Source organism: Levilactobacillus zymae (assembly GCF_032190635.1).
Classification (GTDB): Bacteria; Bacillota; Bacilli; order Lactobacillales; family Lactobacillaceae; genus Levilactobacillus; species Levilactobacillus zymae_A.
In genome coordinates this window covers 1441362-1499032 of record NZ_JAVLAS010000001.1, presented here as the reverse complement: position 1 = coordinate 1499032, position 57671 = coordinate 1441362, and the positions used below count along the sequence as shown (strand labels likewise).

The following is a 57671-nucleotide window of genomic DNA, read 5'->3' as shown; positions in this document are numbered from 1 at the left end:
GCGAGAAAAAGCAATCAAGTTGCCTCCCGTATCAAACGGATTGGGCTACCCCTTCGGTTGACTCAACTTTTCCCTTAGGCGCTTGGCCGAATCTAAAACTAAGCTTTGCAACAACCGTACTGAAGCGTGCATCCCCGGCAATTAGTGTCGTTTAACCTCAAAGTGGTCATTATTCCAAACTCAGGAATAATGACCACTTTTGACGTTAATGCTCACAAATTAACCGTCCTTAACCCCCTGGGTGGCTAATCGTTAGTGGTCAACCACTGGTCCAAGACCTGGATAAACTCATCATGCTGGTCCAGCAAGGCCAGGTGCCGACTGTTGGCAAAGAGATGCCACTTGGCCCCCGGAATGTGGTCGTACACGGACTTAGCAATTAGTGGCGTGCACAGATCGTCGGTCCCGTTGGTCACCAGCACCGGCACGTGGATCTTATGGAGCTGGTCGGTTAATTCAAAGTCACTGATGGTCCCGTTTTCGGTAAACTCGTTGGGACCCTCGGCAATGCGACTGGCCCGCTGACCGTTCGTCGGCCGCCGGAGGGGTTCCGGTGAGTTTTCATCGGGATCGTCCCAACAGTACCGTTCCATGTAACGGTCGTTGGCCGCTAAATACTTGGGACCGTCGAAGTGGCCGGTCCGTTCGGCCTCGGCGATGGCTTCGCGGTCTTCGTAACTCAGGTAGGAAATCAACCGGTGTTGTTCTTGGGTCCACAACTTGATGGACGCGGGCGAGCCGTCGATCATGACGCTCTTGACCCCGGCTTGACTGTAGTTGGTCAGGTATAGCATTTCGAGCATCCCGCCCCAGGACTGGCCTAACATGTGGACCTGGTCCAGGTGCAGGTATTGGCGCAACGCCACTAACTCTTCGGCCCAGGTTTCCTTGACGTAGACGCCCTCATCTTCCGGTAACGAGGACTTACCGCAACCGACTTGGTCGTACATGATCAGTTGGCGACCGGTGTTGGCGTAATCGTCCAGCAGTTCGAAGTAGTTATGCGACGATCCCGGCCCGCCATGGAGCAGGAGCAGCGGTGCCTTATCGGGATTGGGTTCCCCCACAATCCGGTAGTACGTCTTAAATCCGTGGAACGGCATGTAGCCTTCTTGAATCTTCATCTAATGACTTCCCCTCTAAATGAATTCTCATTTATTTTTAATCATTTCATAATTCACCGATAATTTCAAGTCTCGGTGATTAATCAACGACGCGGTCTCGCCAAAATTTCTCCGGCTACCGGCGATGCCACCACCAGTAGCCCATCCCCAAGCCAATCATTAGCAGTAGGACCCGTAATCCCCAGCCCAGCACCCACAAGCTAACCATGACGCGCAAAAGAGACGTTAACGTTAACTTCATTAGCGCGCCGTCCTGGTCATCAACGCCGCTAAATTCTGCAGGTTTGCCTGAAAAGCGGATCTAGCGTTGGCCATTAAGAGCGTCAGAGGTAATCCCCTGACGGCCGAAGTCGTTGGCACTAGCTCTTCGGTGATTTGCGTCCGGGTCCCCCGTGGGGTTAAATCGAACCGCAGTTGGTAGGTCAAGCGGCCTGCGGTGCTGTGGTACACGACCTGCCGCGTCGTAGCGGTTACGGTCAGAATTTCGTACCGGTTCAGGGCGGGAACCGAACGCGTAATTACCCACCCGTTGGGGCGCACCGTCAGGGTCCCAATCCCCGGATTCCATTGTGGTAGTCGGTCAGGCGTGAGTAATAGCTGACGCACCTGTGTCACTGTCGCGGGCACCATGATTGTCAGACGGAATAAACGATTTGTCATCGAAAGCAACCTCCTTTAATGATGGTTCCACTCTACGCGTCACGCCGCGCCAATCAAAATCAGAATTCTGATAATCCGGTCGGCCGATAGACTTTTTCGTGAAACAGGTCGGTCAAAAATTGGGACTTTTGCTGGGCATCCCGTTGACCGGTTGGATCAGACTGACGGGCCGCTAACTGTGCCAATAAGTAATAATCATTCGCCAACAAATAGTGCGTATCGTGCTGGGTCGCAAAGGCGATGCCCCGTTGGAGCCACTGCGTCGCCGTAACGGGCTGGTCGCAAGTCATCAGTGCCGCCAGGTAAAACACAATGTTTAAATTTTTTTCGTAAGCGGCGCGTTCAATCCCCGTGATTGCCTGCCTCAACGCCCGCTTAGCGGCTTGCGGGCGGCCCTGACGCTGCGTCACCAAGGCAAACGCCGCCCAACTCAATCGCGTCATCGTCGTTAGGGGGTGGCGCCGACGTCCCAAATTAACCGCTAATCTGAGATGATCCCCGGCCGCCGTCAACGAGGGGTCCACCTGAAACTCCGCCACGCCCAGGTAATAATAGTAGGCCTGGGTTTGCGCGTCGGTGACCACCTGTGCCACGGTTGTCGGCGCGAGTAAATCAGCCTTCAGCGCCGCGTATTCGTGGCGGTTACACAGCTGTTCCAAGCGCTGATTGACCGCCGCCATCGGACTCACCATAACTCCTTGGGCCAAACTCACCTGGTCCAGCGAAATCGCTAACCGACGGCACAAGGCCATGAACAGTTGGGCGTTGGGTCGGTAGTGGTCGTGTTCGATGGCCGACAATAGCGACTGGGAACATAGGCCCGTAGCGACCCGCTTTTGGGTCCAGCCGTGCTGTTGCCGCACCATTTTTAGTGTTGCTCCTAGTGACATTCGCTTCATCTCCTAAGGCTCACTCTATCAAAAGAGTGCCAGATTCCGCGACTCTTATCCACCTAAAAAGGCATCCGGCTAAACGGTCCGGGTGCCTCACTAATTAACGTTGTGTTGCGTATTGGGTTAGTCGGTTCGGTGGTAGCTGTTGCCACGCCTGCGTGTAGAATTGATCATTCAGTTGGTAGTGCGGGCGCGCCTGCGGTTGGGTCAAAAACGGCTTCACCCGTTGGTCCATGGCCAGCCACCCCCGCCAGCCTAAATGAATCGTGTCGGCCATGAAGTACGGCACGTTACCTTGACGACTCAGGTCACAGACGTGGGTGAACCCCTGCGATTGCAACTGGTACCGAATCTTGCGGTCGAATTGCTTCAACATCGTCGTCGAAAGCCCCGTGTAACGGGCCCACTTAGCGTTGACCGGTGGGATCACAAATAAAACGTTGGTGTGTAAGCGGGCAAACTGATCCAAGACTAACTGAAAATCCGCAAACTCGGGCGAACGCGTGTAGTCGAGGTCGCGTTGAAAGCCGCGCAACTTGCCCTGCTGAACCGGCTTCTTCAACCCTTGATTATAGAATTGATTCCGAATTTCAAACCGGTTATTGCTGGTTTGTTCGCGCCCCAAGCGCACACTCAACCGATCCAAGGCCTGATACGACTCGTGACGGGGCAACAACGCCGCCTGCTGCGCCACGTGCACCGAGTTAAACGACGGGAGGTTGACGCTCGAGAAGAACTGGTCTTCACGCGTCAGTAACTGCCGTTTAAGTTTTAAGTAGAATAACTGATGGGCCGTCAGTGTCCGGCCGGTCGCCGTACGATGAAGCGCCGCTTTTAACAGCTGATCTGATTGGGCTCCCGGCAAGTGTAACAACCGTTGGGCGGCGTAGCGGTCCATGGCGCTGTGCCGGTCCTTGAGCAACCACTCCACGGTTTGCAGCTGAGAGTAGTAGAAGGCAAAGGCGTCCGGCCGCATCCCGTCTTTGACGAACCACTGCGGCGAGATCACGAAGACCGCCCGACCATTTTTCAGGGTGCCCTGCAGGTTTTGCATCACCAGAAACTGGGTCAACGACTGCGTGCCCCGCGCCCCGAGTAAAAAGGGCCGGTAGTTGCGGTGATACTTCTGGGCCAAGACCGCCGGGTGGGTCGGTTCAAACCGCGACCATTCGGACGACCCCATGAAGGGCACGTAGTTTCCCCGAAAGGCGGCCTGCTTGATGTGTTCACCCTTTAAAACGTTGGCGGACAACGATACCGCCGCCCGTTTTTCGGTGCCCGCCCCAACGTGTTTGAGGCCAAAGTTTCCCGGTGAAAATAGCACGACCAACACTAAAATTCCCGCCAATAAGACGGGGCCTAGGACTTGAAATAACCGTTTACCCATCAGTTTTGGCCTCCTCGTTGGGTCGAGACTGTGTTACTTTGTAAGTAATGCAAATTACTGACTCCCCCTCGTGCCCAGGTCCCCGTTCCCCCACATCTCACGGTTATCAGTCCTAGGCGAATTTCCTTTCTAAGGTTAGCATGGTCATCTTGGTTTGCAAAGTCACCAACTTAACCTTAAAGTTTTTTTCAGCTTTCGGTCGGTCCCCCATCATCCCGCTAGTTAGCGCCTATCGCGTGGTCGGTGTTCCTGGTATACTTAACGAGGTCCAAATTCTGACGACCGAAAAAGCTGCTAATCTACGGGGAGTTTTTCATCATGAAATTAATCAACGGACTGGGGTTAACCCTCCTGCTCGGCACTGCCGTGTGGACGGGAACCACAATACAAGCCAACGCGAAGACGCTGACCTGGCATGCGGGGACGCCCAAGAGTTTGCGCAAGACTTGGTACCATAACGGGGCCGGCGACAACAAGGCCTACATCACTTATTCGGCGACTAAGGGTACGGGGAACTTACTACAAGCCACTAATGCTAAAGCCACTTACGCCAAACTACCGGGGTACGGCTTAAAAAAGTTAAAGTACCAAGCCCTGGGTCATCACGTTTACCGCTTAAGTGGCATTCAATATTCGCCTAAGGGGACCACGGTCCAATTCGCCGGCCAACGGCTGACCTATAAAGTAAAGCTTGTCTCCAAACACCAGTTACACTTCTACAAGGGCTATACCAAATACGTCACCAAGCCCGCCTTCAAGATCGTGGCCCTTAAGCAGTTAGTACACTAAATCCGGATCGTCCACCATTAACGTGGGCGATTTTTAAGTTGGTTTTCCTTGAGCCACGGGAACGTGCTTGGATTTTAAGTTAAAGTATTTTATTTAATAATTATTCAACCAGCCGCTTTTTACCGTCCCTGAACGTTCTCGTGTCAGTCACATCTGTGTTCTCGTGACGCAGCTGTGACACTCAGTCCCTTTTCAGGTATACTAAACTTAACTCATAACAGGTCCTTTACCCGCGAAACGGGTAACACCTGTGACAGGAGGTCTCTCATGAACGGACAAGAACGTTTAGCTGAACAATCCCGCCAACTACTGGTCGACGCCCTATTTACCTTACTGGCTGACAACCATTACGGTGAAATCACGGTCACGGATCTGACCACTCAGGCCCAACTCGCCCGGCGCACCTTTTACCGGTCTTTCGCGAATAAGGATGAGTTGTTGGCCTTTTATGGCCATCGCTTGTGGCAACAATATCAGACCGCACGCCAAGCTCAGGTCCCCGCGTCGGCCGACCTAACTGCCACCATAACTTTTTTCTTCCAATTCTGGTGGTCCGAGCGGGCGCGGTTGCTCTTGCTGATTCGTCAGGACCTATTCACGGGACTGCTCGCCCGCGCACACGTGCACTTAACTCCCCAGGATCTGGGACTCACTAATGAAATGACTCCCACATATCTTCCCAACTTTCTCCTGGGGGGCTTATGGACCACGCTAAACACCTGGTTAGCTCAAACCGACCCCGAATCCCCCACAATGGTCGCACACACCCTCATTCAAGACTTGTCCCGGTTAACCCAACCCTAACGCCAAAATCGGACCGTCACCCAGTTCAGCCGGGTAACGGTCCGATTTTTAGTTGAATTTAAATTTAAATTATTTCACCACTAATTGGTCCAAGTCGCCCAATTCTAAGGCTAACTTAGCTAACCGCGTCAACTCAGCCAAGCGGTTGTTCCGCACAGCCTCGTCATCGGCCATGACCATCGTGGCTTCAAAGTAGTCCGCGATAGCCGGTTGAACCGCCACTAGGGCCGCGTATAGCGCCGTTAAGCCTTGTGGGGCTGCCTGGGCCACGTCATCAACTCCGTGGTGCAATTCACCCTCACTGGCGTTTTCGAACTTGTTCGCGTCGATCGTCACGCTAGCGATGTCCTTCGGTGCCTTTTGGGACAACCGAATAACCCGCGTCAATGATTCGATAACCGCCTTAAAGTTTTCGTCGGCCGCGTGGGTCGTCAAAATGTCCGCTGCGGTGAAGAGGTCGGTGATGTCACTGCTACTACCACCTAAGACGGCGTCGATGATGTCGTGGCGCACCTTGGCACCGCGTAACATCTTCCGGACCCGTTCCTTGATAAAGTCCACGACGGCATCAATTTGACCGGCCTGATCCAACTTCGGTGCCACGTTAGCAACCTCTTCGGCCGAGATAAAGGCCGTTGCTAGATCCGCAACTGGCAGCGACCAGTTCTGATCGGTGGCAATCCGCACAATCCCCGTGGCTTGACGCCGTAAAGCATACGGGTCGTTGGAGCCACTCGGAATCATCCCCGCCGCAAAGAACGTCAAAATGCTGTCGAACTTGTCGGCCAAGGCTAAGACCGCCCCCGGCACAGAAGCTGGTAAGGCTCCGTCGGCCGAGATTGGTTCGTAGTGTTCGCGAATAGCTTGGGCCACCGCGGGATCTTCGCCGTTTAAGAGGGCGTATTTCTCCCCCATGACCCCTTGGAGTTCGGCAAATTCACCAACCATCCCGGTGACTAAGTCAAACTTATAGATTTGACTGGCCCAGACGGCCGCCTTGGTTTGCGCATCGTTAAGCCCCAACCGATCGGCTAACACCGTCACGATGGCTTCCACTCGGGTCATCTTTTCGGCCATGGTACTAATCTTATCGTGGAAGCTAACACTCTTCAGGCGTTCCACGTAGTCCGCAATGGTCTTCTTCTGATCTTCCTTGTAGAAGAACATCGCGTCTTCCAGGCGGGCCGTCAAGACCTTTTCGTTCCCTGCCACCACGTTTTGCAGGTCGTGATCGGTCCCGTTTCGTACGGAGATGAAGTTCGGTAACAACTTTCCGTCCTGGTTCCGGGCGTAGAAGAACCGTTGGTGGTCCCGCATGGACGTGATCAGGACCTCTTCGGGGATCGTCAGGTACTTCGGATCGAAGCTCCCGGCAAAGGCGGTTGGCCATTCGACTAAGTTGTTGACTTCTTCGAGGAGGCCGGCATCGACATTAATGGTCCAGTCATTATCCGTCGCAATCTTTGCAATCTGCTTCTTAATGAGTTCCTTACGCTTGTCCGCATCGGCAATCACGAATTCGCTGGTCAAAGCTTCTTCGTAATCGGCCGCCGTGGCTAAGGAAATTTCCTTACCCAAGAACCGGTGGCCGCGCGTTAACCGGTCGGTGGTGACGTCTAAGATGCTAAACGGAATCACGTCGCTGTCCAGTAACGCCACCAGCCAACGAATTGGCCGAATGTATTCGAAGTGGTGGGTGCCCCACTTCATCATGGTCGGGAAGGTCATCGCCATGATGATCTCGCGTAAGCCGGCCAGGACTTCGGCGACCGGTTTACCGGCGATAAACTTATCGACGTAAACGTATTCGGTCCCCTTAAATTCCTTGAAGACGATATCGTCGGGCGTTAAGCCCTGACCGCGGGTAAACCCGATCGCAGGCTTCGTCCAATTACCGTCGGCGTCCTGGGCGATCTTCTTGGCCGGACCCTTGACGGATTCGCTGATGTCGTCTTGCTTGTCGGCCAAGCCCGTGATTTCTAACGCTAACCGCCGGGGCGTCGAGAACGGCTTGATGGTGTCATAGCTGATCCGTTCGTCCTTTAAGTAATCGGCAACGCGCTTCTGAAGTTGCCGGATGGCTGGCGTTACCACGTGGGCTGGCATTTCTTCTAACCCAATTTCTAGTAAAAATGTGTGTGCCATTATTTTGCCTCCTCAGAATCCGCTAATAATTTTTGCCGCAAGGCATCGTCCTTGATCAACGGGAAGCCACGCTTCTTCCGTTCGGCCACGAACGCCTTGGCGATCGACCGGGCCATGTTCCGAATCCGGGACAGGTAGCCGGCCCGTTCCGTCACGGAAACGGCGCCGCGAGCATCTAACAGGTTGAAGGTGTGACTGCACTTGAGCACGTAATCGTAGGCCGGGTGCACCAGACCGTTAGCAATCTGCTTCTTGGCTTCCGCTTCGTATTCGTCGAAGTGCCGCGATAACATCGCCTGGTCGCTTTCCTCAAAACTGTACTTGGAGTGTTCGTATTCGGGTTCCTTGAAGATGTCCCCATACTTCACCCCGTCGCCCCATTCCAGGTCGAACACGGAGTTCACGTCCTGAATGTAGGACGCTAGCCGTTCCAACCCGTAGGTGACTTCGGAGGTCACGGGATCCACCGTTTGGCCCCCAACGACTTGGAAGTAGGTGAACTGGGTGACTTCCATCCCGTCGAGCCAGACTTCCCAACCAACCCCGGCACAACCCATGGATGGGTTCTCCCAGTTGTCTTCGACGAACCGAATATCGTGTTCGAGGGGGTTGATGCCCAGTTCCTTCAAACTGTTCAGGTAGAGTTCCTGAATGTTATCGGGGGACGGCTTCATGACCACTTGGAACTGGTGGTGTTGGTATAACCGGTTAGGGTTTTCCCCGTAACGACCATCGGCAGGTCGCCGGGAAGGTTCCACGTACGCCGCGTTCCAGGGTTCTGGTCCAATGGCCCGTAAGAACGTGTACGGGCTCATGGTCCCGGCCCCTTTTTCGGTATCGTAAGCTTGCATCAGCATGCAGCCCTGTGCGGACCAGTACTGCTGTAACTTTAAAATAATCGCTTGCATGGACAGTTTTTCTGTCATGGATGCGTTCCTCCTTATTGATCTAAATAAGCACACAAAAAAGTCCCCACGCGAATCTACACTAAAGAGATTCACGTAGGGACGAATTAATTTCGCGGTTCCACCCTACTTCTAGTCAGCGACTAGCAGCTTACTTGGAAACGACTCCGAATGCGCCAACGTCTCAGAATCACGCTTCGGCTTGCACCGTCCCGAAGTCGCTAGGTCGTTAATTCTGACACTTATTCATTCATCTTTGCCGACTTATTTAACTGTGATTAATCATAAGCGTCTCGACCACGCTTGTCAATCACCATTAACCGGTGGCGTTTGTAACCGTGGCGCCCAAGACTGCATCTGGTCCAAGAACCGCTTACTCTTGGGATGCACCCCGATTTGACTCGCGTAGATTTCATCCATCAGCTGGCGTAAGGCGTGTTCGGTGCTGGGCTTAACCTTGATCTGATGGACCTTATCCAGGTCGATCACCAAAAATTGGCGCAGATAGTAGACCGTGCGCGGACTCAGATGCAACCGGTGCGGGTCGGCCGCCCAGTGTTGTTGACACAGTAGCCCCCCGTAGCTTTCCGAATAATCGAACGGTAGGTCCGTGCGACCGCAAATGGCACAGCCCTGTAACTGCGGGGCCACCCCAAAGGCAGGCATCAGTTGAATCTCCATGATGTTGGTCACGATGGCCGGATTTTGGCCCTCATCGATGAGTTCCAATGCCCGGTACACCCGGTGATACCAGTCCGGTAGCGGTTGACTATCCGGAAAGGCCACGTCCACTAGACTCATGATGTAGGTCGCATAGGCGTTCTTAAAGATGTCTTCGCCGATGCCCTGAAACTGGCTGGTTTCCCGGGGCGTACGAATGTAAGACAACCCCGTATCGGCGATGTCGCCCACGTAGCTGCCCACGGTAAACGGCAAGATATCGGCGGTCATCTTGAACCCGCGTTTCTTGGCCCCACGAACCAGAAACATCTTTTTGCCAAACTCCTGGGTTAAAAACTTGACTAGGTAGTCCCGTTCGGCGTAATCTCGCCGAAACAGCAGGATGCCGTGAAAATCTGTGACGTGATGAGCCATGGGATCCCTCCTCAAACGAAACGGTGCTCGCCGGCCGGACCCGCGAACACCGTTTTTAAACGATTAGTTTTAGATATCACTCTTGCGGTAGCCGTAAGATTTCAACAGGCTGGATTTATCGCGCCAACCGGGTTGAACCTTCACGAACAGTTGCAAGTAGACCGAACTGCCCAACAGGTGTTCGATGTCTTGCCGGGCCAGCGTCCCAATCTTCTTGAGCATACTACCCCCCTTACCGATCATAATCCCCTTCTGGGTCGGCCGTTCCACGATGATTGTGGCTTCAATGCGGACCTGGTCGTTCTTTTGGGTCTTCATGCTTTCGATTTCGACGGCCACGGAATGCGGCACCTCTTCGCGCGTCAACATGAAGATTTTTTCGCGAATCAGTTCACTGACCACAAACCGTTCGGGGTGGTCCGTCAGCTGATCCTCGGGGTAATACTGGGGACCATGCGGCATCTGGTCCACCAGGTCGCCCAGAAATTCGTCGACATTATTGCCTTCCAGCGCCGAAATTGGGTAAACGGCCTTCCAAGGTAAGGCCTTTTTGTATTGGTCCATGACCGTTAACAAGTCGTCGGGATGAATCTGGTCAATCTTGTTGATCAACAGGTAGACCGGCGCCTTAGCGTTCTTCAGACGGTCAATAATGAAGTTATCCCCGGCCCCGCGCTTTTCGGCGGCGTTAATCATGAACAGAATGGCGTCAACTTCGTTTAGTGCGGATAACGCCGACTTGACCATGTAGTCGCCCAGTTCCGTCTTGGGCTTGTGGACCCCCGGCGTATCGATAAACACGATTTGCGCGTCATCGGTGGTGTAGATCCCCTGAATCTTGTTCCGGGTGGTCTGGGCCGTGTTCGACATGATGGCGATTTTTTGACCGATGACTCGGTTCAAAAACGTGGACTTCCCCACGTTTGGCCGGCCCACGATGGCCACGAAACCCGATTTATAATTTGGATTATCCATAACTTTTTCTCCTTAAAACCAGCGACTCAGCGCCGGTAACATCACTAAACAACCGACGACCACGGCAAACAATGCGGCCAATAACACGCCGCCCGCCGCCACGTCCTTGGCCCGCTTAGCCAAGTCGTGATAGGTCTGACCCACGACGAGGTCGACCACGGCCTCCACGATGGTGTTGAGCGTTTCAGCAATCAGCACCAAGAAAATGGCCAGCGTCAACCACAACCATTCGTTCAGCGTCAGCCGTAAAATGATCCCGGCAATGATGGCCAGACTCCCTACCAGCAGGTGCTTACGGAAGTTGCGTTCATACCGATAAAGGGCCTTCAATCCGTCAACGGCGTGCCCTAACGATTGACGAAAAGCGCGGTTTTTCCCCGTTTGCCGGGTGGATTTATCGCTTGAGGCCATAGGCATCTAAGATGTCGGCTTGCAACTTAAACATGACCTTCTCGTCTTCGGGCTTCATATGATCATAACCGTTTAAGTGCAGAAAGCCGTGAACCACCAGGAACCCCAGTTCTCGCTCATAGGAGTGCCCGAGGTAGTCGGCCTGTTCGCTGACCTTGTCCATCGACACAAAGATATCCCCGATGTTTTCGGGAATCTCGGCCGCCAGTTCGTCGTCCATGACCAGCGGGAAGTCGTCATCAGCGTCCTCATTGTCTTCAATGGCAAAACTGATGACGTCGGTCGCTCGGTCAACTCCCCGGTATTTTTTATTAATTTGGTGGATATCTTCATTATTCATCAGCGTCACCGACATCTCGGTGTTGTCCGCCAACTTGAGGTATTTCCCCGCAAACTGTAAGATGTCTTCAATCATTTGCACGTGCTTGGCCGGCACGCCGGCTTGGGTCTTGTCGTAAATCTCTAAATCCATTATTTCTTAGCTCCATTTGGTTTAGTATCGTTGGCTTCATAAGCATTAATGATGCTGGCCACAACGGGGTGCCGAACCACGTCGTCGGCACTGAAGGTCACAAACGAGATGTGACCCACGTTTTGTAAGATGTGTTGGGCTTGGACCAGACCGGATTGGGCGTTATGCGGTAAATCGATCTGGGAGATGTCGCCGTTCACGATCATCTTCGAACCAAAGCCTAATCGCGTTAAGAACATCTTCATCTGGGAATTCGTCGTGTTTTGCGCTTCATCCAAGATAACAAAGGCCGACTCTAACGTCCGTCCCCGCATGTAGGCCAACGGTGCAATTTCAATCACGCCGCGATCCATTAATCGGGTCGTGTGTTCGGCGCCTAAAATAGCGTATAACGCATCGTAGATGGGCCGCAAATACGGATCAACCTTTTCCTTTAAGTCCCCCGGCAAGAAACCTAGGCTTTCGCCCGCTTCTACGGCGGGGCGCGTCAAAATGATTTTTTCAACGTCACCGTGCTTCAGCGCCGCAATCGCCATCACCACGGCCAGGTAAGTTTTCCCGGTCCCAGCTGGACCGATCCCAAAGGTGATGTCGTTGTGCTTGATGGCGTCGATGTACTGCCGTTGACCGAAGTTCTTGACCCGTACCGGTCGGCCCTTGGCATCGTGAATCAAGGTTTCAGTGTACAGATCCTGGAAATATTCCAACGTCCCCCGTTCGGCCATCTTCATGGCACTTACGACATCGGCACTGTTCAACCGAATCCCCTTAGCCAATAACGCACTCATATTCCGTAAGATGGTGAGCGTCTGGTCAACCGCGGTGGCGTCACCCGCAACTTTGATCGAATTGCCAAAGGGCCGAATCGTGACGGACAGCCCCTCTTCCAGTAAAGTGACAAATTGATCTTGGGCACCCAACAGGGCCGCTTCGTCGGCCGGATGCTCCAAGATATATTCTTTTTCAATCATCGCGTTTTCAGTCAAATACAGTTGCTCCTTTGTCTTCAAAAATTAAGTGTACTGATACTTGAATTTTAGCATACCACCGGGGATTGTAAAAGGATTGACCGTTAAAATCCACCGGGAGTTAGCTCCCCTGATTCTCCGGAGACAACGCTTGGGTCAAAATGAGCCGGTCGCGGAGTCGTAACCCGTTTTCCCAAATGGGTAGTGAATAATGACGGGTAAAGTAACTCGGTTCGACGGCCACGATGCGTAACCCACACTTTTGATACAGGTACAGCTGCCCCAAACTAGTACTACCGGTGGCCACCCGTAACGTGGTCTGCCCGTGTTCACTCCCCCATTGTTGGGCAAACCGGATGGCGGCTTGTCCGATGCCGCGGCGCTGCTTAGCGGGCACCACGGCTAGGTTCGTAATCTCTAGGACACGGTGGGGGCGCACCGTGAGGACCAACACCCCGACCAGCTCTCGCCGCCAAAACAGGGCCAAACCGGTACTTTGGGGTAAATAGGTCATCACCTGGGACCACTCGGGATCGGCCTGCAAGAGCAGGGCCCGAATCGCCGGACTGACCGTGTGAAATCGCTCGTACTGTAATGCCATTAGCCACCCTCCTCACCAGAAAAGCCACCCCGAGCAACGGGCCCGGCAGTGGCTTCACGACTTACTTGTTGAGTTGTGCCTTAACGGTCTGGTTGACCAGGTTACCATCGGCCTTGCCCTTAACTTGTGGCATGACGGCGCCCATGACCTTACCAAAGTCACCCATGCCAGTCGCGCCAACCTTGGCAATGCTGTCCGTAACGATCTTCGTGATTTCGTCGGCGCTCAATTGCTTCGGGGCGTACTTCTCCACGATAGCAATTTCAGCTTTGACGCCGGCGACCAAGTCGTCCCGGTTGCCCTTTTGGAATTCGTCTAAGGATTCCTTGCGTTGCTTAAGTTCCCGGGAAACCACCGTTAACTCTTCGTCGGGCGTCAGGTCGTGGCCCTGCTTAATCTTTTCGTTGGTCAGAGCCGCCTTCATCATCCGGACCACGTTTAAGGTCAATTTATCGTGGGCCTTCATGGCCGTCTTTAAATCCGTGTTCAGTTGGGCTTCTAAACTCATGTTGAATTCCTCCTAAATTAAGTTACTTTATTAGTTTACTACTTATTCCCCGGCGCGTCAGGTTCGGGACCGTGTGACTTGCGTTTTCGTATCAAACTGAGTACGCTAAAAACAGTTCGGTATCCTTACAAATAGAAAGGACTTATTTGGTATGCACGCAATTGGTTATACGCAACATTTACCGTTAGACGACCCCCACGGATTAGTTGATTTCGACCTACCGCAACCCACGCCACTAGCGCACGATTTATTGGTCCAGGTAACGGCAATCTCCGTCAATCCCGTAGACCTGGCCGTCCGGGGCAACCACGATCCCCTAGACCCCCAGCACCCCACCGTGATTGGCTGGGACGCTTACGGTACTGTTACGGCCGTTGGCAGTGCCGTGACCCTCTTTCAACCCGGTGATCTCGTTTTTTACGCCGGATCGTTTAAGCGCCCCGGTAGCAATAGCGAGTATCAATTGGTTGATGAACGCCTCGTCGGCCACGCACCGACTAAATTGACCCCGGCGCAGAGTGCCGCCATGCCCCTCACCTCACTCACTGCCTGGGAAGCCTTGTTTGAACAGTTGGGCATCGATCCACACGCCGATAATCATGGCCAAACGTTACTGGTAATCAACGGGGCTGGGGGCGTCGGCTCCGTGGCCACCCAACTTGCCCACTGGGCGGGATTAACCGTGATTGCGACGGCCTCACGCCCGGAGACCAGCGCATGGACCCGCGACCACGGTAGTGATGCCGTGGTCAACCACCGCGAGGACCTGGTGCCTCAGGTTCGCGAATTAGGGTATCAATACGTTGACTACGTTCTAGAGCTCAGTAATCTGAACCAGCATTGGCCCGAAATCGTCGACCTGATCAAGCCCAGCGGTCACATTGTTTCAATCACGGGGAGTGATACCCCCATCGATTTGCGGGCGCTGAAAGATAAGCGGGCCACGTTTGCTTGGGAGTGGATGTACACCAAGTCGTATTTCGAGACCCCGGACATGATCAGCCAACACCAGATCCTCGAGAAAGTCCGGCAGCTTCTCGACGAGGGGACGTTACGGTCCACCCTGACCCAAACCATTCAACCCATTAACGCTGAAAACCTGATGGCCGCGCATAAGTTAGTCGGCAGTCATCACATGATGGGCAAGGTCGTTTTACAAAAATAGCGTACAAAAAAATCCCTGATGCCTAAACATCAGAGATTTTTTATTAGAAACGACGCTTCTTAGCTTTACGCTTACGCGCTGCTTCTGACTTTAACTTTTTCTTCACACTTGGTTTTTCGTAAAATTCACGTTTACGGTATTCTTGTAAAGTACCGCTACGGGAAACCGTACGTTTGAAGCGCCGAAGAGCGTCGTCAAAAGACTCGTTTTTGCGAACGACTGTCTTTGCCATTTGAAATTCCCTCCCTCCGAGCACAAGTAATGACGCTGGTTGGAATCTTTCCACCAGCGTTACGGTTCTTAACCATTATACATAAACACTCAAACGGCGTCAATAATGCTTTTAAATAAAATTTGAACCGTTTTACGTCAGGGAGTAAACTAAAGAAAAACCGTAGAGGAGCTAAACCCATGTCGCCCATTACAATTTTTGTTATTTCCGATTCCTCCGGCGAAACCGCGTTAACCGTGGCCCAAACCGCCGTGTCGCAATTTCCATCCGTTCACGTTAGCTACCAACGCTTCCCGTTTATCCAAACGGATTCAATCCTTGAGGGCATTCTAAACCTGGCGAAGAAGCAAAAGGCCATGCTATTTCACACGTTAGTGAATCCCCAATTGAGTCAACACGTCCGTGAATTCGCCCAAACCAACCACCTACAGCATTTCGATTGCATTCAGCCCGCCATGCAGGTGATGGAATCTGCGACCGGTCTCAAACCGGAAGGCGTTCCCGGCCTGGTCCACAACCTAACCGACACCTACTTCGACCGCATCGCCGCCATGGAGTTTGCCGTGGCTTACGATGATGGTAAGGACCCCACCGGCCTCCTGAAGGCCGACATCGTCATCTTGGGGGTTTCGCGGACTTCTAAGACCCCGCTATCCCTGTTCTTAGCCAACCGTAACCTGCGCGTCGCTAACCTGCCCCTATCTCCCAAAACCCAGTTACCCGATCAACTCTGGCAGGTCGACCCCAAACGCATCTTCGGTCTCACCAACCGTCCCGAGATTCTGCGCAAAATTCGTCAGGAACGGATGATTTCCTACGGGCTGCCCGCCGATAGCGCCTATTCGGATACCGGTAAGATTCAAGAGGAATTAGATTACGCCCAAAAAATTTATAAAAAAATTGGTTGTTTAGTCATCGACGTTTCAAACAAATCCATTGAAGAGACCGCCACGCTGATCATGGAAAGTGTCGATTACGACCTGATTCCCCACCCCCTGGATGATTAGCGGAGACGCACCAGCGGACTGTCCCGACCTTAACTCATTTGACCAACGTCGTTCTTGCAGGGATACCCAGGAACAATAGACAAAAGCAGAAGGGAAATTCTCGTAAAATCGAGAATTTCCCTTCTGCTTTTTTAGAACCCGAGTGAACACCCTAACGCGTGAGGTAGGCGTCCACCGGTTGGCCCGCCAGAGCATCCGCCGTTAAATCCGGATTGAATTGTTGATGGCGCAACATGGCGACCTCGTAGCCGTGCGGATCGGCGCCGGTCTTACGGTCGGGACCGACCGGTGGCGTTTCCATAATCTTCGGTACGGCCGTTAATAGCGGGTGATGCGCCACAGCATTTAGTGCGTCAAACCCCAAAGTTCCAAACCCAATGTTGGTATGGCGGTCCTTGTGACTGCCTTGCGGATTCTTCGAGTCGTTGAGGTGGACCACCTTAATCCGCTCCACGCCAATGACCCGGTCGAACTCACGCAAAACACCGTCAAAATCGGTAGCAATGGCGTAACCAGCGTCACTGGTGTGACAGGTGTCAAAGCAGACCGACAACCGGTCGTTGTGGGCCGTTTGGGCCAGGATGCTGGCCAGTTCCTCGAAGGTCCGGCCGACTTCGGTCCCCTTGCCCGCCATGGTTTCTAAAGCAATTTGTACGGGGACGTCGGGCGTCGCGGCCAGAATCTGGTCCAATCCCCGGGCAATCTGAGCGATGGCGGCCGGGGCCCCGGCTCCCACGTGCGCACCGGGATGTAAGACGATCTGGTGCGCACCAATCGCGGCCGCCCGGGTCACCTCGGCCGTCAAGAACTGCACGGCAAAGTCAAAGTTTTCCGGTTTCTTAGTGTTACCCAGATTGACCACGTAGGGCGCGTGAACCACCACGGCTTGTTGGTCGTGTGCGGCCATGAAGGCCTTACCTGCCGCCGCATTCAGTTCCTCAATGGGCTTACGTCGCGTATTTTGCGGGGCCCCCGTGTAAACCATGAAGACGTTTTCCCCGTCCTGGGCCGCTTCCTGTGCGGACCCCAATAACATGGCTTTTCCCTTCATACTCACATGGGACCCAATCAATAAGTCCGTCATTTTGTCTGCTCCTCTCCCGTCATGATCAATTGTGCCACCTGTTGGCTGGCCGTTCCCGTCTCCCACTCACAAAATCGGTGGTAAAAGGCGGCCTGTTGCTGCGCATAAGCCGGAAATTTCCCGGCTTGATGCCAGGCATCCAATTGCGCATAAAACGCCGAAGCGTCGGTAACCAGCGGTCCCGGTAACGTTTGGGCAGCATACTCAAAGTAAAATCCCCGCAGTTGATCGCGATAGTGCGCCAAATCGTACGCAAAGAACAGCTGGGGGCGCTGTAAGTTGGCAAAATCAAACATCACCGACGAATAGTCCGTAATCAAGAGATCGGTTATTAAATAAATTTCGGCAATATCGGCCTCTGCCAGAATGGTCACCCGATCTTCGTACCCCCGGATATCAATCTGATCCTTAACTAGGTAGTGCGGCCGAATGACCAGGTGAGTGTTAGCTGGGACGTGCCGGAAAAACTCCCCCAATTCAAATGGTAAATCAAATTGGTAGACGCCGGGCCGCACGGCGGTATCATCTCGCCAGGTCGGTGCGTAAGTCACCACCGGCCCCGACACCGCGCCCAACAACCGTCGTTTAATCGCCGCCACTTTTTCCGGCCGATTAGCCGTGTACAGCACGTCGTTTCGGGGATAACCGATTGGCAGAAACTTCCCCCGATAGCCAAACGCCCGCTGAAAGATGTCTTGCGAATACTGGTTAGGCGCAATCAGGTAGTCCCAACAATTGGCCGCCGTCACAAAATCGGCATGGTACTGCGCGGTCGTGGTCCCCTTCATGGCCACGTGGGCGATGTCGGCCCCCAACTTCTTGAGGGGCGTGCCGTGCCAGGTCTGAATGGTCGTCGTATGCCGATTAGCGTGCCACCAGTTGGGCAACCGGGAGTTCAAGACCCAAAATTCGGCCCGCGCCATCAATCGCACCCACCGGGGCGTGAAGCGTTTAACCAGCTGGATCTCGGGATAAGCCCGGTGTAAGGTGGCGTACTCGCTAGGCTTGACGCTGAAGTAAGCCGTCTTTTGGTAACGCGGGTCAGCTCGAACCAGCGCCCGGTAAATTGCCGCCGGGTTATCGTTAACGTCCTTACCGTTAAAACTTTCGAACAGCACTTGTCGTCGCTTAATTGGTAAACAAATAAGCCCACCGTTCAACACGATGAGCCCATAGCGAGCAACCAGCTTCAATGACTGGACAAGGCGTTGTCGACTGTTCGTCATTTGAGTTGCTCCTTTCAACTAAATTAAATCCACAAACCGTGACCGGAACTTGTAGTGTAAGTGTGAGCCTAATAGTAGGACAAAGAACACAAACGCCCAGAATTCCAAGGTCAGTAACGGTCGTTGCCAGAACCAGCCGGTCCCCAGGAAGGATTCCCGAAACCCGTTAACGATGTAATAGTACGGGTTGAGTTCCAACAGGTGCACGAACGGTGCCGGGAACGACGTGGTCACAAAGTTAAACAACACACCGGACACGTAGAACAGCATCCGCATGACGGACTGTAACAGAATGTGGTAATCCCGCACCAGCACACTGATACATGAGTTGAAGATCCCTAAGGCCACTAATAAGCAAATCATGGCAAAGAAGTAGTACAACCATTGGAACCAGGCCACCTTCGGGTAAACGCCGTTGAGAAGACCGATAAAGATGGAGAACACCATCATGGTCCAAAATGAACTCAGATTGCTGACCACTTTAATTGTGGGCAACGCCGAAACCGGAAACTTCATCTTGGCCACCATGTTGACCCGCTGGTAAATACTCTTCGAAGCGTCTAACGTCGACCGGTTCATGAAGAACCATGGTGAAATCCCAATCACCATCCACGGCAGATAGCTTACCCCGTTCAACGGTTGACCGTGCTTCAAGCCAACCCCGAACACTAACCAATAAATGGCAATTTGAATCAACGGATACAGGTACTCCCACATCAACCCTAAATAATGGCTTTGGTAACTGGCTTGATCTTCATACCGGGAGATCCGGAAAATAATTCCCAGACTTGAGACCTGTTCTTTGAATAAGGTCATGACCTCTTTCAAGGCACTGCACTCCTTTAAATTTTAATCGTTATCGTGGGTCAGCCCGTGATAACGTGCGACGACCCGTTGTGTGGCCAAGCCGTCGTTATACGTGTTCCATCGCTGATTGAACTGGGTCAGGTCCGTCGGTTGGTCGGCCACGATGGCCGCTGCCAATTCTTGGCTATCCCGTAAGGCGCGACCGGGCAACCAGTTCAAAAAGTCCGCCTGCACGCCCGGTTCTTGTTGATAGGTCGGCAGGTCAAAGAGGTAGAACAATAAACTGTGGGCATTCGGTAACAAACTGTAATCGAAGGCCACCGACGAATAGTCCGTGACTAACGTTTCCGTTACCGTCAGCAATTCCGTGGTACTGAGATGTTGGGCGACCACCACTTGATCCCCCAACTGATGTTGCAACGTCGTGGCCTGAGTAGCCAAGACGGGATGGAGCTTGACCACCACGCGCGCGGTTGGATCGGCCGTTAACGCCGCCGCTAAGCCGCGCGGCGGCGTAAAGGTCACGCCCTCGCGGTAAGTCGGGGCATACAAGATCACCCGGTGCCCGGTCAATTCCGGAGCTAACCGGGCCACCCTGGCCCGCGTTTGCGCAAGCCAGTCCGGATCACGTAACCGGTCCGAACGGGGATACCCCAACATTTGCATGCGTTGGGGAGAGACCCGGTAGGCGTGGGCAAACACATCTCCCATCGCCGGAGCCCCCACCACGTACTCGTCGAAATGGTCATAAACGGCTTGAAACCGCCGTTGATCACTCATTGAGCGCTGAGCCGTCGTCGGATCATCCCAGCCAAAACTCTTGATGGCGCCGGCTGCGTGCCAGAGCTGGACGATCCGCATCCCCCGTGGGTGGGCTAACCCGCCCAAGAACGCGTAGTAGTTATCGCAATACAGGGTCTGCGCGCGCATGATCCGGGGAATCCCGGTTGCCACAAACCGAAGATTATCCTGAAACATAACCACGTGAATCCCCTGTTGCGCGAGCTGAGCGGCCGCAGCGGCTTGCTGTGGCCGATAAAATACGGTTAGTCGCTGGGAGCTCTTCATGGCTTGGGCCACGGCCCGAATGAAGGGCAGGTTATCCCCAAAGCTCATCAGATACACCACGTCGGTTAACCGCCGATGACCGCATAAATGCGATACCCAACGGACCAACCAGAGATAAATTTCTTTCACGTTCATCACCAATACGTCTTATTTTTACAGCTCACAACACCGAAAATTATACCACATTCCCCCCCAGAACCTAGAGAAATTTAGGAAGCTTTAAGAAACCCCGAAAAAACAGCGAGCCGTCGCCGGTCTCGCTGTCACTTTACCACTTCGGTTCGTAGAAGTGCCCCAGCACCTTGACGGTATCGGAAATGCTGACGAAGGCCTTGGGATCGGCCTCGTCCATGGCCACCTCTAGCGTATCCATTTCGTAGCGCGTAATCACGGTAAATAAAATCGTCTTTTCATCGTGATGGTACGCCCCTTCGGCACCGTGCACGATGGTGATTCCCCGGCGCATATGGTTTTGAATACTATCGATGACGGTCTTGGGCCGACTGGTGATCACCATCACCTGCATCCGCTGTTGCCGGGTAAAAGTCATGTCGATGACCTTGGCGTTCACGAAGAGGCCTAACGCGGAGTAAAACGCATACGGCCAACCGTAAACGAACCCGGCACTGATGACAATCAGACTATTGAAGGCCATGTTGATCGACCCCATGCTGCGACCGGTCTTGCGCCGCACCACGATGCCGATGATATCTAAGCCCCCGGTCGAAATGCTGTTCTTCAACGCAAATCCGGTACCGTATCCGTTGACCGCCCCCCCGAAAATCGCACAGATAATGGGATCAGTCGTCAGATGGACGGGCTGAATCACCCGAATCATTACCGAGGCAAACAGGACACAGATAAAGGTAAAAACGGTAAAGGATTTGCCAATTTGTTTCCAGGCCAACACGAACAAGGGCACGTTGATCAGAAACAGCCCCAGGGCCGTCGTCACTTGAAACGGCGCGTACCGTCCTGTCAACGTATTAATCAGCTGTGCCAACCCGGTGGCCCCAGACGAGTAAATATGTCCGGGCGTCCAGAAAAAGTTCACCGCAATTGACACCAGAATCCCGTAAAAAAAGGCGACGGAAAACTTGGCTGTATAGGTATGCCGTTTAAAAAGCTGCTGCACATCATCCATGATTTAAAATCTGACCTCACTTTTCATTGCTATAGCGCTCGCTTAGTATAGCATTTATCGGCCACAGCGACCACGGAATTCACCATCTTTTAGGTGGTTCTAATGATTAGTTTCCTTAGTCCAATGTTGCGCCACAAAAGCAGCCCGGCCGCCTGCTTCCTGCTCGGCCATCCGTCGTGGATTTTTCTTATAGAATTGCTGATGCCGTTCCTCAGCTGGGTAAAACGGTTGCACCGGTTGAATCTGCGTGACGATTGGCCGGTCAAACTGTTCTTTTTCCTGCAGCGCGCGCTTTGAGGCCTCGGCAATTTGGCGTTGGGCGGGCCCGTCGACGAAAATTACCGGTCGATAGTTGTCCCCACGGTCCTGAAATTGCCCACCTGCATCGGTAGGATCGGTCTGTTGCCAGTAAAGTTCGACCAGCTGCGCATAGGTCACCACCGCCGGATCAAACCAAATTTTCACGGCCTCGGTGTGTCCGGTGGTGTGCGCCTTAACCTGCTCATAGGTCGGATTGGGCACGGTCCCCCCAGTGTAACCCGATAAAACCTTCTGAATTCCCGGGTGCTCTTCAAACGGTTGCACCATGCACCAAAAACAGCCTCCGGCAAACGTTGCGGTTTCTATAGTCATTCAAATCCCCACTTTCTGGCGTCATTGCCGCCGTCTAGTAATTCTCATTTAATTTTAATTAAACGACTTTCGACCACAAACTTCAAGCCTGGACGCCAAAAAGGAACCGCTCGGTTAGGAACGATTCCTCCATGACAACGCTATTTCAGCAAACTGTCGTTATTTTTTGGCTGGGTCGTCGTCGAGTTCGGTGACCGCTAAGTCCAAGTCGTCCAATTGTTTTTGCGCAACGGTACTTGGCGCTTGGGTCATCGGTTCCGTGGCCTTCGAGTTCTTCGGGAAGGCAATCACGTCACGAATGTTGTCGCGCTTGGCCAGCAAGCGGGCAAACCGGTCGAGCCCGATAGCCAGACCACCGTGAGGCGGGAACCCGTAATCTAAGGCCTTCAACAGGAAGCCAAATTGCTTTTCGGCCCGTTCTGGCGTGAAGCCCAAGGCCTTAAGCATCTTCATTTGCAGCTCACGGGTGTGGATCCGGATGGAGCCGCCCCCGAGTTCCAACCCGTTTAAGATGATGTCGTAACTCTGCGCGTAGGCCTTGTGTGGGTCTTCGCCGTCGTTCAAGTAGTGCGCATCGCCTTCGGCTGGCATGGTGAACGGGTGATGGGCGGGAACCCAACGCTTCAAGTCCACGTCGTAATCGAACAGTGGCCAGTTAACAATCCACAAGAAGGCCCACTTGTTCTGATCAATCATGTCCTGTTCCTTGGCAATGGCTACCCGCAGGTAACCCAACGTCTGGGCCACCACGCGCTTGGAGTCGGCCGCAAACAGCAGCAGGTCGCCGGTCTTGGCGCCGGTGGCCTTGGTGATCTGGTCGAAGTAGTCGCCTTCCTTGAAGAACTTGGCGATCGGGCCGCTAAAGCCGTCGTCGGTAACCTTCATCCAGGCTAAGCCCTTGGCCCCAAACCGTTCGATGTACTTAGCGTACTTGTCAAGGTCCTTACGACTGTACAGGTCGGCCCCACCAGGTACGGCGATGGCCTTGACTTGCCCGCCGTTCGCCACGGCACCGGAGAAGACCTTGAAGTCGGTCTCCTTCATAATCGCCGACAAATCCTTTAATTCCATGCCGAACCGCACGTCTGGTTGGTCGGTCCCGAAACGGGCCATGGAGTCGTCCCAGTCCATGCGTGGAAATGGTAACGGCACGTCGACGTTTAAGGTATCCTTCATGACCTTAGCGATTAAGCCTTCGGTAATGTCTTGGATCTCTTCAGCCGTCAAGAAGGACGTTTCCAAGTCGATCTGGGTGAATTCTGGTTGCCGGTCGCCCCGCAAGTCTTCATCCCGGAAACAACGCGCGATTTGGTAGTACCGGTCGAAGCCGGCCCCCATCAGCAACTGCTTAAACAGTTGCGGCGACTGGGGTAACGCGTAGAAGTGGCCGTGGTAGATCCGTGAAGGGACCAGGTAATCGCGGGCCCCTTCTGGGGTGGACTTGGTCAGATCCGGCGTTTCGATATCCACGAACCCGTTGTTGTCGAAGTAGCTGTGCACGGATTGGACGATCCGGTTACGCAACATGATCCCGCGTTGCATTTCCGGCCGGCGTAAGTCGAGGTAACGGTACTGTAACCGCAGGTCGTCGGAAGCCGTGATACCATCTTTAATATCGAACGGTGGCGTCTTGGCCTTGTTCAACAGGTTGATGCCCGTGACCCGGACTTCGACCTTCCCAGTCCGCATGTCGGGGTTAATTTCCTTAGCAACCCGAGCAACGACTTTTCCTTGGATTTCAATGACGTATTCGCTGCGGAGTTGTTCCGCCACGGCTAAGGCATCTTGGCTGTATTCTTCACTAAAAACCAGTTGCACTAACCCTTCGCGGTCACGCAAATCAACGAAGATCAAGCCCCCGAGGTCCCGGCGCTTTTGCACCCAACCCTTTAACACAACGGTTTGGTCGAGATATTGTTCGTCGACTAAGCCGGCGTACGTGGTGCGTTTCAAATTCTTTTCCATCTAACCTATCCCCTCTTATTTTGTGGTGAACTTCTGCGCCACCACAGCTTGGAAATCCTGATAAATGTCAGCTAACGGCACACTGACCTCTTCACCCGTCGCCATGGCCTTGAGGTTGGCCGTTTGATTGGCCAGTTCCTGGTCCCCAATGGTCAACGTGTAGCGGGCGTCTAAGCGGTTAGCCGTCTTGAACTGGGCCTTCGGCTTACGCCCCAGGTAATCGCGATCGGCCGTTAAGCCGGCGCGTCGGATGGCCTGAACCAGCTTTAGCGTTTCGATCGAGGTGTCGTCCCCGATTCCCACGACGTAAACGTCTAACGGGTGATCGTTCGGCACGGGAACTTGTTCGGCCTGCATCAACAGGACCAACCGTTCTACGCCCATCCCGAAGCCCACACCGGGCATCTCGGGACCGCCGAGTTCTGCGACCAGGCCGTTGTAACGACCCCCGGCTAACACCGTGGTGTAGCCTTCGCCCAGTGCCGGTGAATCGGCCATAATCTCAAAGATCGTGTGGTTGTAGTAATCCAACCCCCGTACCATGGTGGCATCGACGTCGTAATCAATGCCTAAGGCGTCTAAGCTGGCCTTGACCTGGTTAAAGTGGGTCGTGGCGTCGGGCGTCAAGAAGTCTAAGATTGACGGTGCATCGGCCACGATTTCTTGGTCGTGGGCGTCTTTGCTATCTAAGACCCGCAGCGGGTTCTTGTGTAACCGCACCTTGGAATCGTCGCTTAATTCATCAAAGTGGGGTTCCAAAAAATCAATCAGCGCTTGCCGGTAAGCCGCCCGCGTCTCTTGGTCGCCCAACGTATTGAGGGCCAAACGCAGGTGCTTTAAGCCTAACTTACTGAGCAGGTTCATCCCCAGTGCAATGACTTCGACGTCTAATTCGGGGGCGTTGCTACCGAAGGCTTCCACCCCGATCTGGTGAAATTCCCGTTGCCGGCCGGATTGGGGCCGTTCGTACCGAAACATCGGACCCATGTAGTAGACCTTGTACGGCTTTTGCGTTTCCGGACCGTACAACTTGTTTTCGACGAAGGCCCGAACCACTCCGGCCGTGCCTTCTGGCCGCAAGGAAAGGTGCCGATCACCCTTATCCTTGAAATCGTACATTTCTTTGGTGACAATATCGGAAGTATCCCCAGATGTGCGGGAGAATACCTCGAAGTTTTCAAACATCGGCGTGCGGATCTCGTCGAACCGGTAACGGGCGAATAACTCCCGCGCCGTTTGTTCCACGAACTGCCAGGTTTCAGACGTACCTGGTAAGATGTCCGCCGTGCCTTTAGGTCGTTGGTAGCGCATAAACAGTCTTCCCTTCCTCTACCGCTGCAAAATAAAAAACGCCCCTGTCAATTGACAAGGGCGCAGGTATGCACGGTACCACCTTTTATTTTTCTCAGCAGGATAACGTTGCAAACGAATGACGATGAACGTCATTAGCCTCAAAAGTGTCTTCACCAATACCGAGTTAGCCGCTCCCAGCTACACGACCTCTCTAAAAACGGGTATTTAGTTACTGTTCTTTCTCATTGGCTTCTATATAATAGTCCTCTTTAGAATACTGAATCGCTTAACAAAAGTCAAGGACTCGCCCGGAAGTTCTCCGGGGCCACCCAACGTGGTATAATTGACCCAATTTGACACAAGGAGTAACGCCCATGCAGCTTAAACCCAAGAACTGGACCGGTCTGGTGGCTGGTCTCATTATCCTTCTGATTGCCGGGGGTCTGCTCTGGACCTTCACGCAACGCAACGCCGTTACCGCAACCGTTAGCAATCTGAACTTACGCCAAGGACCGGGGCTCAATTATACCGTGACCCATAAGGTGAAAAAGAACAGTCGCTTAACGATCTTAAACGAAAAGAACAACTGGTATCACGTCCGCGATAGTCAAAATCACTTTGGCTGGGTCGCCAGCTGGTTAGTGGACCATCCCGGCCACCTTAAAACCGTCACGAATTTAGCGGAGGCCACCATCGTTTTGGATCCGGGCCACGGTGGTAGCGATTCGGGGGCCCTTTCGATCGACCAGAAGCACGACGAAAAGACCTACACCCTTGAACTGGCCCAACGTGTCGCCAAGGCTTTACGCGCCAAGGGGGCTCACGTCATCATGACCCGCTCGACGGATGCCACGGTCAGTCTCGCCGACCGGCCGGCACTAGCCAACGATCATCAGGCCAACGCCTTCATCAGCTTTCATTTTGATTCCTCCCCCACGGATAATCTCGCCTCGGGAACCACCACCTACTACTATCACCGACGTTCCTCCTACGCGTTGGCTCAAGCCATCAACGGTGAAATGAATGACTTGCCGTTAATCAACCGGGGCATTCGTTTCGGGAATTTCGAGGTCATTCGCGATAATAGTCGGCCGGCCCTCCTCCTTGAAATGGGCTACATCAATACCAAGAAGGACTTTAACGACATCCACAGTGCCGTCTATCAACAAGCCGTGGCGAACCGCGTGGTCCGAGGCTTGACCCACTATTTTCAAACGCAACATTAAAGAAAGAAGTGTGATTTTGATGTTATCTGCAACTTGGCTGGCCCAGTTACCAGTCCCACAAGTCACGACTGCCACCCCCGTTTCCGGTGGCGATATTAATCAAGCCTATCGCTTAGAAACCAGCGAGGGGCCCTACTTTCTGCTAGTTCAACCGCACACGCCGGCCAGTTTCTACGCGCACGAGGTGGCCGGGTTAAAAGCCCTTGGCCAGGCTGCGAACGTTCCCGAAGTCTTCGGTACCGGGAGTATCGACGGTGACGCCTACCTGCTCCTAGAATTTCTCGCAACGGGGCATGGCAGTCAGTATGACCTGGGGCAAACCGTGGCGCGCGTCCACCACGTCACCGCACCACAGTTCGGTTTCGATCAGGATAATCTGGTGGCCAAGTTACCCAAAAACAATCACTGGCAAAGTGATTGGACCACCTTCTATCTCCAGCAACGCCTTGATCCGCTGGTACAACGCGCTCAACAGCACGGCCTGTGGAACGCTCAACGGGCAGCTGGGTACGCCCGCGTGCGTCAACACATTGTTGCCGAAAATCAAGGTCGTCAGATTACCCCCGCACTATTACACGGGGACTTATGGGCGAGCAACTACCTGTTCACTACCGACGGTACCCCCACGCTGATTGACCCGGATACCCTCTACGGGGACCGCGAGTTCGACCTAGCCATGACCACCATTTTTGGCGGCTTTACCCAAGACTTCTACAAGGGGTACAACGCGGCCTATCCCTTTCCTGCGGGTTACGCCCAACGCTTGCCCCATTACCAACTCTATTACCTGTTAGCCCACCTGAACCTCTTCGGTGAGACTTACGGCGGGGCTGTCGACAATCTGCTTGCCCAGGGGTAATGATGCCTAGAACCAACTTAAAACGCGTTAAACGGCCGTTCCTAACGAATAGGAACGGCCGTTTAACGCGTTTTTTTCATTAATTTTCACTGGTCAACCAGTCTTGGAGATCAGCTAACCGGGTGACCCGAACTTCCGGTTGACTCTCATCAACGATCAGGTGTTCCGGATCGAACAACGCACCCGCCATCCCCGCACGGTGGCCCGCCTGGACGTCCAAATTCCGGTCACCAATCATGATTGCGGTGTGCGGGTCCACCTGGTACTGCTGACACAGGGCGTTTAGGCTAGTGGGGTCCGGCTTACGCGGATAATCATCCGCGGCCGTGACGGCGCCGCTGAAGTAATCCCTTAGTCCCAACGCTGCTAACCGCTCCAGTGCCCGTTCATCGCGATGGGTGAGCAAGAAGTTTCGCCCTCCCGCACTGGTCACGGTGTTGAGCAATTCGGCAGCCCCGGCAAAGGCCACGGCCTGGGCCAACTTGGGTGCCGCCAACCGCTGATACCGCTCGTTTAGACTGTCACGGTTCAGCGTGTATTCGGCACTAAACTGTTGCAGGGCCGTTCCTAAACTGTGCTGCCGCATGGCCTTGTAGATGGCCGACTGATCGATCTCAAAATCATTGACCCCCAGCTGAGTTAAAGCCGTCGTGAAGGCCTCCACCATCCCCGGGTAAGTGTCGACCAACGTCCCGTCAAAATCCCAAAATAGTTGCTGATAACGCATCCCATTGTCCTCCTAAAAAAGAGCCGGGAAATTTCTCCCGACCCCTAAGCTTCCTGAATTAATCATCGGTATCAAACCAGATTGTGCATGGCCCGTCGTTAACCAGTGCGACCTGCATATCGGCGCCGAATTCCCCGGTCGCCACCGGGATTCCCGTCGCCGCTAGCTTCCGATTAAACTCCTCGTAAAGCGCCTGGGCGTGTGCCGGCTCACCGGCCGCAACGAAGCTCGGTCGGTTGCCCTTCTTGGTATTAGCGTACAGGGTGAACTGCGACACGGACAAGATGCTTCCGTTAACGTCGGTAATGCTCAGGTTCATTTTCCCTGCAGCATCGCTAAATACCCGCAGGTGGCTAATCTTATGAACCAGGTAGTCGACCTGCTCACTGGTGTCACTGTCCTCGGCCGCCACTAACAGGCAATAGCCCTGGTCAATGGCCCCCACAACTTTTTGATCAATCGTGACGCTGGCCTGCTGAACTCGTTGTAATAAAACACGCATAAGACTGAATTTCCTTTCTAGCGGAACGGCCGCTTAACCACGTAGACATCCGGAATATTCTTGATGTTATCCACGATTCGTTGTAATTCCCACCGGTTACGGATCCCCAGACTGACCGCAATGATGACCATTTTATTATGGTCCACCTTACCGTTGATCGACGTTAGATCCTTCGTGGAATTATTAATCATCCGTAAAACGTCGTTTAGTAATCCGTTACGGTTGTAACCTTGAACCTCAATGTCGGCGTGATAGTTCGTACCGTCGCCGTGCTCATCCCCCCAGCGAACCGGGACGATCCGTTCGCCACTTTCTTCAGCGTGGCGCACGTTGGGGCAGTCCACCCGGTGAACGGACACCCCACGACCCTTAGTGATATACCCGGTAATCTGATCACCAGGTACCGGTGCACAACAGTGACTCAGCCGCACGAGCAGGTTATCGACCCCCTCGATGACCACGCCATCCGGTTGCTTCTTACGGTCCTTCTTGTCGGTATCCGAATCGTTCTTGATGGATTGGTGTTCCTCCAGGATTTCGCGTTCCTCCTGCCGCCGGCGTTGATCTTCGGCCGCTTGGCGGACGTCGTCGGTTAAGCGATTGACCACCCCTTGTGGTTGGAGGTCGCCAAACCCGATGGCGGCTAACAAGTCATCGACGTGTTGATAATGCAACTTAGCGATCACCTTATCCACGTTTTCCTTGGTCATGATGGCTTTAGGATCGTAGCCGGCATCGCGAATCAAGCGCTCCACCATTTCTTGACCTTGGGTGATGTTTTGTTCCCGGTCACGGAGCCGGAAGAACTGCTTGATCTTGTTACGAGCTCGCCGGGTCGACACCAGCTTCAACCAGTCCCGACTGGGCCCCGCCGAACTACTCGACGTGCGAATATCGACGATATCACCGTTTTTAATCTCGTAGTTTAACGGCACGATTTTCCCGTTGATGGTGGCCCCGGTCGTGTGGTGGCCGACCTCCGTGTGGATGGCGTAGGCCATATCCAACGGTCCGGCCCCCTTAGGCAATTCGAGGACGTCGCCCTTGGGCGTAAACGCGTAAACGTGGTCGCCGAAAAGTTCTCCCTTGACGCTGTCCATGAAGTCGGCGGCGTCGTCGGTATCTTCTTGCAGTTCAATGATGTGCTTGAAGAGGTTCAGCTTTTCGCCGGTATTGGTGGCCTGAACCTTGTCCTTAACGCCTTCCTTATAAGCCCAGTGAGCCGCAACCCCGTATTCGGCAACGGCGTGCATTTCCTTAGTCCGAATCTGTACCTCGAGCGGCTTACCTTCAGGACCAATTACCGTGGTGTGTAAGGATTGGTACATGTTAGCCTTTGGCATGGCGATGTAGTCCTTGAACCGTCCGGGCATGGGTTTCCACTGCGAGTGAATGGCGCCTAAGACCGCGTAACAGTCCTTGATGGTATCCACAATAACCCGAATCGCTAACAGGTCATAGATTTGACTAAATTGCTTGTGTTGGTCCTTCATTTTCCGGTAGACCGAGTAGATGTGCTTCGGCCGGCCGTAGATTTCGGGGTGTAAATGCAAGTCCTTGATGGAACTTTGGATGACCTTGATGGCCGCCGCAATGTACTGCTCCCGTTGATCCCGCCGAGAATTCATTAAATGAACGATCCGGTAATACTGTTGCGGGTTCAAGTACCGTAGCGAAATATCTTCTAGTTCCCACTTAATGGTACTAATCCCTAACCGGTCGGCCAACGGTGCATAGATTTCCAACGTCTCATTGGCAATCCGCCGTTGCTTATCCGGCCGTAAGTGTTGTAAGGTCCGCATGTTGTGCAAGCGGTCGGCTAACTTCACAATCATGACCCGAATGTCTTTGGACATGGCTAATAAAAGCTTGCGGTGATTTTCCGCTAACTGTTCTTTATTGGATTTGTATTTAATCTTTCCTAACTTGGTGACCCCATCCACGATGAGCGCCACGTCGTCCCCAAACAGTTCCCGCACATCACTTAGCGTGACCCCCGTGTCTTCCACAATGTCGTGCAGAAAACCCGCCGAAACGGTTTCGGGGTCCATATTGAGGTCGGCCAAGATGCCCGCCACCTGAATGGGGTGCATGATATAGGGTTCGCCAGATTGCCGTGTTTGATCGCGGTGCGCCACCGTAGCGAAATGACAGGCTCTAACCACCATTTCAACGTGTTGCGCATTCATATATTTTCCGACTCTGGCAATTACTTCTTCAGCCGTCCAGACACGTTCTTTGGTCATATTGGACGCCACCACCCTTAATTTTTAGATTCTGATTGTACTGTTTGCGTTGTTGCCGTTAACCCGTAGGCCAGATAGGATACACACAGGTAGACTAAAGCAAAGTACCGCGTGTACGCGGGTAAGAAACCATAGGCTCCCAAAAGATACAGGGCCGGTAGGACGAGTAATAACCATCTCGGCCGTTTTTTTAACGCGACGAGTCGTCCCACGGCAATGGCAACCCCACCATTAATCACTAACAACAGGCCCCCAAACCGCATGACCGTACTAATCTTCAGCCAGGTGGCCAGTGCGGGTAACACGATGCCCATCATCAGTCCCGTGAGCCAGTACCGCCACCCCATCTTTTCAAGAAATACCATCCAACTTCCACCTTTACTCTCTTTATGATTGCAACCATTTTAGCATGTTTTCTCCGGGATTTCATCTGCACCGCGTGGGTTATAATTCCCAAAGTGTCGAAGCCGCCGCTAGGAAATACAACGGCGCCGTTTCGGTTCGTAAAATTCGGGGGCCTAACCCCACTAGCGTCGCCCCGGCTGCCTGCGCGGTTTGGACCTCGGCCGGACTAATACCGCCCTCGGGTCCGAAAACGGCTAACACCGTCTGTCCGGGGGTCATGGCCGCTAATTGAGTGGTCAACGCGCGATGTTCTCCCTGTTTGGCGGATTCTTCATAAGCCAGCAACACACCATCATTAGGCGTTTGCAGCACCGCTGCCAAATTCGGGAGGTAACTAACCGTGGGCCGTACCAACCGGTGCGACTGCTCGGCCGCCCCGTTGGCGACCTTGGTTAAGCGGGCCAGCTTTTTGGCAACCTTGTTGCCCTGCCACTTCGCCACCGACCAGTCACCCGCATAAAAGATGATCTGATCAACCCCCATTTCGGTCGCCTTCTGGGTAATCCATTCCGCTTTTTCTTGCTTCGGTAATCCGCAGGCAATCACCGTGTGGACCGGTAGCTCGACGGCCGGTGTCGCGACGGCCGTGAGTTGAACCGTAGCTTGGCGATCGGCTACGGCCACCAGTTGGCCGTGAAACAAGTGTGCCGTGTGGTCAACGAACTCCGCCGTTGCCCCCACCTGGGCCCGTAAGACCGTAACCCAGTGGTGCGTGACAGATTCTGGGAGAACAACCTGTTGACCATCTTGACAAGTCGCGTCTAAAAAATACCGTTGCATGGGTTTACTCATCCTCCGTCGGTTTGTGGGCAATTACACCGCGCCAATCTTTCATTTGAAGCACGTTATCGATGATGAAGCCCTGCTTTTCCTGAGCAGCAATTACCAAATCCAACTTATCGGCGATGATGCCGGACGTTAAGAAGTGACCACCGGGTTGCAGGTTTTCCCAGGCCTGGGGCACCAGTGGCACGATAATTTCCGCTAAGATGTTGGCCACCACCAGGTCCACCGGTTGGTGAATTCCATTGAGTAGATCGTTGGGTTCGGCTACCACGTCGGTTGCAACGGGGTTGAGGTCCAAGTTGGTCTTCGCCGAACGAACCGCCACGTCATCGAGATCAAAGGCCTTAATCTGATCAACCCCCAGGTACTTGGCCGCAATACTTAGGACCCCGGAGCCAGTACCGACGTCATACATGCTTTCGCCACCGCGGACCACCATTTCTAGCTCCGTTAACGACAGTACCGTAGTCGGGTGCGTCCCGGTACCAAAGGCCATCCCCGGATCCAACCGAATCACGTGTTCACCGGGCTGAACGGGCTGATAGGGCTCCCAGCTGGGGGTCACTGTCAGATAGCGGGTGACGCGAACCGGATGATAGTACTTCTGCCAAGCGGTCGCCCAGCTCTCGTCGGCGACCGCCTTAGAGGTCACCGTCCCCGGAGTTGGGTCCAACCCAAATTGTGCTAAACCGCTAACCCGTTGTTTAATGGTTGGTAAAATCTCGGGGATAAAAACGGTTTCTGGATAATAGGCGGTAATTTCGGCCCCACTGGTGCGGTGAGGGATTGTCTTGAGGTCGACAATTTCACCGTATTTGCCCGGTTCGAGATGTTCGTAATCGGCTGCGTCATCGATCTTGACCCCACTGGCTCCCGCCTCTTGTAAGATATTGCTGACGGCCTCCACCGCTTCGTTGGTGGTAATGACGCTCACTTCTGTCCATTGCATCGTGATAACTCCTCCTTAAACTGAAAAAGCCGGCGACAATGTGACGTTGTCGCCGGCTCACCATTAGCCCTTAAAATTGATGAAACCAACCTTAGACCTTTTCGGTATCGGTCGGGTGGTCAACCTGTTTTTGCTCCCGGCGGGCAAGATGCGTCTCTAAATAATCGAGCATATCCGCTTCATTTTGGAACACCCGGGGATGCTTTTGTTTGTGCAGCCGCAAATCAATCTCGTTAATTCGCTGACGCCCAGTCCACGTATGACCGTAACGAATGATTACCCGATTATTGAGCGAATGACGGCCGAATTTAAAGACGTAGACGCTCTCTGGCGCCATCAATGGCCGAATGTACGACTTTTCATAACGATAATTATGTTGCCGTAAATATTCCTTAGTTCGACTCAGCATGGTAATCACCTCCTAATGACAATCTACTCGGTTTGGTTAACGGTGAGTGCCGTTTCGGTTGTCTAACCGCTTTAAAATGTATCAATTCACTATAATAATAGATTTCACCCTAAAAAGCAAGCAAATTGTTCACAATCTGGCTACCTGATGAAAGCCAACTTTACCCGTTTTATCGGTTCGTGAAACCACTTTCATTATAGCATTATCATCCATTATTAGAAACCAATAATCCGCAAAAAAGGTCCGGAAAAACGGGTCTAACAACGCGGCTGGACCCGGTTTTCCGGAACCCTGTTTTAGTCAGTAGTTTGGTAGAAAGTGACGCCCGCGTAATCACCGCTGGGTAGGCCGTCACCCCTGCGCTTATTTCGTGGGTTCGTCATAAGCCTCCTGAGCTAGCTCATAAACATCGTCTAGGGCTAACGCGTCGGTCAGCTTCATATCCCGATAATCCACCTCGTGCTGCCGGATCCCCACAATCACCGCTAGCGGGATCTTCGCGGCATCCGCAATCTCTTGGTCGGTCAACGGACTGCCAAAAATGCACAGTAAGCGCGCCTCGAAGTCTAAAATATTATCCAAATCATCGTCAAGTAAGTCGGGATCAATGGGCCATTGGTCTAACGCCATCCATCATCGCTCCTGTCTAGTAAGGTTATCTTTACTATACGGGAAAGACGCGCATTCCCCTAGTCTTTTCGTACCCAATCGTTTAGTCATTTTAGCTTTAAATGGTCATTAATTGCCACCTTTCAATCGTCCAATCTCTGAACCCGAAGCACTATCTTCCTTGCGTTTAGGTTGCATTTTGACCTAAAATCGTTAAGAATTAAGTTATCAATAAGGGAGGTTTCACTTTATGCTGAAAGAATTTAAGGAATTTATTGCGCGGGGCAATGTGATGGACTTAGCCGTTGGGGTGATCGTCGGGGCTGCCTTCACCGCCATCGTGAACTCACTGGTCAAAAACTTAATTAATCCCCTGCTGGGTATCTTCGTCGGCAGCATTGACTTTTCTAACCTAGTCTTCACGGTAGGCGACGCTCATTTTCGCTACGGGGCCTTTATCAATTCTATTATCAACTTCTTGATTATCGCCTTTGTGGTTTTCTTGCTGGTCAAGTTTCTAAACCGCTTATTGCCCGCACCGAAGGACGATGCCGCGGCCGAACCTTCCGCCGAAGAAAAATACCTCAAAGAAATCGTTGATTTACTCAAGAAAGAGACTCACTGATTCCGACCAAGAGGGGACTAGACCGTTCGTGGTTAGCTATTTTACGTTAAAATGCTATACTATTGTAGAGCTTGAAACCTTTTAGGCTTTACCAGAACGCTACATAACCGTTAAAGAGGGAATTTAACTATGAAAGAAGAACAAGTGACCTTCACCAAAACAGATTGGCAGCGGGCCCAGACGGCCGTATTCAACGAATATGACCGGTTAATCAAGCAACTCCACCTTGCGGGGGTGGATGCCGCCATTGACCAAGCCCGCCGTATCGTCATTTACCAGGACCTCCTCGAAGAGTGGAAACACACGGTTCCCACCCTAATGACCGATCTGAGTGATAATCCCGTGGCCTTAGCGGTTTTTACCGATCTTGACACGGACGGACAAAGTCACATTTTGAGTCGCTGTGCGAAAAAGATGGAAGACTGGCCCGACTATATTCCATCCCCACTAACCATCTGGTTGGAATTAGAGGAAGACGCCAACCGCGAGGGCTAACCATACTGACTTCTAAACTCAACCTAACCTATGCGTCAGTCGGCGGACTGGCGTTTTTTTCTGCGTTGGGTTATGGCTTTCTGAGAAACCGATTACAACATATGATATGATAAATATAATGGATGGAACGGTGAACCACGAGATGTCTGGTGGGAAAGCCGCCACACCTTAATCTTATTTTGGAGGGGTTTTCAATGCCTACACGATTACGCCAGGCCACATTATTGGTGGTCTCCACACTAACTTTAACGGGAATGCTGGCCCCAGTGACCACTCCCCAACTGACCGCAGAGGCTAAGGCTACCAAAGTATTCATTGCCCCTAAACACGGAAAGAAGTACCACTATTCACGTAGTTGCCGGGGACTCAACCATTCGGTCAAAACCAAGCGAGTGACGTTAAAATGGGCTAAGCAGCACCATTACAAACTGTGTGGTTGGGAAAAATAGCAGCGCTAGTTAAGGAGTCGCTCTCAAACGTGTAAAGGGCCGTCGTTACGGTAAACGACGGCCTTTTACTATTTGGCAAGAATACCTAAGTGTTTGGTTGATTTTTCGCTATCGGACCAATAATCGATCAACCCACAAGCGCGCAGATGCCGCAAACAGTGGCTCAGCTCGCTAGAAGTGAGATTAAGCTTTTCGGCCATGTTCACCACGTATCCCGGATGGGCCGTCAGTTCCAGCAGTTCCCGCACGAGCCGAATTTCATTATAGTCCAGCTCACCGTATAGGCGTTTCAAGGTCGCCACAAACTCGCGAATATCGCCATCACGTCCTAATACGTACCCTAACATCGTGCTCCCCCCTAACTAAATCCCCCGTTACATTAGATTCATTATAATGAATTTAATTAAGGCAGACTATGGTTAGGTATTCAAACTGTCCGGAGGGTTTAGTCACTCAATTATCTGGGAAACTCTCCCACGTACATAACGGTTCTTCCGGCTACTCAGCGGAGTTAATAAAGGTAAAGTTTTTCCCCTTGCACATGTGGGGAATACCACACATACCAGTGTGAGAACCCCTAAAACTTATTTCGTTTATCTCTAATCATCTCAGCTAGTGCCCGTAAATCCTCAGCCGTTGCCATCTTAACAAAAGCCTTGGCTTTAGACTTATACCAAATGTATCTCTTCTCTTCCTTGTGGCTCTCAGCCCACTTAGCCGACGCCCTTAGCTGTGATTCACTTGTCTTTTTTGTGTCATAGGTGCCACCACCATATGAACACGATTACCCCCACAACCACAGCAAGGGACTTCCAGAACTCGCGGCGGGTTGTATAGCGCACCGTGATCTTCACGTGCTTAGAGTCTACCAGCTTCACTTCTATCGCTCCTATCTTTACGGATTTTATGATATAATAAAGTATCAGAAAAGGAAGGTTGTAGCTTCATGGTAGATAGCACTACCACTTTAAAACTATGTCAAGGCTCAGGATTATCAGTCTGACTTTAAAAGTCAGCGTGATGGTTCTGGGTCTTTTTAGTCTAAAGCGCTTCAAGGTTTTCACCTCTTGTCTGGTACAATTTCATTATATATATGTGTACCCATATAGTAGCAACCCTCAAAACCAAAAAAGGCCCGGCGTTGGCCGAACTCTTAAAAAAAAATACCTAATAAAATGTGTAAACCAATTAATGCGATAACAATTTCAATAATCCCTAGTAGCATCCGCTCACCCCCTTGCTTAAGATAGTGAGCCACTAGCCCTCCACGAAGTGAAAGCCCGCGACGCCTTCAGTGAAGTAGTATCGATCGCCTTCTCCACTCACAGCCATATAGTCATGGTGCTTAAAGAGATAGTAGCTCTCTAGCTTGCGGATAGCGGTAGCTATCTCTTTCATGGTATCACCTTCCACTTCAATAATCCCGACATTTTCCCAGTCTTTTACGTTTTTATACACGGTCATAATCAGAATCACCCCCACACATGTGGAGAATACACCAGCTAAAGGGACTAAGGCCTTTACCGCTAATGGAATCACCCCCACACATGTGGGGAATACTGCAGTTCCTGTAGGCATTTCAAGTTGGGTGTAGAATCACCCCCACACATGTGGGGAATACTAAAAAAGTTCTTGACAAATAGGTAATAGTTTAGAATCACCCCCACACATGTGGGGAATACCTGGATTACATAGAGGAGGAATTTTTTATGAAGGAATCACCCCCACACATGTGGGGAATACATAGTTCTCGATACATTACACCTGATTGTTGTAGAATCACCCCCACACATGTGGGGAATACCCAGACTTTCTGACCAGCTTCACGTAGTCCTTGGAATCACCCCCACACATGTGGGGAATACCTTGATGTTGAAAATGGACAAGATGCAATTGGAGAATCACCCCCACACATGTGGGGAATACAAGTAGGAGGAAGTTATGGAAAAAAGCGAATCAAGAATCACCCCCACACATGTGGGGAATACTAGAAGACGATGGACATATTTCACGAGACGTTAGAATCACCCCCACACATGTGGGGAATACCCCACCTATCTGGTGCTAACAACTTTGATACCGGAATCACCCCCACACATGTGGGGAATACTTAGCCCGTTTGAAATCGTCTAGTCCGTTGACGGAATCACCCCCACACATGTGGGGAATACTGACATCTATGGACGGGCGTACTTGTATGCTTAGAATCACCCCCACACATGTGGGGAATACTTGGTGTGGAATCGAACCACACACGTATTCAAAGAATCACCCCCACACATGTGGGGAATACTACGGCACTATCGACGATCAGCTGGCTAAAGAGGAATCACCCCCACACATGTGGGGAATACGAATCAGGTAGCCTAACCCATAGAAAAATGAAAGAATCACCCCCACACATGTGGGGAATACGTACCAATACATCAACCTCAATCATCGAACGTGGAATCACCCCCACACATGTGGGGAATACGAAATCACGGACCGTAACGGTGACCAATCGGTAGAATCACCCCCACACATGTGGGGAATACCAACTGTCTTGGCATAAGGCTGTAATGCTTCTGGAATCACCCCCACACATGTGGGGAATACCAGCCTTGGGACTGAGATAACCCGTACCTTCTGGAATCACCCCCACACATGTGGGGAATACTCGCTGATACTGTATAGACGATCAATCTCATCAGAATCACCCCCACACATGTGGGGAATACCGGCTGAAAGATGTCCCCAATTTTGGGGAGATGGAATCACCCCCACACATGTGGGGAATACTTTACTGCTCCGGTAACCCTTCGTTGAAGAATAGAATCACCCCCACACATGTGGGGAATACACGACACGATTGCTGCAGCTAATGGGACAGTAGGAATCACCCCCACACATGTGGGGAATACGTTTAGATAAATTAACGGAGGCTGATGTAAGTGGAATCACCCCCACACATGTGGGGAATACAGTCTATTTGTGAAATTGCAATCTGAAAATGTGGAATCACCCCCACACATGTGGGGAATACGACGCAAAACTCGATTAACCATAGCACCAGACGGAATCACCCCCACACATGTGGGGAATACCAACATCTTTTAAATCACCAGTCTATAATGTTAGAATCACCCCCACACATGTGGGGAATACTCGATACAAGTCTAGGTATCTTTGCCTGTCTTGGAATCACCCCCACACATGTGGGGAATACGTGCTTCCCGAAACCGCTGTCTAGCCTGAATTAGAATCACCCCCACACATGTGGGGAATACGAGAAGCTAACATCATTGATCATCTAGACGACGGAATCACCCCCACACATGTGGGGAATACGACTTGACCGGATTGGGCAATAAGATGCAATCGGAATCACCCCCACACATGTGGGGAATACAAGGCGTGCTATTTTTTCCGAGAAGATAATCAGGAATCACCCCCACACATGTGGGGAATACTCTGTTTTGGGATAGCCCATGCGATGAACTTCGGAATCACCCCCACACATGTGGGGAATACTAGAGCCAACCGTGAAGTCATAGGCCGTTTGCAGAATCACCCCCACACATGTGGGGAATACCAGAGATGGCCCACGTTGCCGAAGAAGCCAATGGAATCACCCCCACACATGTGGGGAATACTACGATCGGGGAACACTTATATATTGATTACGAGAATCACCCCCACACATGTGGGGAATACGACTAATTGGCTAATTAGCTGATTAGATGCTAGGAATCACCCCCACACATGTGGGGAATACGAATAGCGAGGATTTAACTTATCCAAGTGATTAGAATCACCCCCACACATGTGGGGAATACAAGAATTTATGACCGCCCATGACCCTTATGCAAGAATCACCCCCACACATGTGGGGAATACTTTAACTCCCAAGTCATATCTTTAATTTTTTTGGAATCACCCCCACACATGTGGGGAATACGACCAACCGGCCGCCCCCTTTTTAGTACACTCGGAATCACCCCCACACATGTGGGGAATACCATTTAAAAAGAATTTTAAAAAAGGGTTGCTTAGAATCACCCCCACACATGTGGGGAATACCTGTTGCCGCTCTAACCAACGTTTCTTTGCATGGAATCACCCCCACACATGTGGGGAATACCTCCACCGGATCAGCATAGAGGCCGCCATTCAGGAATCACCCCCACACATGTGGGGAATACCCAATTTCTAACGCAAGTGTATTTTTACTCATAGAATCACCCCCACACATGTGGGGAATACAGCGGCTCAAGAAGTGGGGAGCAAAAGGTATTAGAATCACCCCCACACATGTGGGGAATACGAAATGCCGGTGATTTAATAGGGGGCTATCTGAGAATCACCCCCACACATGTGGGGAATACCGCCAATTGATAAGACAACCGGCAATCCGTATAGAATCACCCCCACACATGTGGGGAATACTATTCAACCCCCAATACTTGAGTAATAGCTTCAGAATCACCCCCACACATGTGGGGAATACCTATCTAAGAAGCTCGTCAACCCCTTTTTAGTAGAATCACCCCCACACATGTGGGGAATACAAAGTCGGCAATTGGGTATTACGGAAATGGGTAGAATCACCCCCACACATGTGGGGAATACCATATTTATCACTAACCCTTTCCTTATCTATGGGAATCACCCCCACACATGTGGGGAATACGCAAGAACTCTTTTGGATATATGCGATTGCATGGAATCACCCCCACACATGTGGGGAATACGAACACATAAAGAACAATCAAGATATGTGTTCAGAATCACCCCCACACATGTGGGGAATACCGGAATATGTTCAATGAAAACCTCTTGAATTTGGAATCACCCCCACACATGTGGGGAATACACTAAAGAAAAGCCGCCATACCAGCATTTCAAAATTCACAATTCCGCGTTTTACATGAACTTGGTGTGGAGCACACCCGCAAATACAGTCTACTAAGTCGCTTCTCAACTTGCAACCCCAAACACCGAATCAGCGTAATCATGCAGCTAACTTGAGATAATTTTTGTTATGTTAAGTTATTTAAAGCTTAGCCGTTTCAATAAACTAAAAGTTCCGTTGCCGTTTGGCTTCTAAGCCACCCGCAGCGGAACTTTTTTAATCTAGCTATGACTTGGTTTCGTCCTCGTCCGTCTTCAAAACGGCCATGAACGCTTCCTGAGGAATATCCACGCGACCCACGGCCTTCATGCGCTTCTTTCCGGCTTTTTGCTTCTCCAGTAACTTCATCCGTCGCGTACGGTCCCCACCATATAGGTGCGCCGTCACGTCCTTACGGTAGGCCTTAATGGTCGTCCGGGCAATGATCTTCGCCCCAATGGCCGCCTGAATTGGAATTTCGAAGTTCTGACGTGGGATAATTCCCTTCAACCGGCTGGCAATCTCGCGGCCCCGTTGTGCCGCAAACGTCCGGTGCGCGATAAAGCTCAACGCATCGACCTTGTCACCGTTCAACAATAAGTCAATCTTGACCAGATCACTTTCCTGGTACCCGTTCATCTCATAATCTAACGAGGCGTAACCCCGCGTATTAGACTTCAGCTTATCGAAAAAGTCAAAGATGATTTCGGACAATGGCATATTGTAGATAATGTTCACCCGGTAATCATCCAGGTATTCCATGGTCAGGAATTGGCCCCGTCGGTGTTGGCAAAGTTCCATCACCGCTCCCACGTATTCGTTGGGTGCCATAATGGTCGCCTTCACAATCGGCTCTTCAATCTTCTTGATGGCCGAAGCTTCCGGCATTTCTGCTGGGTTCTCGACCTCCTTCATGGTGCCATCGGTCAAGTAAGCATGGTAGGTTACGGACGGCGCCGTGGTGATTAAATCAAGATTAAATTCCCGCTCCAAACGTTCCTGGACCACGTCCATGTGCAACATCCCCAAGAAGCCACACCGAAATCCAAAGCCCAGGGCCTGCGAAGCTTCGGGTTCAAATTCGAGAGCCGCATCGTTAAGCTTCAGCTTTTCGAGGGCTTCTCGTAGATCGTTTAGTTTAGCGTTATCCGTGGGGTACAACCCAGCGTAAACCATCGGGTTCATTTCCCGGTAACCCGGTAGCGCCTTCGCTGCTGGATCTTCCACATTAGTCACGGTATCCCCGACTCGGGTTTCCGTAATATCCTTGATGCTGGCCGTGATATACCCCACGTCACCAGCAATCAGGTAATCCCGGCTTAACGGGTTTGGCGAGTTGACCCCGACTTCAGTCACTTCGTATTCGGTCTGACTATTCATCATCCGAATCTTGTCACCCGGTTGAACGGTCCCGTCGTAAACCCGAACGCTCAACACCACCCCGCGGTAATCATCATACACCGAGTCAAAGACCAGAGCCTTTAACGGCGCGTCCAAATCACCAGTGGGTGCCGGTACCTTAGCCACAATTTGTTCCAAGAGATCCTCAATCCCGATACCCTGCTTAGCACTGGCTAAAACGGCATCGGAAGCATCCAAGCCGATGACGTCTTCAATTTCTTTTTTGACCTTGTCCGGATCCGCCGATGGCAGGTCAATCTTATTGATAACCGGCACGATTTCCAGGTTGTCATCCAACGCTAGGTACACGTTGGCCAACGTCTGCGCTTCGACCCCCTGCGCAGCGTCCACCACCAAAACAGCGCCCTCGCAGGCCGCCAAACTCCGGGAAACCTCGTAAGAGAAGTCCACGTGCCCCGGGGTATCAATCAGGTGAAACTCGTAATCGTGACCGTCTTTAGCGTGGTAAGTTAATTCGACCGCGTTTAATTTAATGGTAATGCCCCGTTCGCGTTCCAAGTCCATGTTATCCAGGATCTGATCCTGCATGTCTCGCTTGGACACCGTATCCGTCATTTCCAGGATTCGGTCCGCCAGGGTCGATTTCCCGTGGTCAATGTGGGCCACGATGGAAAAGTTACGAATGTATTTTTGATGTTGCTTTAATTTTTCCAGGTCCATTTATTTTCCTACTTTCCTAAACACCATATCTCGATAATTATACCAACCCTGCTCGGGAAGTACAAACCCCGTGTCCGAAACACTAAAGGAGAGGCTAGCCGTGGCTAACCCCTCCTTTAATCGTTATTTCGTCGTCGCTTCGTAGGTTGCTAACTGAGTTGGATCCAGCTGCTGCCACTTCTGCGAGTAGAACTTATCGTTAATCTGATACTTGGGCTGTGGTTGCGACTTAGTTAAGAACGGATCAACCTTTTGGTCAACCGCTAACCAACCCCGCCACCCCAAGTGAATGGTATCCGTCATGAAGTACGGGACGTTACCTTTACTGCTGAGGTCGCAAATGTTGTTAAATCCTTGTGACTGCAATTGATAACGAATCTTTTGATCGAACTGCCGCAGCATTTCCTGCGATAAGCCCGTGTACTTCGCCCACCGGTCGTTAACCGGCGGAATGATGAACATGACGTTGGTCTTTAAACGTGCAAACTGATCAAGCACTAGTTGGAAATCACCAAACTCTGGGGACTTGGTGTAACTCAAGTTCCGTTGGAAGCCTTGTAATTTCCCAGTTTTCAGTTCTTGCTTAAGACCTTGGTTATAGAAGGAATCACTAATACGAAAACGGTTATTCCCCGTTTGTTCCTGACCAATCTGACCGGCTAGTCGATCCAGCTTGGCATAAGAATATTGAGTGGGTAACTTCTTTGCTTGCTGGTTAACTTTGTTCCAGTTCTGCGATGGGAGGTTGATTCCGGAGAAGAATTGATCTTCTTGCGTCAGCATGTTCATCTTAGTCCGCAGATAGAAGCGTTGATAATCGGTCAACGTCTTCCCGGAAGCCACGCGTTGCAGCGCCGCATAGATGAAGTGATCAGACTTGGCGACCGGCATTTGTAATAACCGCTTAGCCGCGTACTGGTCGATTGCATCGTGGCGGTAATGGGACAACCATTCTGCCGTCTGCAGTTGTGAGTAGTAGAAGGCAAAAGCATCCTTCCGGGTCCCGTCCTTCACAAACCATTGGGGCGAAACCACGAAGACCGCTTTTTTGTTACGCAATTCGCCCTGAATGTTTTGTATCACGAAGAATTGCGTTAACGATTGCGTCCCCCGCGCCCCTAAGAGAAATGGACGGTAATCCCGATGATACTTTTGGGCTAGAACCGAGGGGTGCATGGGATCAATTCGGGACCATTCGGAAGACCCGAAAAACGGGACATAGTTTTCCTTTAAGGCCGCTTCCTTAATCCGCTTCCCCTTTAGAACGTTGGGTGATAGTGAAACGGCAGCTTGCCGTTCCTCACCCGCACTGACGTGTTTAAAACCGAAAGTCACCGGTGATACCAAAATCGCCAGAACCAGAATTGCCGCGAGAATTAACGGACCAAAGATCCGTAGCAGTCGCTTCGCCATTGGCTAAGCCAGACTTTCGACTTTCTTAACAATCTTGTTGGGCGTGTCCCACTCTGACCGCTCAAATTCGGAAACTGGTACGCTAACGCCCAGTTGGCTTTGTAATTGCAATAAGAGTTGCACGGAACCCATGGAATCTAATAACCCGCTATCGAACAAGTTATCATCCATCGCACCACTAACATCGTTCCCCGTTAAATCTGATAAGATTGACAAAACAGTTTCTTTTACATCCATGATAATTTCCCCCTAAATGAAATTGAATACTCCATATTTTTATTATTTGGTAAACCAGAGTGTATTTAAGAATCCTGAGAAGATCAGGAAACTAAAGCAGACCAAGTTCGCCGTTAAGAAAATGGCGAACAGCTGCGTAAAGCGGTTGTGCGGCACACTTTGCCGGTACTTCTTCTTGTAGCGCAACCAGGCGTCGTTGACGACCAGGGCCACCCCATGGAAGAGCCCGTAGGTGATGTAGTACCACGTGACCCCGTGCCAGAATCCCATGACCAACATGTTAATAATGTAGGTCACATTGGCCGTGGTCCGCGGACTCTTGAACACCCGGTGCTTCATGAACCAGAAGACCAACCGCATATAGATGAAGTCCCGGAACCAGAAGGACAAGGTAATGTGCCACCGATTCCAGAAGTCCTTGATGTTCGGTGAGCGCCAAGGTTGCTTAAAGTTCATCGGCGTCGCGATCCCCATCAGATACGAGGTCCCGACGGCAAACAAACTGTACCCGGCGAAGTCAAAGAACAAATCGGCACTGTACGCATACATGTACCCCAGCACCGGCCACGACAGGTCCATAAACCCGCCGCGAGAATGCATTGCCATGACCTGCAGTTTCGGCATCAGAATGGACCCGAAGTAGTAAGCCAATAAGAACTTGTACAGGAAGCCCACAAAGATGTAGCGCACCCCTTTTTGAATCATGCCCAGATACGTCGCCCGATCCGGCACCGACCGGTAATCCTTCTCGAACCGCCGGTAACGGTCAATTGGCCCGGATGAAATCGTCGGGAAGAAGAGCATGAATTGCAAGAACGTCATGACTTGGTAGTCCTTAAGCGTGCCATCCCGTGTTTCCATCATGGTTTGGACCGCTCTAAACGTCAGATAACTGATTCCCAAGAATCCAATTAACGACGCTTGGCCATTTTCCACGGCCGGCGTGACCTTCACCACGGTTAGTGGCAGGATTGCCAGGATCACCATCAGGTAAAAAACTGGTCCCGAATTCTTTTGTTTACGGTAAACGGCGTACCCCCAGGTCAACATCACTTCATACAAAATGTAGATGATCAGGGCAATCCCCTGCGTCCACTTCGGTCCCCCAAAGGTTAAGACCAGAAAGAAGATAGAAATCAACGTTTCGTATAGTCGTGAGCGTTTGCCGTATAACAAGCCGATCATTAATGGCAGCAGGGCCACCCCTAGTAAGGCGAAGTAAGTGGGGTTCCCGTATGGTTCAAATGACAGCATTACTGATTAACCTCGGCAATAATAGATTTAATGTCAACCTTGCCGTTGGGGGTCATCGGTAAGCTTTCCTTGTAGACGAACCGTTGTGGAATCATGTATTCCATCATATCGCCACCCTGCAGATTTTCTTTAATGGCCTTGGTCAGTGCCAAACCGCTCAGTTCTTGAGCGGCCGGAACGACCCACGCCACTAGTTGGCTAACCTTGTGGTCACGGTTATATTTGGGTACCGCAACCCCCACCTGAATGTGCTCTTCTTGGGACAGGTAGTGGTTCACCTCTTCCAATTCGATCCGGTAGCCGTGGAGCTTGATTTGAAAGTCCGTTCGCCCACGGTACATAATCAAACCGTTGTCTAGTTGCACCCCTAAGTCACCCGCACGGTAAACTTGTTGGCCGTGCCAAGTGATAAATGCCTTGGCCGTTTTTTCGGGGTTATTCAGGTAACCCTTAGACATTGACGGCCCACTGATTAGGATTTCTCCTTCGGTGCCAGCCGGTACCTCGTTAAGTTGATCGTCCACCACCGTGATGGTCGTGTCGTCCTTGGCGTACTCAATCGGTAACCGGGGATAATCGGCAAGGATTTGATCCGTAATTTCAACTTGGGTGACCGCCACCGTGGTTTCCGTTGGCCCGTAAGTGTTGAAAATCCGGGCTTGCGGGAACCGTTGATGCAGGGTCTGCGCCGTGGCGTGAGTTAACTCTTCACCACAGAACAGGAACCGTTGCAGGTCCGGATAGTGTGCGGCGTCAAACGTCGGCTCCAATAGGCAGATATCCATGAACGAAGGGGTAGAAACCCAAACGTTCAACTTCATCTGTGGCAAGGTCTCAAACAGGACTTTGAAATTATCGGTTACCTGCTTAGGCAACGCCACCAACGTCCCACCGCCGGCTAAGGTCGGCCCCCAATCCATGACGGACAGGTCGAATGAATATGGCGCTTGTGAAAGTGTTCGTGGTTGCTGTGGCAGGTCGAAATCGTCACTTAACATCCAGTTCACGTAGCTTAACAGGTTAGTGTGTGAAATTTGGACCCCTTTGGGTTTCCCCGTGGTTCCGGACGTGAAGATGATGTAGTAGGTTTCATCCCCACTGACCGCGTGATCCACCCGGTAGTCCGTCACCGGCTTTTCAAAAATCGTTTGTAAGTTTTCTGGTGTGATGACCGCCGTCCCTGGTAGGTCGGTCGGTAAGGCGGCCACCGCGATGGCCGCTGCCGGATGAGCAATATCGTTAATCGTGGTAATCCGTTCTAGTGGTGAGTGCGTATCAATCGGTGCATAGGCGTGCCCACTCTTGACGATGCCCAGAAACGTTGCCATCATGTTAAACGTTTGGTCCCCGTAGACTAAAATGGGGGCTTCACGTGGCAGTTGCATGGCGTCTAAGTGTGCCGCCAAAGCATCGGAATACTGTTTCAATTCCCCGTACGTGTTCGTGTGACCCAAATCATCGTAAACCAGTCGATCTGGATCTTGTGTTGCTATTCGGTCGATTGTCGTGATCATGTTCTCAATCAATCTTTATCCCCCCAAAGAATTCAATTTTCAATTACTCCGTTTAAAACTCATTATAGATAAACGTCGTACTGTTCAGGCCACTATAGCCGTACAAATAAACCAACGCCATTAAAATCGCAAAGTAGAAAACGGTCCAGCCAATGAAGGCGACCACTGGCTGATGCCAAATTGCCAGCCACTTTGTGCGCATGAGTTTTCACCCCCAAATTTCCCGACTTAACATTCCTAACGTCCCCGTAGTCGGTGTCGATCAAATACGTCGCTCTTGGTTCTCCCGAGAAGCAAGAGGCGCGCAGGCAATCCCGAAGTTTCCGGTCATTGCTTATAGTCTGAGGTTATCATTGCCAAAACCGGATTGCAAATAACACCGCTCAACCTTAATAGTTTCTTTTCATTTTGGAATCTTTAGTTAATTGAGTGACCAAAAAAAGGCTACTGAACACTTTCAGTAGCCTTGACTGGTTAAAACCCACACCAGTCGTTGCATCAATTACTATTTATTCATTGAATTTATCGCGCATTTTGTCGAACAAGTTCCCCTTGCCGGTCCCGGAAACGTTCTCGCCACTGGCCTTGGCAAAGGCCCGTAAGGCGTCCCGTTGACCCTTATTCAGGTTCTTCGGGGTCACAACCTTCACGGTGACGTGCTCGTCACCGTTGCCGTTGCCGCGCAACCGTGGGGCACCCTTGCCCCGTAACCGGAACGTGGTGCCACCCTGCGTGCCGGCAGGGATCTTCAACTTAACGTCACCGTGAACGGTCTTGACCTGGACATCGTCACCCAGGGCCGCCTGGATGAACGAAATCGGTTGGTCAAAGTAAATTTCGGTGCCATCGCGCCGGAAGTCCTTGCTAGGCGTCACTTGGAAAATAATAAAGAGATCCCCGTAGCTACCACCATTAGTGCCGGATTCACCTTGACCCTGCAACCGCATTTGTTGGCCGTCATCCACCCCAGCGGGAATGGTGACCTCCACTTCGTGCCGTTGTTCTTCGTGACCAGAACCACCACAGGTTGGGCACTTTTCCTTGATTTCTTGACCCGTTCCGTGACAAACCGGGCAAGGTTGCTGACTTTGCATCCGGCCCAGCGGCGTGTTGGTGACCGTGGTCACGTAACCGGAGCCGCCACATTGGTGACAGGTGACCGGTGAGGTGCCGGGTTTGGCCCCGTTCCCCCCACAGGTGTGACACTGTGCCTCACGGGTGTAGGTGATCTTAGTTTTCTTACCAAAGATGGCTTCTTCAAAGGTCAAGTTCATCTGGTACTGCAGGTCCCGACCCGGCCGTGGCGCGTTCGGGTTCCGTTGACCGCCCCCACCAAAGAATTGGTTGAAGATGTCGTCGAAACCGCCACCGCCGAAGCCGCCACCACCAAAACCGCCAGCTTGGCCGCCACCAAAGCCGCCGAAGCCGCCTTGCGCACCGTCTGCCGACCCGTATTGGTCGTAGTTTTGCCGTTTCTGTTTATCGCCCAAGACGTCGTAAGCATCCTGGACTTCCTTGAACTTTTCCGCCGCATCAGGGGCCTTATTAAGGTCTGGGTGATACTTCTTGGATAATTTCCGGTAGGCCTTCTTGATTTCGTCTTGACTGGCGTCCTTAGAGACACCAAGTACACCATATAAGTCCTTTTGCGCCATCGTTTTCCTCCCAATCAAATCCCGATATTAAAAAACTACTAGTAAGAATAGCATACCTCGAAACAAAAAGCCAAAGCCCCGCGGACTCTGACTTTTTGCCCTAACTTATTCTCAAAGTTGGCTTGGCTTACTTGTTATCGTCATCGTGAACTTCATGGAAGTCACCGTCAACGGTATTATCATCCTTACCACCATTGTTCGTCGTGTCGTTACCTTGAGCACCTTGGGCCCCAGTAGCGCCGGCCGCACCAGCGGCCCCGCCCTGAGCATTTTGGGCTTGTTGATACAACTTCACGGAGAGGTCTTGGATAATCTTAGTTAAGTCATCCTTCTTGGTCTTCATATCATCCAGGTTGTTGGCTTCTTGGGCCTTCTTCAAAGCATCCCGTGCGTCTTCAGCCTTCTTGATTTCATCGTCGGAAACCTTGCCCTTAACTTCCTTTAAGGTCTTATCGGTCTGGAAGAGGAGTTGGTCGACTTCGTTCTTGGTGTCGACTTCTTCCTTACGTTGCTTATCGGCCGCTTCGTTTTCCTTAGCTTCCTTCATCATCTTTTCGATTTCGTCGTCGGACAGACCGTCGGAACTCTTGATGGTGATCTTTTGTTCCTTGTTGGTCCCCATGTCCTTAGCCGAAACGTTAACGATCCCGTTCTTATCGATATCGAAGGTCACTTGGATTTGAGGAACCCCACGTGGGGCGGCTGGAATGTCCGTCAGCTGGAAGTTCCCTAACGTCTTGTTGTCAGCAGCCATTGGCCGTTCACCTTGCAAGACGTGGATATCAACGGCCGGTTGGTTATCAGCCGCCGTAGAGAAGACTTGAGACTTGCTCGTTGGAATGGTCGTGTTGCGATCAATCAGCTTAGTGAAGACGCCACCCATGGTTTCAATCCCTAAGGATAATGGGGTAACATCCAACAGCACAACGTCCTTCACGTCACCGGTAATGACCCCACCTTGAACGGCAGCCCCTAAGGCCACGGCTTCGTCTGGGTTGATAGAGTGACTTGGTTCCTTACCCGTCCACTTTTGAACGGCTTCTTGAACGGCTGGAATCCGGGTGGACCCACCGTTTAAGATGACCACGTTGATATCGGAAGCTTGTAAGTCGGCATCCTTCAAGGCGTTTTCCACTGGAATCCGCGTCTTTTCAACCAAGTCAGCGGTCAATTCATTGAACTTAGCCCGCGTTAAGGACTTTTCCAAGTGCAGTGGGCCGTTAGCGCCGGCAGAAATAAATGGCAAGCTAATGGAAGCTTCCGTCACTCCGGAGAGGTCCTTCTTAGCCTTTTCAGCCGCATCCTTCAACCGTTGTAAGGCCATCTTGTCCTTGGACAAGTCAACACCATTTTCATCCTTGAAGCCGGCAATTAACCAGTCCATGATCTTTTGGTCAAAGTCATCCCCACCTAAATGGGTATCCCCGTTAGTGGACAGAACGTCAAAGACACCGTCCCCTAAGTCCAGGATGGAGACATCAAACGTCCCCCCACCTAAGTCGTAGACCATGATCTTTTCGTCTTTATCTTGCTTGTCCAAGCCGTAAGCTAAGGCCGCAGCGGTTGGTTCGTTGATGATCCGCTTAACGTCCAAGCCCGCAATCTTCCCGGCATCCTTCGTGGCTTGCCGTTGAGCATCGTTGAAGTAGGCGGGTACCGTAATCACGGCTTGCGAAACCGTATCACCAATGTAGTCTTCAGCAAACGACTTCAAGTGTTGCAAAATCATCGCGGAGATTTGTTCTGGCGTGTAGTCCTTGCCGTCCACACTAACCTTGTAGCCGGCTTCACCCATGTGACTCTTAATGGATGAAATCGTGTTCGGGTTGGTAATGGCTTGACGCTTGGCCACTTCACCCACTTGGGTTTCCCCATCTTTAAAGGCCACAACGGATGGCGTCGTCCGGGCGCCTTCCTTGTTGGCAATAATCTTTGGTGTACTACCTTCCAAAACGGCAACGGCGGAGTTCGTCGTCCCTAAGTCAATCCCAATAATTTTGTTGCTTGCCATCAAAAATTCCCTCTTTTACTGTTAGATTTTTAATTTATTGTGCAACAACCACCATGGCCGGTCGTAATACCCGGTCCTTTAACTGATACCCCTTTTGGAGCACCTGAACCACCGTTTCAGCCGGTTGGTCATCACTGGCCGGAACCGTCTGAACGGCCTGGTGTAAGGTCGGATCAAACTTTTGACCCAACGCAACCACTTCAGTCACATGGTTGCGCTTCAGGGCATCTTCCAAGTGATCGTAGGTCATCTGAACACCCTTCTTCAACCCCGTTGCCGCTTCGTCCTTAGCTTCAACGGCCAGCGCCCGTTCCAGGTTATCAATCACCGGTAAGATATCCTTAGCCAACTGTTGACCATCGTACTTGATCAACGTCGCCTGTTCTTTTTGGAACCGCGTTTGCATATTTTGAATCTCGGCTTCGGCCCGGAGGTACTTGTCCTCCATGGCAGAAGACTTCTGCTTCAGCTCCGCTAACTCGGCTGCCTGAGGATCCGGCTTGGTGGCCTGTTTTTCAGCCTTAGTGGTTGGTTGCTCAGCGGCGCTCGACGCTGAGGTCTTCACGTCCGCTGCTGGTTGATCTGGTGTTGCCTGCTGGACTTGTTTAGCGTCAGCAGATTTCGGTTGCTTATCAGCCACGAATGAACCCCTTCCTTTCTGTTACTCGTCGTAATAACGATAATAATCGAGTAGTTTTTTCGCGAGCTCTTCACGAAACGCGCCAACCAGACCTAACATTCGCGAATATGGCATTCGCGTAGGTCCTAAAATGGCGATCATTCCGCGACCGTGCTGATTAACGTCGTAGGTTGCCGTAATCAAACTATAATTACGCAATGCGTCGTTAGTCATTTCGTTACCAATCTGCACGGAAATGTTATCCCGTGGCTGACCCAAGACGTTGGCGATATCATCCGTCTTATCAATCAACGAATACAACGCCTTTAAAGAATCAACGTCACTATCCTGTGAGAAGTTCAACAGGTTCAAGCGACCGCCCACGTAGAAACGCTCCTGCGCCGCCCGAGTCAAGACATCCCCAAAGATATCCAAGAATCCCTGCGGACTTTGCAGGTAATGCGTAATCTTCGCGGGAATGTCGGTCCGTAACTTCTGCAACACTTCCGGTAAGGTCAACCCGACTAACTGATCGTTAATCAAGCGGACAACGGCTTCCAACTGCTCACCTGTCACCGCTTCGGTCACATCAAACGTTTGATTTTCCACGTCCCCACTATCGGTAACTAAAATCGCCATGACTTGCCGGTGGCCTAAGGGGACCAACCGAAAGCCACTTAACCGACTATCCTTGAGTTCTGGCTTTAAGGTAAAGGCCGTGTAGCTGGTCAAATTCGATAAAATGGTGGCCGATTGGGAGATAATCTCATCAATCTTATGGAAGTCACCGCCCAGTGACGATTGGATCATGCTCAAGTCATTAGGCCGCAACGGGTCTGGCTTAACCAAATGATCCACGTAGTAGCGATAACCTTCGACGGACGGAATCCGCCCAGAAGACGAGTGGGTCTTCCGAATCAACCCTTGGTCTTCCAAGGCCGCCATTTCATTACGAATCGTGGCCGAACTGACGTGGATGGGTAACTGCTTAGCTAGTGCCTTGGATCCCACCGGAACACCACTGTTGGTGAAATCACGGACAATGGCTCGCAGAATCATCATCTGTCTTTCTGACAGCATCACAATCACCCCTTTTTTAGCACTCAATCTTCCAAGTGCTAAGACACATATATAATGTAGCAAAATCGCGTTTTTAAGTCAAGAAATCCAGCAAGAAATTTAGCAATCTCTTAGGTTAAGTGCTAATTTTTTAATTTACGGCCCGATTTAACCCGGCAAACCAGGGAATCCGGTCTTTCCGTTAAGCGGCTAACGCTTAAGTTTCCCCACCAGACCGTTAGTTTAGCACAGCAAAATGGCCAACCCTAATCATTCATCAGGGTTGGCCATCAGTCTATTCGTGGCGCGCCACCTGGGCAAAGTACGCGCGGGTATCCGCCTCATCTTGGGCTAATTGCGCCACCAGGCCGTCCGCATTGTCGAATTTTACCTCACCGCGTAATCGGTGGTGCCATTCAACGGCTACGGACTCGCCGTAAAGGTTGCCGTGAAAATCCAATAAATTCATTTCCACAGTAATGGGGCGATGCTCCCCAAAGGTCACATTGCGCCCAACCGAGATCATCCCGGGATACCAGATGGCCCCGACCTTCAGCCGAGCCGTGTAAACGCCAATTCCCGGGAGCCATTGATTCTCCGGGACTAAGACGTTAGCCGTTGGGTACCCAATGGTCCGCCCCCGGGCTTCTCCGTGCACCACTAAGCCCGTGGTGCGATAAGGATAGCCCAACAGCTGGTTCACCAGATCAACTTGACCCGCCTTCATGGCTGCCCGAATTCGTGACGAACTAACTTTACCGTTTGCTAGCGTTTCGGCCGGCACCGTCTCCACAGCAAACCGTCCCTGCGCATATTCGGGGAGCCGGTCCATGATCGCCACGTCCTTGGGGCCATAGGTGTGATCAAACCCCGCGACCGCTACAACCGTGTGGAACGGCACCAGGTAGTGATCCACAAATTCTTGCGGCGTCTGCGCGGCGAATTCACCGGTATAGTTCACCCAAAAAACCCGCTCAACTCCCAACCGTTCTAACTGCCGCAATTTACGTGGTTCTGGGCTCAAATATTTACGGTCGTCGTTAGTCAACGGTCGGTAAACCAGCGCCGGATGATGGTCGTACGTCAATACGGCTAGCTTGACGCCCCGCTTTTGGGCCAGAACCTTCGCGCGATTAATCACGGCCTGGTGGCCCAAGTGCACGCCATCAAAGAATCCCATGGCTAAGACCACTGGATCTGCGGGAATTTTCCGGGGATCCAATGGATGATGTATTCGAATAACTTCCATAAACGGCTATTCACTCCTTCACTTTACTCCACCGTAAACATCTTCAACGGCTTATATTGTTGTTTAGTGGCCGACCATTGGTAGAGACACTTAGTGGCCCCTTGGTAAGTCAACGCAACGGTAGGAACGATACTGGGGTCCGTTTCAATTTCAGCGGGACTCAAAAACACCCCGTTTTTAACTAACCCCCAAAGCTTCTCGGACAACGCCACGTGCGGGTAATCCTGCAAAGCGTAGTCGATCGGTCGTAAAACCGTGGCCAGGTCATCTTGGGCCACGGCGGTTGCGACCTGCTCTAAGGTCACCGCCTGATCCAGGGTAAACCCACCGCTCTTAAGTCGCGTTAGCGAGGCCATCACGGCCGGAACGCCTAGTTTCTTTCCTAGGTCCACCGCTAGTGTCCGGACGTAGGTTCCCTTGGAGCAGCTGACCTCAAAGTCAATGGTCTGGGTTCCAGCTTGCGCATCAAAGGTTCCCGCGTCCCGCAATGTGAAGGCCGTTACCGTGATGGTCCGCGTCGGCCGTTCCACGGTTTCGCCCGCCCGTGCATACTCGTAAAGCTTCCGTCCCCGGACCTTAACCGCCGAATACATGGGCGGCGTCTGCTGGATGGTTCCCGTTAACTGGGCCGCCGCAGCTTGTAGGTCAGTCAGTGAGAACGGCTGGGACAACACCTGTCGGGCCACTTCATCACCTTCGAGATCCTCGGTGGTGGTCGCTAGACCCAACGTGACTTGGCCCCGGTAAACCTTCCCCGACGCCATCAGGTACGGAACAACCTTGGTCGCCGACCCGATGCAAATGGGTAAAACACCGTCAACCCCGGGATCTAGCGTCCCACTGTGGCCGACCTTCTTGGTATGCAAAATGTGTCGGAGCTTCGCGACACAGTCAAAACTTGTGAGGCCCCGTTCCTTATACAGGGGGATAATTCCGTTCACTTTCAGTCCTCCATTTCAAAAAGAGGACGCTGATCTGTGCTGATCAGCGTCCTCAAGTTCTCAACTACCCGGCTTACGCGTGGTCTTGGTGGTGGAGATCATTTAGCAGTTCATCGATCCGGCTACCGTATTGCACAGACTTATCCTGTTCGAAGAAGAGTTCCGGCGTCTTGTAAATACTCAACCGTGACCCTAGTTCGGAACGAATCAGTCCCGTGGCCTTCTTCAAGCCCTGTGCCGTCTTCTCAGCGGACGAGGCCTTATCCGATAAAATGCTGTAATAGATGGTGGCTTCTTGCAAGTCACCCGTAACTTCCACACCCGTAACGGTAACGCCTTCGACGCGAGGGTCGCGGACCCGTTTTAACAGAATGTCCGTGACCTCACGCTGGATCTCTTGTTCCAAGCGACCAACTCGATATTGTGCCATTTTACGTTGTGCCTCCGTTCTTTATTTAACCGGAACTTCTTTCATGACATAGGCTTCAATCACATCGTCAACCTTGATGTCGTTGTAGTTTTCAATGGTTAATCCTAATTCAAAGCCCTGCTTAACTTCCTTAACGTCGTCCTTGAAGCGCTTTAAGCTTCCCAGCTTACCTTCATAGATCACGACGCCATCTCTGATCAGCCGAACGTCACTGTCGGACGTAATCTTACCGGCAGTGACCATCCCACCGGCAATCGTCCCGACTTTGGAAGCGTGATAGATTTGCCGAATTTCAACTTGGCCAATCACTTGTTCTTCGTAGACCGGTTCCAACATCCCCTTCATCGCCGCTTCGATTTCATCGATGGCGTTGTAGATGACGTTGTGCAGGCGAATGTCGACCTTGTCACTATCAGCTTGAGAACGCGCTTGTGGCGTTGGCCGCACGTTGAACCCGATGATGATCGCATTGGACGCTTCCGCCAAGGTCACATCACTTTCGTTGATGGCCCCAACGGCGGAGTGAATAATGTTCACCCGTACACCGGAAACGTCAATCTTCTGCAGACTGCCCACTAAGGCTTCAACCGAACCCTGAACGTCGGCCTTGATGATCACGTCGACTTCCTTCATTTCGCCCTCCTTTAAGGAATCGAACAGGTTGTCCAACGTGACATGGCTGGTATTTTGACGTTCCTTAACCAAGGCTTCCTTGGCCCGTTCTTCACCCGCAGCCCGGGCCGTCTTTTCGTCGTCAAAGACCACGAAACGGTCACCGGCTTCTGGCACGTCACTCAACCCTGTGATCTCGACTGGCGTGGATGGTACGGCGGACTTAATGGCCCGGCCCCGTTCGTTGGTCATGGTCCGTACGCGACCGAACGTGTTCCCAACTACGATAGGGTCACCGACGTGTAAGGTTCCTTGTTGGACCAATAACGTAGCCACGGACCCTTTTCCTTGATCCAACCGCGCTTCAATCACGGAACCGGCCCCGTTTTGATCCGGATTAGCCTTTAATTCCATAACTTCGGACTGTAAGAGAATCATGTCGAGTAATTCATCGATGTTCTTCCCAAACTTCGCCGAGATGTTCACGAAGATGGTATCGCCACCCCAGTCTTCAGGAATTAATTCGTATTCCGTCAACTGTTCCATCACGTGGTTCGGGTTAGCCCCTGGCTTATCAATCTTGTTGACCGCCACGATGATTGGAGTACCAGCAGCCTTCGCGTGGTGAATGGCTTCAATGGTTTGTGGCATCACCCCATCATCGGCCGCAACGACCAAGATGGTAATGTCGGTGATTTCCGCCCCACGAGCTCGCATTTCGGTGAAGGCCGCGTGCCCTGGCGTATCCAGGAAGGTAATCAACTTGTCATTGTAGTGAACTTGGTACGCCCCAATGGCCTGCGTGATCCCCCCGGCTTCACCCGCCGTAATGTGGGAGTGCCGTAAGTGGTCCAGTAACGTGGTCTTCCCGTGGTCAACGTGGCCCATGATGGTCACAACGGGCGCCCGCGTAACTTGATGGTCCGTGTTAGCCATTTCAGCATCGAAGAACTTATCGATATCGGAAACGTCCACTTGCACCTTTTCCTTGGCTTCGATGCCGTAATCGGAAGCCAAGATTTCGATGGTGTCCTTATCCAGGGATTGGTTTTGGTTAACCATGACCCCGAGCATGAAGAGTTTCTTAACAATTTCAGCGGAAGACCGGTGCAATAGTTTTGCCAGGTCTTGGGCGTTCATCCCATCCGTGTACAATAACACATCTGGTAACGCCTTATTCTTCCGTTCTGGGGCACCCTTATGCTGGTTCACATCTTTAATCCGTTGATTTTTCTTGTAACGGTTGTTGTTATTGTTGCGCCGACGATTGTTGCGGTTATTGCGGTTGTTCCGCCCACCACGACTGTTGTTACCGCCACGGCGACCATTATTATTTGTATTATTATTCAAGCTTCCACCAAATCTGCCGGTACCGGAGTTAGATGTCCCACGTTGCTTTCCGGTCTGGCCGTTATTTTTATTGTGTTGCTGACCCGCTGGCCGCCCACTCTGCGACGAATGTCCAGAATGAGCTGCCGTTGAGGCTGCTGGGGACTGACGGCGATCCGTAGATCGCGCTGACTGTGCCGCATGACCCGCTGACTGAGCAGTCCGTTGTCGCGGTTGCGCTGCCGTTTGCCGAGCGGCTGACCGCGGAGAAGCCGGTTTCTGCTGTGTCTTAGGCCGAAAAGCAGCCCGCAGTTGACGTTCTTCATTCTCGCCGAGCGTTGACATATGGTTTTTTACCGGAAAGCCCTTTTCCTCTGCCTTCGCGATAAGTTGTTTACTGGAGACATTAATTTCTTTGGCAAGTTCATAAATGCGCTTTTTCCCCATATCATCACTCTCCTTAATAAATCCGATCACGAGAACGTCACGGATTAGTCAGCAAGTAATTGTTGTAACTTCCGGACGAATCCCGGATCGGTGATGGCAAGGACCGTGCGCGCTGACCCAATGGCCGTGCTCAACTGATCCTTCGTAAACGTTTCATTCAAGGCCACGTGATAGCTGGTGGTTTTATCGCGGAACTGCTTTTGACTACTAGCCCCCGCGTCATTCGCGAGTAAGACCAATTTGGCCGAGCCGTCCCGGACCGCAGCTAAGACGAAGGTTTCGCCGGTGACCAGTTTAC

The 57671-nt window shown here is 52.0% G+C and carries 57 protein-coding genes and 1 CRISPR repeat array (1 of these 58 only partly in view); of the genes, 9 read left to right on the top strand and 48 right to left on the bottom strand.

Going from position 1 to position 57671, the window contains the following annotated elements; translation table 11 throughout:
- Window positions 1-245: 245 nt before the first annotated feature.
- From pepI to dltD (RI501_RS06865), 5 genes are all read right to left on the bottom strand, one after another.
- Entirely contained in the window at window positions 246-1124 is an 879-nt protein-coding gene (gene pepI, locus RI501_RS06885) for a proline iminopeptidase (RefSeq protein WP_313821136.1), read from the bottom strand.
- A 115-nt stretch (window positions 1125-1239) separates the two neighbouring features.
- Complete coding sequence (locus tag RI501_RS06880) at window positions 1240-1365, bottom strand: hypothetical protein (RefSeq protein WP_263862342.1); 126 nt, start codon at window positions 1363-1365, stop codon at window positions 1240-1242.
- Complete coding sequence (locus tag RI501_RS06875) at window positions 1365-1784, bottom strand: SRPBCC family protein (protein ID WP_313821133.1); 420 nt, start codon at window positions 1782-1784, stop codon at window positions 1365-1367. The genes RI501_RS06880 and RI501_RS06875 overlap by 1 nt, the downstream gene beginning before the upstream one ends.
- A gap of 59 nt (window positions 1785-1843) precedes the next feature.
- Entirely contained in the window at window positions 1844-2674 is an 831-nt protein-coding gene (locus RI501_RS06870) for a helix-turn-helix domain-containing protein (RefSeq protein WP_313821131.1), read from the bottom strand.
- 103 nt (window positions 2675-2777) lie between these two features.
- Window positions 2778-4064 carry a D-alanyl-lipoteichoic acid biosynthesis protein DltD gene (gene dltD, locus RI501_RS06865; protein WP_313821129.1) on the bottom strand — a complete coding sequence of 429 codons (1287 nt, stop codon included), beginning with the start codon at window positions 4062-4064 and terminating at the stop codon, window positions 2778-2780.
- 318 nt (window positions 4065-4382) lie between these two features.
- Between dltD (RI501_RS06865) and RI501_RS06860 the strand changes: the two genes are divergently transcribed.
- Both RI501_RS06860 and RI501_RS06855 read left to right on the top strand, forming a co-directional pair.
- Entirely contained in the window at window positions 4383-4853 is a 471-nt protein-coding gene (locus RI501_RS06860; protein WP_313821127.1) for a hypothetical protein, read from the top strand.
- A gap of 267 nt (window positions 4854-5120) precedes the next feature.
- Complete coding sequence (locus RI501_RS06855; protein ID WP_313821125.1) at window positions 5121-5657, top strand: TetR/AcrR family transcriptional regulator; 537 nt, start codon at window positions 5121-5123, stop codon at window positions 5655-5657.
- Window positions 5658-5726: 69 nt separating this feature from the next.
- Here the strand turns inward: RI501_RS06855 and glyS are convergent, their stop codons facing one another.
- The 9 genes from glyS to RI501_RS06810 form a co-directional block, all read right to left on the bottom strand.
- A complete protein-coding gene (gene glyS, locus RI501_RS06850) occupies window positions 5727-7802 on the bottom strand; it encodes a glycine--tRNA ligase subunit beta (protein ID WP_313821123.1) in 2076 nt (691 codons plus the stop codon).
- Window positions 7802-8728, bottom strand: coding sequence for a glycine--tRNA ligase subunit alpha (gene glyQ / locus RI501_RS06845; RefSeq protein ID WP_057730811.1), 927 nt, complete (start codon window positions 8726-8728; stop codon window positions 7802-7804). Before glyQ ends, glyS begins: the two co-directional genes overlap by 1 nt.
- A gap of 285 nt (window positions 8729-9013) precedes the next feature.
- Window positions 9014-9802: a DNA repair protein RecO gene (gene recO, locus RI501_RS06840; RefSeq protein WP_313821120.1), complete on the bottom strand. Its 789-nt coding sequence runs from the start codon at window positions 9800-9802 to the stop codon at window positions 9014-9016.
- A gap of 69 nt (window positions 9803-9871) precedes the next feature.
- Window positions 9872-10777 carry a GTPase Era gene (gene era, locus RI501_RS06835; protein WP_313821118.1) on the bottom strand — a complete coding sequence of 302 codons (906 nt, stop codon included), beginning with the start codon at window positions 10775-10777 and terminating at the stop codon, window positions 9872-9874.
- 12 nt (window positions 10778-10789) lie between these two features.
- A complete protein-coding gene (locus tag RI501_RS06830) occupies window positions 10790-11194 on the bottom strand; it encodes a diacylglycerol kinase family protein (protein ID WP_313821116.1) in 405 nt (134 codons plus the stop codon).
- On the bottom strand, window positions 11172-11660 hold the full coding sequence (gene ybeY, locus RI501_RS06825; RefSeq protein WP_313821114.1) for an rRNA maturation RNase YbeY: 489 nt from the start codon (window positions 11658-11660) through the stop codon (window positions 11172-11174). Before ybeY ends, RI501_RS06830 begins: the two co-directional genes overlap by 23 nt.
- Window positions 11660-12631 (bottom strand): PhoH family protein, encoded by a 972-nt coding sequence (locus RI501_RS06820; protein WP_313823167.1) that lies wholly within the window; start codon window positions 12629-12631, stop codon window positions 11660-11662. The genes ybeY and RI501_RS06820 overlap by 1 nt, the downstream gene beginning before the upstream one ends.
- Before the next feature lie 118 nt (window positions 12632-12749).
- The gene (locus RI501_RS06815) at window positions 12750-13229 is read right to left on the bottom strand and encodes a GNAT family N-acetyltransferase (protein ID WP_313821112.1); all 480 of its coding nucleotides are present in this window, start codon (window positions 13227-13229) and stop codon (window positions 12750-12752) included.
- 61 nt (window positions 13230-13290) lie between these two features.
- Window positions 13291-13737, bottom strand: coding sequence for a GatB/YqeY domain-containing protein (locus RI501_RS06810; protein ID WP_313821110.1), 447 nt, complete (start codon window positions 13735-13737; stop codon window positions 13291-13293).
- 151 nt (window positions 13738-13888) lie between these two features.
- Between RI501_RS06810 and RI501_RS06805 the strand changes: the two genes are divergently transcribed.
- Window positions 13889-14902 carry a zinc-binding alcohol dehydrogenase family protein gene (locus RI501_RS06805; RefSeq protein ID WP_313821108.1) on the top strand — a complete coding sequence of 338 codons (1014 nt, stop codon included), beginning with the start codon at window positions 13889-13891 and terminating at the stop codon, window positions 14900-14902.
- Between the two features lie 43 nt (window positions 14903-14945).
- On the opposite strand, the gene rpsU is transcribed toward RI501_RS06805, so the two are convergent.
- Window positions 14946-15134, bottom strand: a complete 189-nt coding sequence (gene rpsU / locus RI501_RS06800; RefSeq protein ID WP_024746218.1) for a 30S ribosomal protein S21 — start codon at window positions 15132-15134, stop codon at window positions 14946-14948.
- A gap of 179 nt (window positions 15135-15313) precedes the next feature.
- Here rpsU and RI501_RS06795 point away from each other — a divergent pair, with 179 nt between their 5' ends.
- Window positions 15314-16141, top strand: a complete 828-nt coding sequence (locus RI501_RS06795; protein ID WP_313821106.1) for a pyruvate, water dikinase regulatory protein — start codon at window positions 15314-15316, stop codon at window positions 16139-16141.
- 151 nt (window positions 16142-16292) lie between these two features.
- On the opposite strand, the gene RI501_RS06790 is transcribed toward RI501_RS06795, so the two are convergent.
- The 8 genes from RI501_RS06790 to hisS all read right to left on the bottom strand — a co-directional run bounded on the left by RI501_RS06790 (window position 16293) and on the right by hisS (window position 25379).
- On the bottom strand, window positions 16293-17225 hold the full coding sequence (locus tag RI501_RS06790; RefSeq protein WP_313821104.1) for a deoxyribonuclease IV: 933 nt from the start codon (window positions 17223-17225) through the stop codon (window positions 16293-16295).
- Complete coding sequence (locus RI501_RS06785; RefSeq protein ID WP_313821103.1) at window positions 17222-18451, bottom strand: CDP-glycerol glycerophosphotransferase family protein; 1230 nt, start codon at window positions 18449-18451, stop codon at window positions 17222-17224. The genes RI501_RS06790 and RI501_RS06785 overlap by 4 nt, the downstream gene beginning before the upstream one ends.
- Window positions 18452-18469: 18 nt before the next feature.
- Window positions 18470-19279: an ABC transporter permease gene (locus RI501_RS06780; protein ID WP_313821101.1), complete on the bottom strand. Its 810-nt coding sequence runs from the start codon at window positions 19277-19279 to the stop codon at window positions 18470-18472.
- 21 nt (window positions 19280-19300) lie between these two features.
- Window positions 19301-20461 carry a CDP-glycerol glycerophosphotransferase family protein gene (locus RI501_RS06775; protein WP_396442513.1) on the bottom strand — a complete coding sequence of 387 codons (1161 nt, stop codon included), beginning with the start codon at window positions 20459-20461 and terminating at the stop codon, window positions 19301-19303.
- 133 nt (window positions 20462-20594) lie between these two features.
- Window positions 20595-21470 (bottom strand): YitT family protein, encoded by an 876-nt coding sequence (locus RI501_RS06770; protein WP_313821097.1) that lies wholly within the window; start codon window positions 21468-21470, stop codon window positions 20595-20597.
- A gap of 99 nt (window positions 21471-21569) precedes the next feature.
- On the bottom strand, window positions 21570-22103 hold the full coding sequence (gene msrA, locus RI501_RS06765; protein WP_313821095.1) for a peptide-methionine (S)-S-oxide reductase MsrA: 534 nt from the start codon (window positions 22101-22103) through the stop codon (window positions 21570-21572).
- A 159-nt stretch (window positions 22104-22262) separates the two neighbouring features.
- Window positions 22263-24056: an aspartate--tRNA ligase gene (gene aspS / locus RI501_RS06760; protein ID WP_313823165.1), complete on the bottom strand. Its 1794-nt coding sequence runs from the start codon at window positions 24054-24056 to the stop codon at window positions 22263-22265.
- A gap of 27 nt (window positions 24057-24083) precedes the next feature.
- Window positions 24084-25379 carry a histidine--tRNA ligase gene (hisS, locus tag RI501_RS06755; RefSeq protein WP_313821093.1) on the bottom strand — a complete coding sequence of 432 codons (1296 nt, stop codon included), beginning with the start codon at window positions 25377-25379 and terminating at the stop codon, window positions 24084-24086.
- A 356-nt stretch (window positions 25380-25735) separates the two neighbouring features.
- Between hisS and RI501_RS06750 the strand changes: the two genes are divergently transcribed.
- Together RI501_RS06750 and RI501_RS06745 are read left to right on the top strand one after the other, a co-directional pair.
- Window positions 25736-26587, top strand: coding sequence for an N-acetylmuramoyl-L-alanine amidase (locus RI501_RS06750; RefSeq protein WP_313821091.1), 852 nt, complete (start codon window positions 25736-25738; stop codon window positions 26585-26587).
- A 19-nt stretch (window positions 26588-26606) separates the two neighbouring features.
- Window positions 26607-27446: a fructosamine kinase family protein gene (locus tag RI501_RS06745; protein WP_396442512.1), complete on the top strand. Its 840-nt coding sequence runs from the start codon at window positions 26607-26609 to the stop codon at window positions 27444-27446.
- 79 nt (window positions 27447-27525) lie between these two features.
- Here RI501_RS06745 and RI501_RS06740 read toward each other — a convergent pair whose 3' ends face one another.
- The 8 genes from RI501_RS06740 to RI501_RS06705 form a co-directional block, all read right to left on the bottom strand.
- The gene (locus RI501_RS06740) at window positions 27526-28173 is read right to left on the bottom strand and encodes an HAD-IA family hydrolase (protein ID WP_313821087.1); all 648 of its coding nucleotides are present in this window, start codon (window positions 28171-28173) and stop codon (window positions 27526-27528) included.
- Between the two features lie 58 nt (window positions 28174-28231).
- Window positions 28232-28675 (bottom strand): D-aminoacyl-tRNA deacylase, encoded by a 444-nt coding sequence (gene dtd, locus RI501_RS06735; protein WP_313821085.1) that lies wholly within the window; start codon window positions 28673-28675, stop codon window positions 28232-28234.
- Between the two features lie 17 nt (window positions 28676-28692).
- The gene (locus tag RI501_RS06730) at window positions 28693-30921 is read right to left on the bottom strand and encodes a RelA/SpoT family protein (protein WP_313821084.1); all 2229 of its coding nucleotides are present in this window, start codon (window positions 30919-30921) and stop codon (window positions 28693-28695) included.
- 17 nt (window positions 30922-30938) lie between these two features.
- Window positions 30939-31286: a hypothetical protein gene (locus tag RI501_RS06725; RefSeq protein WP_313821082.1), complete on the bottom strand. Its 348-nt coding sequence runs from the start codon at window positions 31284-31286 to the stop codon at window positions 30939-30941.
- 79 nt (window positions 31287-31365) lie between these two features.
- Window positions 31366-32106: an RsmE family RNA methyltransferase gene (locus RI501_RS06720; RefSeq protein ID WP_313821080.1), complete on the bottom strand. Its 741-nt coding sequence runs from the start codon at window positions 32104-32106 to the stop codon at window positions 31366-31368.
- 4 nt (window positions 32107-32110) lie between these two features.
- Window positions 32111-33061 carry a 50S ribosomal protein L11 methyltransferase gene (gene prmA, locus RI501_RS06715; RefSeq protein ID WP_313821078.1) on the bottom strand — a complete coding sequence of 317 codons (951 nt, stop codon included), beginning with the start codon at window positions 33059-33061 and terminating at the stop codon, window positions 32111-32113.
- Between the two features lie 91 nt (window positions 33062-33152).
- Window positions 33153-33470 carry a hypothetical protein gene (locus RI501_RS06710; protein WP_313821076.1) on the bottom strand — a complete coding sequence of 106 codons (318 nt, stop codon included), beginning with the start codon at window positions 33468-33470 and terminating at the stop codon, window positions 33153-33155.
- 363 nt (window positions 33471-33833) lie between these two features.
- Window positions 33834-34100, bottom strand: a complete 267-nt coding sequence (locus tag RI501_RS06705; protein WP_313821074.1) for a hypothetical protein — start codon at window positions 34098-34100, stop codon at window positions 33834-33836.
- 229 nt (window positions 34101-34329) lie between these two features.
- Here RI501_RS06705 and mscL point away from each other — a divergent pair, with 229 nt between their 5' ends.
- The 3 genes from mscL to RI501_RS06690 all read left to right on the top strand — a co-directional run bounded on the left by mscL (window position 34330) and on the right by RI501_RS06690 (window position 35648).
- Window positions 34330-34704 carry a large-conductance mechanosensitive channel protein MscL gene (gene mscL, locus RI501_RS06700; protein WP_313821070.1) on the top strand — a complete coding sequence of 125 codons (375 nt, stop codon included), beginning with the start codon at window positions 34330-34332 and terminating at the stop codon, window positions 34702-34704.
- A 129-nt stretch (window positions 34705-34833) separates the two neighbouring features.
- Window positions 34834-35199 carry a hypothetical protein gene (locus RI501_RS06695; protein WP_313821068.1) on the top strand — a complete coding sequence of 122 codons (366 nt, stop codon included), beginning with the start codon at window positions 34834-34836 and terminating at the stop codon, window positions 35197-35199.
- Window positions 35200-35393: 194 nt separating this feature from the next.
- A complete protein-coding gene (locus tag RI501_RS06690; RefSeq protein WP_313821066.1) occupies window positions 35394-35648 on the top strand; it encodes a hypothetical protein in 255 nt (84 codons plus the stop codon).
- Between the two features lie 68 nt (window positions 35649-35716).
- Here RI501_RS06690 and RI501_RS06685 read toward each other — a convergent pair whose 3' ends face one another.
- The 17 genes from RI501_RS06685 to RI501_RS06605 form a co-directional block, all read right to left on the bottom strand.
- Window positions 35717-35995, bottom strand: a complete 279-nt coding sequence (locus RI501_RS06685) for a hypothetical protein (protein ID WP_313821064.1) — start codon at window positions 35993-35995, stop codon at window positions 35717-35719.
- Between the two features lie 910 nt (window positions 35996-36905).
- Window positions 36906-37112 carry a hypothetical protein gene (locus RI501_RS06680; RefSeq protein WP_313821062.1) on the bottom strand — a complete coding sequence of 69 codons (207 nt, stop codon included), beginning with the start codon at window positions 37110-37112 and terminating at the stop codon, window positions 36906-36908.
- 5 nt (window positions 37113-37117) lie between these two features.
- Window positions 37118-40503: direct repeats of the CRISPR family, unit length 28 nt; unit sequence GAATCACCCCCACACATGTGGGGAATAC.
- Between the two features lie 264 nt (window positions 40504-40767).
- Window positions 40768-42603 (bottom strand): translation elongation factor 4, encoded by a 1836-nt coding sequence (gene lepA, locus RI501_RS06675; protein WP_313821060.1) that lies wholly within the window; start codon window positions 42601-42603, stop codon window positions 40768-40770.
- Between the two features lie 123 nt (window positions 42604-42726).
- Entirely contained in the window at window positions 42727-44016 is a 1290-nt protein-coding gene (dltD, locus tag RI501_RS06670; RefSeq protein WP_313821058.1) for a D-alanyl-lipoteichoic acid biosynthesis protein DltD, read from the bottom strand.
- A 3-nt stretch (window positions 44017-44019) separates the two neighbouring features.
- Window positions 44020-44253 (bottom strand): D-alanine--poly(phosphoribitol) ligase subunit DltC, encoded by a 234-nt coding sequence (dltC, locus tag RI501_RS06665; RefSeq protein ID WP_057730754.1) that lies wholly within the window; start codon window positions 44251-44253, stop codon window positions 44020-44022.
- A gap of 42 nt (window positions 44254-44295) precedes the next feature.
- The gene (gene dltB, locus RI501_RS06660) at window positions 44296-45507 is read right to left on the bottom strand and encodes a D-alanyl-lipoteichoic acid biosynthesis protein DltB (RefSeq protein ID WP_313821054.1); all 1212 of its coding nucleotides are present in this window, start codon (window positions 45505-45507) and stop codon (window positions 44296-44298) included.
- Window positions 45507-47033: a D-alanine--poly(phosphoribitol) ligase subunit DltA gene (gene dltA / locus RI501_RS06655; RefSeq protein WP_313821052.1), complete on the bottom strand. Its 1527-nt coding sequence runs from the start codon at window positions 47031-47033 to the stop codon at window positions 45507-45509. The genes dltB and dltA overlap by 1 nt, the downstream gene beginning before the upstream one ends.
- 40 nt (window positions 47034-47073) lie before the next feature.
- Window positions 47074-47223: a teichoic acid D-Ala incorporation-associated protein DltX gene (locus tag RI501_RS06650; RefSeq protein ID WP_057730749.1), complete on the bottom strand. Its 150-nt coding sequence runs from the start codon at window positions 47221-47223 to the stop codon at window positions 47074-47076.
- 307 nt (window positions 47224-47530) lie between these two features.
- Entirely contained in the window at window positions 47531-48676 is a 1146-nt protein-coding gene (dnaJ, locus tag RI501_RS06645; protein ID WP_313821050.1) for a molecular chaperone DnaJ, read from the bottom strand.
- Between the two features lie 127 nt (window positions 48677-48803).
- The gene (gene dnaK, locus RI501_RS06640; protein WP_313821048.1) at window positions 48804-50687 is read right to left on the bottom strand and encodes a molecular chaperone DnaK; all 1884 of its coding nucleotides are present in this window, start codon (window positions 50685-50687) and stop codon (window positions 48804-48806) included.
- Between the two features lie 34 nt (window positions 50688-50721).
- On the bottom strand, window positions 50722-51327 hold the full coding sequence (gene grpE / locus RI501_RS06635) for a nucleotide exchange factor GrpE (protein WP_313821046.1): 606 nt from the start codon (window positions 51325-51327) through the stop codon (window positions 50722-50724).
- 21 nt (window positions 51328-51348) lie between these two features.
- Window positions 51349-52386 carry a heat-inducible transcriptional repressor HrcA gene (gene hrcA, locus RI501_RS06630; RefSeq protein ID WP_313821044.1) on the bottom strand — a complete coding sequence of 346 codons (1038 nt, stop codon included), beginning with the start codon at window positions 52384-52386 and terminating at the stop codon, window positions 51349-51351.
- Between the two features lie 274 nt (window positions 52387-52660).
- On the bottom strand, window positions 52661-53614 hold the full coding sequence (ribF, locus tag RI501_RS06625; RefSeq protein WP_313821042.1) for a riboflavin biosynthesis protein RibF: 954 nt from the start codon (window positions 53612-53614) through the stop codon (window positions 52661-52663).
- A 23-nt stretch (window positions 53615-53637) separates the two neighbouring features.
- A complete protein-coding gene (gene truB / locus RI501_RS06620) occupies window positions 53638-54555 on the bottom strand; it encodes a tRNA pseudouridine(55) synthase TruB (RefSeq protein WP_313821040.1) in 918 nt (305 codons plus the stop codon).
- A 73-nt stretch (window positions 54556-54628) separates the two neighbouring features.
- On the bottom strand, window positions 54629-54985 hold the full coding sequence (gene rbfA, locus RI501_RS06615) for a 30S ribosome-binding factor RbfA (RefSeq protein WP_057730736.1): 357 nt from the start codon (window positions 54983-54985) through the stop codon (window positions 54629-54631).
- Window positions 54986-55006: 21 nt separating this feature from the next.
- On the bottom strand, window positions 55007-57373 hold the full coding sequence (gene infB, locus RI501_RS06610; protein ID WP_313821037.1) for a translation initiation factor IF-2: 2367 nt from the start codon (window positions 57371-57373) through the stop codon (window positions 55007-55009).
- A gap of 44 nt (window positions 57374-57417) precedes the next feature.
- Window positions 57418-57671, bottom strand: the 3' portion of a protein-coding gene (locus RI501_RS06605) for a L7Ae/L30e/S12e/Gadd45 family ribosomal protein (RefSeq protein ID WP_313821035.1). The gene runs 52 nt beyond the window's last position; only the last 254 of its 306 coding nucleotides appear in the window; the start codon falls outside the window, past its right edge; its stop codon occupies window positions 57418-57420.

Excerpts from the sequence above, each read along its gene's own strand:
- pepI (WP_313821136.1), bottom strand. The coding sequence starts at position 1,124 with ATGAAGATTCAAGAAGGCTACATGCCGTTCCACGGATTTAAGACGTAC.
- RI501_RS06880 (WP_263862342.1), bottom strand. The coding sequence starts at position 1,365 with ATGAAGTTAACGTTAACGTCTCTTTTGCGCGTCATGGTTAGCTTGTGG.
- RI501_RS06875 (WP_313821133.1), bottom strand. The coding sequence starts at position 1,784 with ATGACAAATCGTTTATTCCGTCTGACAATCATGGTGCCCGCGACAGTG.
- RI501_RS06870 (WP_313821131.1), bottom strand. The coding sequence starts at position 2,674 with ATGTCACTAGGAGCAACACTAAAAATGGTGCGGCAACAGCACGGCTGG.
- dltD (WP_313821129.1), bottom strand. The coding sequence starts at position 4,064 with ATGGGTAAACGGTTATTTCAAGTCCTAGGCCCCGTCTTATTGGCGGGA.
- RI501_RS06860 (WP_313821127.1), top strand. The coding sequence starts at position 4,383 with ATGAAATTAATCAACGGACTGGGGTTAACCCTCCTGCTCGGCACTGCC.
- RI501_RS06855 (WP_313821125.1), top strand. The coding sequence starts at position 5,121 with ATGAACGGACAAGAACGTTTAGCTGAACAATCCCGCCAACTACTGGTC.
- glyS (WP_313821123.1), bottom strand. The coding sequence starts at position 7,802 with ATGGCACACACATTTTTACTAGAAATTGGGTTAGAAGAAATGCCAGCC.
- glyQ (WP_057730811.1), bottom strand. The coding sequence starts at position 8,728 with ATGACAGAAAAACTGTCCATGCAAGCGATTATTTTAAAGTTACAGCAG.
- recO (WP_313821120.1), bottom strand. The coding sequence starts at position 9,802 with ATGGCTCATCACGTCACAGATTTTCACGGCATCCTGCTGTTTCGGCGA.
- era (WP_313821118.1), bottom strand. The coding sequence starts at position 10,777 with ATGGATAATCCAAATTATAAATCGGGTTTCGTGGCCATCGTGGGCCGG.
- RI501_RS06830 (WP_313821116.1), bottom strand. The coding sequence starts at position 11,194 with ATGCCTATGGCCTCAAGCGATAAATCCACCCGGCAAACGGGGAAAAAC.
- ybeY (WP_313821114.1), bottom strand. The coding sequence starts at position 11,660 with ATGGATTTAGAGATTTACGACAAGACCCAAGCCGGCGTGCCGGCCAAG.
- RI501_RS06820 (WP_313823167.1), bottom strand. The coding sequence starts at position 12,631 with ATGATTGAAAAAGAATATATCTTGGAGCATCCGGCCGACGAAGCGGCC.
- RI501_RS06815 (WP_313821112.1), bottom strand. The coding sequence starts at position 13,229 with ATGGCATTACAGTACGAGCGATTTCACACGGTCAGTCCGGCGATTCGG.
- RI501_RS06810 (WP_313821110.1), bottom strand. The coding sequence starts at position 13,737 with ATGAGTTTAGAAGCCCAACTGAACACGGATTTAAAGACGGCCATGAAG.
- RI501_RS06805 (WP_313821108.1), top strand. The coding sequence starts at position 13,889 with ATGCACGCAATTGGTTATACGCAACATTTACCGTTAGACGACCCCCAC.
- rpsU (WP_024746218.1), bottom strand. The coding sequence starts at position 15,134 with ATGGCAAAGACAGTCGTTCGCAAAAACGAGTCTTTTGACGACGCTCTT.
- RI501_RS06795 (WP_313821106.1), top strand. The coding sequence starts at position 15,314 with ATGTCGCCCATTACAATTTTTGTTATTTCCGATTCCTCCGGCGAAACC.
- RI501_RS06790 (WP_313821104.1), bottom strand. The coding sequence starts at position 17,225 with ATGACGGACTTATTGATTGGGTCCCATGTGAGTATGAAGGGAAAAGCC.
- RI501_RS06785 (WP_313821103.1), bottom strand. The coding sequence starts at position 18,451 with ATGACGAACAGTCGACAACGCCTTGTCCAGTCATTGAAGCTGGTTGCT.
- RI501_RS06775 (WP_396442513.1), bottom strand. The coding sequence starts at position 20,461 with ATGAACGTGAAAGAAATTTATCTCTGGTTGGTCCGTTGGGTATCGCAT.
- RI501_RS06770 (WP_313821097.1), bottom strand. The coding sequence starts at position 21,470 with ATGGATGATGTGCAGCAGCTTTTTAAACGGCATACCTATACAGCCAAG.
- msrA (WP_313821095.1), bottom strand. The coding sequence starts at position 22,103 with ATGACTATAGAAACCGCAACGTTTGCCGGAGGCTGTTTTTGGTGCATG.
- hisS (WP_313821093.1), bottom strand. The coding sequence starts at position 25,379 with ATGCGCTACCAACGACCTAAAGGCACGGCGGACATCTTACCAGGTACG.
- RI501_RS06750 (WP_313821091.1), top strand. The coding sequence starts at position 25,736 with ATGCAGCTTAAACCCAAGAACTGGACCGGTCTGGTGGCTGGTCTCATT.
- RI501_RS06745 (WP_396442512.1), top strand. The coding sequence starts at position 26,607 with ATGTTATCTGCAACTTGGCTGGCCCAGTTACCAGTCCCACAAGTCACG.
- RI501_RS06740 (WP_313821087.1), bottom strand. The coding sequence starts at position 28,173 with ATGCGTTATCAGCAACTATTTTGGGATTTTGACGGGACGTTGGTCGAC.
- dtd (WP_313821085.1), bottom strand. The coding sequence starts at position 28,675 with ATGCGTGTTTTATTACAACGAGTTCAGCAGGCCAGCGTCACGATTGAT.
- RI501_RS06730 (WP_313821084.1), bottom strand. The coding sequence starts at position 30,921 with ATGACCAAAGAACGTGTCTGGACGGCTGAAGAAGTAATTGCCAGAGTC.
- RI501_RS06725 (WP_313821082.1), bottom strand. The coding sequence starts at position 31,286 with ATGGTATTTCTTGAAAAGATGGGGTGGCGGTACTGGCTCACGGGACTG.
- RI501_RS06720 (WP_313821080.1), bottom strand. The coding sequence starts at position 32,106 with ATGCAACGGTATTTTTTAGACGCGACTTGTCAAGATGGTCAACAGGTT.
- prmA (WP_313821078.1), bottom strand. The coding sequence starts at position 33,061 with ATGCAATGGACAGAAGTGAGCGTCATTACCACCAACGAAGCGGTGGAG.
- RI501_RS06710 (WP_313821076.1), bottom strand. The coding sequence starts at position 33,470 with ATGCTGAGTCGAACTAAGGAATATTTACGGCAACATAATTATCGTTAT.
- RI501_RS06705 (WP_313821074.1), bottom strand. The coding sequence starts at position 34,100 with ATGGCGTTAGACCAATGGCCCATTGATCCCGACTTACTTGACGATGAT.
- mscL (WP_313821070.1), top strand. The coding sequence starts at position 34,330 with ATGCTGAAAGAATTTAAGGAATTTATTGCGCGGGGCAATGTGATGGAC.
- RI501_RS06695 (WP_313821068.1), top strand. The coding sequence starts at position 34,834 with ATGAAAGAAGAACAAGTGACCTTCACCAAAACAGATTGGCAGCGGGCC.
- RI501_RS06690 (WP_313821066.1), top strand. The coding sequence starts at position 35,394 with ATGCCTACACGATTACGCCAGGCCACATTATTGGTGGTCTCCACACTA.
- RI501_RS06685 (WP_313821064.1), bottom strand. The coding sequence starts at position 35,995 with ATGTTAGGGTACGTATTAGGACGTGATGGCGATATTCGCGAGTTTGTG.
- RI501_RS06680 (WP_313821062.1), bottom strand. The coding sequence starts at position 37,112 with ATGACCGTGTATAAAAACGTAAAAGACTGGGAAAATGTCGGGATTATT.
- lepA (WP_313821060.1), bottom strand. The coding sequence starts at position 42,603 with ATGGACCTGGAAAAATTAAAGCAACATCAAAAATACATTCGTAACTTT.
- dltD (WP_313821058.1), bottom strand. The coding sequence starts at position 44,016 with ATGGCGAAGCGACTGCTACGGATCTTTGGTCCGTTAATTCTCGCGGCA.
- dltC (WP_057730754.1), bottom strand. The coding sequence starts at position 44,253 with ATGGATGTAAAAGAAACTGTTTTGTCAATCTTATCAGATTTAACGGGG.
- dltB (WP_313821054.1), bottom strand. The coding sequence starts at position 45,507 with ATGCTGTCATTTGAACCATACGGGAACCCCACTTACTTCGCCTTACTA.
- RI501_RS06650 (WP_057730749.1), bottom strand. The coding sequence starts at position 47,223 with ATGCGCACAAAGTGGCTGGCAATTTGGCATCAGCCAGTGGTCGCCTTC.
- dnaJ (WP_313821050.1), bottom strand. The coding sequence starts at position 48,676 with ATGGCGCAAAAGGACTTATATGGTGTACTTGGTGTCTCTAAGGACGCC.
- dnaK (WP_313821048.1), bottom strand. The coding sequence starts at position 50,687 with ATGGCAAGCAACAAAATTATTGGGATTGACTTAGGGACGACGAACTCC.
- hrcA (WP_313821044.1), bottom strand. The coding sequence starts at position 52,386 with ATGCTGTCAGAAAGACAGATGATGATTCTGCGAGCCATTGTCCGTGAT.
- ribF (WP_313821042.1), bottom strand. The coding sequence starts at position 53,614 with ATGGAAGTTATTCGAATACATCATCCATTGGATCCCCGGAAAATTCCC.
- rbfA (WP_057730736.1), bottom strand. The coding sequence starts at position 54,985 with ATGGCACAATATCGAGTTGGTCGCTTGGAACAAGAGATCCAGCGTGAG.
- infB (WP_313821037.1), bottom strand. The coding sequence starts at position 57,373 with ATGGGGAAAAAGCGCATTTATGAACTTGCCAAAGAAATTAATGTCTCC.